General features: G+C 49.6%; 45 protein-coding genes, 1 pseudogene and 1 other annotated feature (1 of these 47 running past the window's edge). Of the genes and pseudogenes, 13 read left to right on the forward strand and 33 right to left on the reverse strand.

The genetic code is table 11. The features are described from left to right. Positions 1-292: 292 nt before the first annotated feature. The 8 genes from ASG81_RS08515 to ASG81_RS08550 all read right to left on the reverse strand — a co-directional run bounded on the left by ASG81_RS08515 (position 293) and on the right by ASG81_RS08550 (position 10,066). Positions 293-2,704 (reverse strand): ABC transporter permease, encoded by a 2,412-nt coding sequence (locus tag ASG81_RS08515; RefSeq protein ID WP_056631921.1) that lies wholly within the window; start codon positions 2,702-2,704, stop codon positions 293-295. A gap of 5 nt (positions 2,705-2,709) precedes the next feature. Beyond that, positions 2,710-3,468 (reverse strand): ABC transporter ATP-binding protein, encoded by a 759-nt coding sequence (locus ASG81_RS08520; protein ID WP_056631924.1) that lies wholly within the window; start codon positions 3,466-3,468, stop codon positions 2,710-2,712. A 96-nt stretch (positions 3,469-3,564) separates the two neighbouring features. Beyond that, entirely contained in the window at positions 3,565-5,007 is a 1,443-nt protein-coding gene (locus tag ASG81_RS08525) for a sensor histidine kinase (protein ID WP_056631926.1), read from the reverse strand. 14 nt (positions 5,008-5,021) lie between these two features. After that, positions 5,022-5,726 (reverse strand): response regulator transcription factor, encoded by a 705-nt coding sequence (locus ASG81_RS08530; protein ID WP_056631930.1) that lies wholly within the window; start codon positions 5,724-5,726, stop codon positions 5,022-5,024. Between the two features lie 191 nt (positions 5,727-5,917). Continuing rightward, on the reverse strand, positions 5,918-6,637 hold the full coding sequence (locus ASG81_RS08535) for an amino acid ABC transporter ATP-binding protein (protein ID WP_056631933.1): 720 nt from the start codon (positions 6,635-6,637) through the stop codon (positions 5,918-5,920). Beyond that, positions 6,624-7,286 carry an amino acid ABC transporter permease gene (locus ASG81_RS08540; protein ID WP_056631936.1) on the reverse strand — a complete coding sequence of 221 codons (663 nt, stop codon included), beginning with the start codon at positions 7,284-7,286 and terminating at the stop codon, positions 6,624-6,626. Before ASG81_RS08540 ends, ASG81_RS08535 begins: the two co-directional genes overlap by 14 nt. Positions 7,287-7,314: 28 nt before the next feature. Further along, complete coding sequence (locus ASG81_RS08545) at positions 7,315-8,133, reverse strand: substrate-binding periplasmic protein (RefSeq protein WP_056631940.1); 819 nt, start codon at positions 8,131-8,133, stop codon at positions 7,315-7,317. A 322-nt stretch (positions 8,134-8,455) separates the two neighbouring features. Beyond that, positions 8,456-10,066 carry a GMC oxidoreductase gene (locus ASG81_RS08550; RefSeq protein WP_056631946.1) on the reverse strand — a complete coding sequence of 537 codons (1,611 nt, stop codon included), beginning with the start codon at positions 10,064-10,066 and terminating at the stop codon, positions 8,456-8,458. Positions 10,067-10,706: 640 nt separating this feature from the next. Here ASG81_RS08550 and ASG81_RS08555 point away from each other — a divergent pair. From ASG81_RS08555 to ASG81_RS32580, 3 genes and pseudogenes are all read left to right on the forward strand, one after another. Then, a pseudogene (locus ASG81_RS08555) lies at positions 10,707-11,424 on the forward strand (ThuA domain-containing protein). A gap of 95 nt (positions 11,425-11,519) precedes the next feature. Further along, positions 11,520-11,765 carry a helix-turn-helix domain-containing protein gene (locus ASG81_RS08560; protein ID WP_056631949.1) on the forward strand — a complete coding sequence of 82 codons (246 nt, stop codon included), beginning with the start codon at positions 11,520-11,522 and terminating at the stop codon, positions 11,763-11,765. Next, positions 11,750-11,833 (forward strand): hypothetical protein, encoded by an 84-nt coding sequence (locus ASG81_RS32580; RefSeq protein WP_235548786.1) that lies wholly within the window; start codon positions 11,750-11,752, stop codon positions 11,831-11,833. Before ASG81_RS08560 ends, ASG81_RS32580 begins: the two co-directional genes overlap by 16 nt. Here the strand turns inward: ASG81_RS32580 and ASG81_RS08565 are convergent. Beyond that, positions 11,817-13,283, reverse strand: coding sequence for a GMC oxidoreductase (locus ASG81_RS08565; protein ID WP_056631952.1), 1,467 nt, complete (start codon positions 13,281-13,283; stop codon positions 11,817-11,819). The two genes, ASG81_RS32580 and ASG81_RS08565, sit on opposite strands and share 17 nt — an antisense overlap. Positions 13,284-13,424: 141 nt before the next feature. Next, positions 13,425-15,350, reverse strand: a complete 1,926-nt coding sequence (locus ASG81_RS08570) for a 3'-5' exonuclease (RefSeq protein WP_056631954.1) — start codon at positions 15,348-15,350, stop codon at positions 13,425-13,427. Between the two features lie 177 nt (positions 15,351-15,527). Between ASG81_RS08570 and ASG81_RS08575 the strand changes: the two genes are divergently transcribed. Together ASG81_RS08575 and ASG81_RS08580 are read left to right on the forward strand one after the other, a co-directional pair. After that, positions 15,528-16,712 carry a glycosyltransferase family 4 protein gene (locus ASG81_RS08575; protein ID WP_056631957.1) on the forward strand — a complete coding sequence of 395 codons (1,185 nt, stop codon included), beginning with the start codon at positions 15,528-15,530 and terminating at the stop codon, positions 16,710-16,712. Beyond that, a complete protein-coding gene (locus tag ASG81_RS08580) occupies positions 16,690-17,742 on the forward strand; it encodes a metal-dependent hydrolase (RefSeq protein ID WP_162255009.1) in 1,053 nt (350 codons plus the stop codon). The genes ASG81_RS08575 and ASG81_RS08580 overlap by 23 nt, the downstream gene beginning before the upstream one ends. A 177-nt stretch (positions 17,743-17,919) precedes the next feature. Here ASG81_RS08580 and hutU read toward each other — a convergent pair whose 3' ends face one another. The 6 genes from hutU to ASG81_RS08610 form a co-directional block, all read right to left on the reverse strand. Then, positions 17,920-19,581: a urocanate hydratase gene (hutU, locus tag ASG81_RS08585; protein WP_442952836.1), complete on the reverse strand. Its 1,662-nt coding sequence runs from the start codon at positions 19,579-19,581 to the stop codon at positions 17,920-17,922. A 21-nt stretch (positions 19,582-19,602) separates the two neighbouring features. Next, positions 19,603-21,144 (reverse strand): histidine ammonia-lyase, encoded by a 1,542-nt coding sequence (gene hutH, locus ASG81_RS08590; RefSeq protein ID WP_081417203.1) that lies wholly within the window; start codon positions 21,142-21,144, stop codon positions 19,603-19,605. Positions 21,145-21,540: 396 nt separating this feature from the next. Further along, positions 21,541-22,275: a hypothetical protein gene (locus tag ASG81_RS08595; RefSeq protein WP_162255008.1), complete on the reverse strand. Its 735-nt coding sequence runs from the start codon at positions 22,273-22,275 to the stop codon at positions 21,541-21,543. A 94-nt stretch (positions 22,276-22,369) separates the two neighbouring features. Continuing rightward, a complete protein-coding gene (locus ASG81_RS08600) occupies positions 22,370-23,200 on the reverse strand; it encodes a CPBP family intramembrane glutamic endopeptidase (RefSeq protein WP_056631969.1) in 831 nt (276 codons plus the stop codon). Then, positions 23,193-23,762, reverse strand: a complete 570-nt coding sequence (locus ASG81_RS08605; protein WP_056631972.1) for a PadR family transcriptional regulator — start codon at positions 23,760-23,762, stop codon at positions 23,193-23,195. The genes ASG81_RS08600 and ASG81_RS08605 overlap by 8 nt, the downstream gene beginning before the upstream one ends. A 228-nt stretch (positions 23,763-23,990) precedes the next feature. Beyond that, complete coding sequence (locus ASG81_RS08610) at positions 23,991-30,032, reverse strand: LamG-like jellyroll fold domain-containing protein (protein WP_056631975.1); 6,042 nt, start codon at positions 30,030-30,032, stop codon at positions 23,991-23,993. A gap of 449 nt (positions 30,033-30,481) precedes the next feature. Between ASG81_RS08610 and ASG81_RS32585 the strand changes: the two genes are divergently transcribed. From ASG81_RS32585 to ASG81_RS32595, 5 genes are all read left to right on the forward strand, one after another. Beyond that, positions 30,482-30,775, forward strand: coding sequence for a helix-turn-helix domain-containing protein (locus ASG81_RS32585; protein ID WP_235548784.1), 294 nt, complete (start codon positions 30,482-30,484; stop codon positions 30,773-30,775). Then, positions 30,772-30,855: a hypothetical protein gene (locus ASG81_RS32590; RefSeq protein WP_235548787.1), complete on the forward strand. Its 84-nt coding sequence runs from the start codon at positions 30,772-30,774 to the stop codon at positions 30,853-30,855. The genes ASG81_RS32585 and ASG81_RS32590 overlap by 4 nt, the downstream gene beginning before the upstream one ends. 127 nt (positions 30,856-30,982) lie before the next feature. Further along, on the forward strand, positions 30,983-32,443 hold the full coding sequence (locus ASG81_RS08620; RefSeq protein ID WP_056631979.1) for a sigma-54 interaction domain-containing protein: 1,461 nt from the start codon (positions 30,983-30,985) through the stop codon (positions 32,441-32,443). 112 nt (positions 32,444-32,555) lie between these two features. After that, a complete protein-coding gene (ablA, locus tag ASG81_RS08625) occupies positions 32,556-34,019 on the forward strand; it encodes a lysine 2,3-aminomutase (protein WP_056631982.1) in 1,464 nt (487 codons plus the stop codon). A 59-nt stretch (positions 34,020-34,078) separates the two neighbouring features. Beyond that, positions 34,079-34,231 (forward strand): hypothetical protein, encoded by a 153-nt coding sequence (locus tag ASG81_RS32595; protein WP_155971361.1) that lies wholly within the window; start codon positions 34,079-34,081, stop codon positions 34,229-34,231. A gap of 167 nt (positions 34,232-34,398) precedes the next feature. Here the strand turns inward: ASG81_RS32595 and ASG81_RS08630 are convergent, their stop codons facing one another. From ASG81_RS08630 to ASG81_RS08660, 7 genes are all read right to left on the reverse strand, one after another. Continuing rightward, positions 34,399-35,817, reverse strand: a complete 1,419-nt coding sequence (locus ASG81_RS08630) for an aldehyde dehydrogenase family protein (protein WP_056631985.1) — start codon at positions 35,815-35,817, stop codon at positions 34,399-34,401. 23 nt (positions 35,818-35,840) lie between these two features. Continuing rightward, positions 35,841-37,205, reverse strand: a complete 1,365-nt coding sequence (gene gabT / locus ASG81_RS08635) for a 4-aminobutyrate--2-oxoglutarate transaminase (protein WP_056631988.1) — start codon at positions 37,203-37,205, stop codon at positions 35,841-35,843. After that, the gene (locus ASG81_RS08640) at positions 37,195-38,490 is read right to left on the reverse strand and encodes a peptidase (protein WP_056631990.1); all 1,296 of its coding nucleotides are present in this window, start codon (positions 38,488-38,490) and stop codon (positions 37,195-37,197) included. Before ASG81_RS08640 ends, gabT begins: the two co-directional genes overlap by 11 nt. A 28-nt stretch (positions 38,491-38,518) precedes the next feature. After that, positions 38,519-39,181 carry a 3-oxoacid CoA-transferase subunit B gene (locus ASG81_RS08645; RefSeq protein ID WP_056631994.1) on the reverse strand — a complete coding sequence of 221 codons (663 nt, stop codon included), beginning with the start codon at positions 39,179-39,181 and terminating at the stop codon, positions 38,519-38,521. Continuing rightward, positions 39,148-39,792, reverse strand: a complete 645-nt coding sequence (locus ASG81_RS08650; protein ID WP_235548788.1) for a CoA transferase subunit A — start codon at positions 39,790-39,792, stop codon at positions 39,148-39,150. The genes ASG81_RS08645 and ASG81_RS08650 overlap by 34 nt, the downstream gene beginning before the upstream one ends. 191 nt (positions 39,793-39,983) lie before the next feature. Further along, complete coding sequence (locus ASG81_RS08655) at positions 39,984-41,333, reverse strand: aspartate aminotransferase family protein (protein ID WP_056631997.1); 1,350 nt, start codon at positions 41,331-41,333, stop codon at positions 39,984-39,986. 35 nt (positions 41,334-41,368) lie between these two features. Then, positions 41,369-41,632, reverse strand: a complete 264-nt coding sequence (locus tag ASG81_RS08660; protein WP_056632000.1) for a YokU family protein — start codon at positions 41,630-41,632, stop codon at positions 41,369-41,371. Between the two features lie 339 nt (positions 41,633-41,971). Between ASG81_RS08660 and ablB the strand changes: the two genes are divergently transcribed. Next, positions 41,972-42,820 carry a putative beta-lysine N-acetyltransferase gene (gene ablB / locus ASG81_RS08665; RefSeq protein WP_056632004.1) on the forward strand — a complete coding sequence of 283 codons (849 nt, stop codon included), beginning with the start codon at positions 41,972-41,974 and terminating at the stop codon, positions 42,818-42,820. Here the strand turns inward: ablB and rpoN are convergent. Beyond that, the gene (gene rpoN, locus ASG81_RS08670) at positions 42,815-44,167 is read right to left on the reverse strand and encodes an RNA polymerase factor sigma-54 (protein ID WP_056632007.1); all 1,353 of its coding nucleotides are present in this window, start codon (positions 44,165-44,167) and stop codon (positions 42,815-42,817) included. The genes ablB and rpoN overlap by 6 nt on opposite strands. 215 nt (positions 44,168-44,382) lie before the next feature. After that, positions 44,383-44,650 (forward strand) — a binding site (T-box leader). Between the two features lie 54 nt (positions 44,651-44,704). Here rpoN and ASG81_RS08675 point away from each other — a divergent pair. Beyond that, entirely contained in the window at positions 44,705-45,487 is a 783-nt protein-coding gene (locus tag ASG81_RS08675; protein WP_056632011.1) for a class I SAM-dependent methyltransferase, read from the forward strand. 232 nt (positions 45,488-45,719) lie between these two features. On the opposite strand, the gene ASG81_RS08680 is transcribed toward ASG81_RS08675, so the two are convergent. The 8 genes from ASG81_RS08680 to ASG81_RS08715 all read right to left on the reverse strand — a co-directional run bounded on the left by ASG81_RS08680 (position 45,720) and on the right by ASG81_RS08715 (position 56,579). Beyond that, on the reverse strand, positions 45,720-46,862 hold the full coding sequence (locus ASG81_RS08680; protein WP_056632014.1) for a glycerate kinase: 1,143 nt from the start codon (positions 46,860-46,862) through the stop codon (positions 45,720-45,722). Positions 46,863-47,412: 550 nt separating this feature from the next. Beyond that, positions 47,413-49,143, reverse strand: a complete 1,731-nt coding sequence (locus ASG81_RS08685) for an AAA family ATPase (RefSeq protein WP_056632017.1) — start codon at positions 49,141-49,143, stop codon at positions 47,413-47,415. A gap of 246 nt (positions 49,144-49,389) precedes the next feature. Beyond that, the gene (locus tag ASG81_RS08690; RefSeq protein ID WP_056632020.1) at positions 49,390-49,710 is read right to left on the reverse strand and encodes a LysM peptidoglycan-binding domain-containing protein; all 321 of its coding nucleotides are present in this window, start codon (positions 49,708-49,710) and stop codon (positions 49,390-49,392) included. Between the two features lie 96 nt (positions 49,711-49,806). Further along, positions 49,807-51,105 carry an ABC transporter substrate-binding protein gene (locus tag ASG81_RS08695; RefSeq protein ID WP_155971363.1) on the reverse strand — a complete coding sequence of 433 codons (1,299 nt, stop codon included), beginning with the start codon at positions 51,103-51,105 and terminating at the stop codon, positions 49,807-49,809. A gap of 110 nt (positions 51,106-51,215) precedes the next feature. After that, positions 51,216-52,061, reverse strand: coding sequence for a carbohydrate ABC transporter permease (locus ASG81_RS08700; RefSeq protein WP_081417211.1), 846 nt, complete (start codon positions 52,059-52,061; stop codon positions 51,216-51,218). Further along, positions 52,061-53,038: a carbohydrate ABC transporter permease gene (locus ASG81_RS08705; RefSeq protein ID WP_056632025.1), complete on the reverse strand. Its 978-nt coding sequence runs from the start codon at positions 53,036-53,038 to the stop codon at positions 52,061-52,063. Before ASG81_RS08705 ends, ASG81_RS08700 begins: the two co-directional genes overlap by 1 nt. A gap of 152 nt (positions 53,039-53,190) precedes the next feature. Beyond that, positions 53,191-54,825 (reverse strand): response regulator transcription factor, encoded by a 1,635-nt coding sequence (locus ASG81_RS08710; RefSeq protein ID WP_056632029.1) that lies wholly within the window; start codon positions 54,823-54,825, stop codon positions 53,191-53,193. Next, a complete protein-coding gene (locus ASG81_RS08715) occupies positions 54,810-56,579 on the reverse strand; it encodes a cache domain-containing sensor histidine kinase (RefSeq protein WP_056632031.1) in 1,770 nt (589 codons plus the stop codon). The genes ASG81_RS08710 and ASG81_RS08715 overlap by 16 nt, the downstream gene beginning before the upstream one ends. A gap of 391 nt (positions 56,580-56,970) precedes the next feature. On the opposite strand from ASG81_RS08715, the gene ASG81_RS08720 reads away from it, so the two are divergent. Next, positions 56,971-57,222, forward strand: a complete 252-nt coding sequence (locus ASG81_RS08720; RefSeq protein WP_056632034.1) for an IS3 family transposase — start codon at positions 56,971-56,973, stop codon at positions 57,220-57,222. A gap of 145 nt (positions 57,223-57,367) precedes the next feature. On the opposite strand, the gene nadX is transcribed toward ASG81_RS08720, so the two are convergent. Further along, positions 57,368-57,671: the 3' portion of an aspartate dehydrogenase gene (gene nadX, locus ASG81_RS08725; protein WP_056632038.1), read on the reverse strand. 503 nt of this gene lie beyond the right edge of the window; 304 of the gene's 807 nt are visible here — the last part of the coding sequence; its start codon lies beyond the right edge, outside the window — the gene reads right to left on this strand; its stop codon occupies positions 57,368-57,370.

A 57,671-nucleotide genomic window follows, 5' to 3' on the forward strand; every position in this document is an offset into this window, starting at 1 on the left:
ATTTTCGCTTATCCCGAAGGATTTGCGAGGCAGTTATTACTCGTTGTTCAGTTTTCAAAGAGCAATCTTTTCTTTCGTTTGTGTTGCTTGTTTTGCTTGTCGTCCGCGTGTTTCTCTCGGCCGGAATTAGAATATACCATGCATCAGCCTAGTATTGCAAGTCTTTTTTTAAAATAATTTATTATTTGCCTGTATAAATTGAAAAACAGCTTGAAATAGGCTCGAAATCACTCGGAAGATCATAGCCCCCATACAGCTTAACCCCGCATAGACGCGGGGTTAAACGAAATGATTACTCCGTAACCAATATTCGAGGTGTTGTTTTATTGATAGCTCTTGATGATAACCAGGACCCGAGAATAGCTGAACAAACACTTAGCCATGCAACGGCCGCTATACCAGCAACGTTTCTAATTAGAGGCATTTGGACAATTCCATAATCGGATAAAATATTTCCCAGAATGCTAGGAAGCACATAAACACCGGCAAATATGCCAACGGCCGCCCCGATTACCGAAAGAGCCGCGATCCCCATCGTCACAGCGATTCTTATTTGATAAGAAGTCATACCAATAGATTTATAGATGCCGTAGGTTTTGCTTTCCTTTCTAATACCCATCCGGCATATGCTATAGATGATAAGGAAAGTAACCGCAACAAACAGCAGACCCATCATACTCATCGGCAAAACCAAAATGGCTGCTGCATCTTTATAGACAGAATCTAATAATGTCTGCTGGGTAACTGCTGATATGGAGTCTTTATAATCCGCATTTAATTCACGCACGAGCTGATCTGCTTTCGTACTGTCGGTCAGGTTAATGAAACAAAGCTCCATCGCGTCGTAATCAGGATTGTACAATTTAACAACATCAACCATAATTCTTGCTGAATAGGACATATTGGCTATTGCTTGATAGACTCCCGTAACGGTTAGCGTATGCTTATTGCCTTCAATATAAACGTCTACAATGTCGCCAACATCTTTGCCCAGCTTTTTTGATACGTTGACGCCAAGCGCGATTTCATTTTTGTTCCGCGGATTATACCCTCTCAGGACAGCCATTCCCAAATCATCATAGCTTCCGTCAACAACACCTAAATAGATGTTCAAGGACTCGGCCTCTGCATGCTCATCGTTCCGTATCCGATCCGCGGGGAAAACTCCACTCAGCGAACCCATCCATCCGATGTTTTTAATTCTTGGATCTGCTAATACATCCTTCTCTAAATCTACCTTAGAAAAAGTCGATTTATTGAAAATGGTCACGGCGATATGGGAGGAATCGTATCCCCATAATGGGGCAGTCTGCTGTATGGAGAAAATACTGTTTAACAAAATAAATCCTAATACAAGCATGGCTGAAGTAATCATTGTCAGCACCATCATAAGGAAGGAGCCTTTCGCATCTTTCAAAATAGGCCTTAACCCAATGACAAAAGGGACCGGGAATCGTTCAAAGCCCCTTAGGGTGTTTCCCATAAAGCCTAGCCGTCTTATCCTATTATTGTTTTCCATTTCTGACATGCCATACCGGATCGCTTGCATCGGCTGTACGGAACGGGCTTTGCCTGCATATAAAAGCACAAACAAAAGGACCAGGATCAATACAACTATTCCGGCTAAAATAGCTCTATCATTTCCTTGCATAAGCATCCATGAATCTCCTGTTTTCAAGTACGAGAGTGAGCTTTCAACGATGGCTCCCGATAAAAAATGACTGAGCACCAATCCGGGAATGATAGAGATAATAGAAAGAAAAGTATATTGCAAAACAAAAATACCTATCGTTCTATTCGAAGACAGACCTATAGATTTTAAAATCCCAATCGTTTTATAGTTCGATAAAATCGCATCAGAAATCGTAAATCCAATCGTATACAACGCAACAAGCATCATAACGATACCAATAAAAATCATAATAAAGCCAATCAATTTATTGATAATGTGATAAAAGGACGAGATTTCTTCAAACTCGGTTTTGGATTCAAGGTAAGGAGTGCCAAGCTCGTCCTCGAAGCTTCTCCATGCGCTGGCATTCTGACTATAGTTATCGAAACGAAGCCCGAGCATATACATGTCGTCTCCCTGCATGGCATGCAGCTGAGCACTATAATCCCGGCTGTTCATCCAAATGCGTGCGCTGGTTGCAAAGGGACCCCCATAAGGAATATCGATTACAATGGCTGATACGTTCAAATCAAACGTGTGCTCACCCGTTTTAAATCCAAGGCTGTCTCCGATTGCAATTCCATTCGCATAAGCCATGGATGTAGGTATCCATACGCTGCCTGGCTCGGGACTCAACCCTTCGCCGCCTTGGGCAAAAACAAACTTCTCTACCTTAAAAGGCAGCGCCGGCGTATTCATCATATATAAAAATAAATTTGCAATCTCTTTTCCATGATAGGTCACACCAGATAAGTTTCTATACGGCAGCAGCTCCGAGGCTGTAACCCCGTCCTGCTTATCCCACCAGCTCTTAACCATTTGCGGGTCATGCAGTCGATCCGTTAATGTCAATATTTGATGCGCGCCATTTGTTTTAGTATGAATGTCCATAAACACATTTTCAGTATTTGTGATGACATTAACCGATGTTGCTAACAGCAAGGTGGATAAAAGGATAAGTAAACCTATTAACCCGTTTTGCAGCTTCTTTTTTCTCAAATGAGATAAACAAAGAGACCATACGGCATACATAGCGCTTACTCCTTCCCCGAAACATAAGAAAATATAATATGTTCCCGTGTTGGAATATTCGTATGGTCAAATTTATCAAACTCTAGAATGCCGCCTATTTTGCCGTCCCTAATCATAATTAGACGGTCTGCCCTGCATGCCGCGTTAATATCATGGGTTACCATGACGACGGACTGCCCTTGACGGTTCATATTCGTTAAAATATCCAAAACAGCAACGCCCTGATCATAGTTCAGGCTCCCAGTAGGCTCATCCGCAAAAATAACATCGGGCGAGTTAATAAGCGCTCTGGAAATGGCCGCTCTTTGCTGCTGACCACCTGAGGTTTGCGCCGGCATGCGATTGCTCTGAGCTTCAATATCCAAAGCCTTCATAAGCATAAGCGCCTTGCTCTTCAATTCACTTTTGCGATACCCGGCTACATAACCGGGCAGCACAATATTTTCGAATATCGTCAGGTCAGGCACCAGATTGCTGCTTTGATAAATATAGCCTATTTTTCTGGCCCTGAATTCCGCAAGCTCCTTTTCGTTATATTTGTCAATACGCTGCTCCCCAAAATAAACCTCACCTGCCGTTACGCTATCAAGCCCGCTTAACAGGTAAAGCAGCGTCGATTTTCCCGAGCCCGAATTACCCATAATGACGGTGAAATCCCCTTCATAGATGTCTAAATCAAGGTTACGAAGCGCATGAAATTGTTCGCTTCCGGTCGAATAGGTTTTGCATAAATTTTTAGCATGAATAATTGCTTTTTTGGACACCGTTAAGCCCTCCTGTACTACTGTAATCTAATCATTGTAAAGGGCCCATATTTATAAATGCTTATCAACCTATTAATAAAGTATTACAGCCTGTGCTCAGCATAATGGAATCGAAAAATAAAATACCGTTCCTTGATCCTTTATGCTTTTAAAAGAAATCATGCCCTTATGCGCTTCAATAATATGCTTGCATATGGAAAGCCCTAATCCCGTCCCCTCACTATGAGCTTTGGCAGGACTAGTATGCATTTGCCCTTTAAAATAACGTTCAAAAATAAAAGGCATATCCTGCGGAAGAATGCCATTCCCCGTGTCTGCTATCGTTATCTTCAACCCGCCTTGCTCAATCTCGACACTCAAGCTGATCGTATCGCCGGTGGCTGTGTGCTTTAAAGCATTAGCGATAAGATTGGAGATGACCTGCTCCAAACGGTTCGCGTCAGCTTGAATCAGCACATTTGGAATATCCGGCGGCTCAATGAAAGCAACTCCCCTTGAACGCACATAATGACTTAACGGTTTAATAATCGATTGAAGCATGCTTTGGCTGTACTGCTCAGTGAGATGAACGGAAATTTGCCCCAGTTCTCTTAATGCATGCAGGAGAAGATCTTCCACCAGCATCGCCATTTTGTCCGCGTTCGTTTGCATAACTTCAACATAGTCCATAACCGAGGCCATATCGGGACAAACACCGTCAAGAATAGCATCAATGTATGCTTTTATAGCAGTAAGCGGCGTTTTGATATCATGAGAAATATTGGTGACAAGCTCTTTTTGCGCTTTTTCTTGTTCAGCCCGCTGCTCGCTCAGAAACATCATTTCCATCCTCATCTGGTCAAATACCGCATACAGATCGCCTATTTCGTCTATTGTTCCATACTCCGCCTTCTGCTCATAATCCCCTTTTAAAATAGCTTCTGAATAACCCTTTAATTTATGAATAGGCTGGAGCAGCTGTCCATTGATCTTATTTTGAAGAAAAAACAGCAGCATGATTAAAATAACGATAAGTGAAATCATCACAATGACTCGGAAAAGCGGTATTTCGTTGGCCTGCCCATTATCCACGACGCTTGCAGGCATTGTAAAAATAGCATTTCCGATTTGAAGCTGCGATTCTTCATCTACTGTCGGAAAAGCAATCTTTAGCGTATCCTTTTCTACCTTGGAGGTATATAAATCGTAGTGCAGCGCGGTTTTTAGATCGATTTTCTGAATGGGCTTGTCTTCTGGCGAGGAGTTGAAAATGACGCTTCCGTCCAATTGTGAAAATAAGAGGTTTACATCGCTTGCTTTACTCATCGTTAGAAGCGTCTCTCGTCTAGCTTCATCATGTTCAATGTCGTCATGATAGCGTTCAAGATAAAACATAATGCCGCTCACCTTTAAGCGTACTTCATTGATCACATATTTAGGATCAGCCTGTTCCTTGCTCTTGGAGCTGTCCAGCAGCAAGGTTGCCCCGCAGACTAAAATGATAGCCAGACAAATAAAAAAGGCTATAAACCATTTTTTAAACCAGCTGTTCAAATACATATACTTCTCCCATCTTATGCTTCATCCAAACTGAACTTATATCCAATTCCCCAGACGGTTTTAATATAGGTTGGATTTGACGGATCAGCCTCTATTTTTTCTCGTATTCTGCGAATGTAGACGGTAATCGTGCTTTCATCTCCATAAGACGCGAATCCCCAGATGGCATCGAGCAGCTGACTTTTTGAAAATACTTGATTTTTATGCTTAGACAAATAAAATAACAGCTCAAACTCTTTGGCGGATAATGATATCTCCTTGCCATCTACCGTTACGGTATAGGCTCTCTTATCAATTGCGATATTACCGAATTGCAGGCTGTCTTCGTTCTTTGGCATGCTGCCTATACTCTCAAATCTGCGTAAATGTGCATTTATTCTAGCAACCAGCTCACTTAAAGAGAATGGCTTGGTCATATAATCATCCGCACCAAATCCAAGTCCAATAACCTTATCCGTATCGCTGCCTCTTGCGCTCAGAATAAGAACGGGCGTATTGCTTTTTTGGCGAATTTGGCGGCAAAGCTCAATGCCATCCGCATCCGGGAGCATAATATCCAAAATAATAAAATCCGGGTTCCAGCTATCTACTGCGTGCAAGCCGTCATTGCCATTTTCTGCAATTAAAGCCTCATAGCCGTTTATCGTTATGTAATCCTTTATGATTCGGGAAATGTCTCTCTCATCCTCAATAATGAGTACCTTGCGTTGTCGTTTCATTGTTTAATCTCCAATACTTTTCAATTCAAGCAACGTTAGGCTCCTCTTGCTGCTACTATCAGATTCGACAGCTTCCAGTATTATCCTTCATACTTTGCTTCTAGTTCTAGCTGTCTACATGCTGCTAACCCGCTGCCTTTTGCCGGCGAGCGGGTTAGAAAACTATATTTCGAGATTACTCTGCTCCAACATCAATGTATGATCCGGCTGAAAAATGATCGCGTACGCTCTTCCTTAGGATTGGACAATACTTCCTCAGGCGAGCCGGTCTCGATGATTTGTCCTTTATCCATGAAAATAATCCGATCCGCAACTTCCCGCGCAAATCCCATTTCATGCGTAACCAGCGCCATCGTCATCCCTTCTACAGCCAGCTGCTTAATAACCTGGAGAACTTCACCAATAAGCTCTGGGTCAAGTGCCGACGTCGGTTCATCAAACAGCATAAGCTTCGGCTGCATCGCCAGAGAGCGCGCAATCGCGACACGCTGCTGCTGTCCGCCCGACAGCTGACTCGGATAGGAATTCAGCTTATCCCCCATACCCACCTTCTCCAGCAAGCCGGCCGCTAACTCCCGCGCCTGCTCCTTGTTCATTTTCTTCACCCACGTCGGCGCTTCCATCACATTCTGGACGACGGTCAAATGGGGAAACAAGTGAAACTTCTGAAATACCATACCGATCTCGGTACTCAGCTGACTCTGCTTCTGCATCAGAATGGATTGCCCGTTAAAAACAATATCGCCAGACTCAATCTTCTCCAATCGGTTAATGCAACGCAATACCGTACTTTTACCCGAACCGCTCGGTCCGATAATAACAACCTTCTCGTTGTTCTTAATCGTCAGATTAATGCTTTTCAATATATGATTATTCCCGTAAAATTTGTCTACCTTTTTAAATTCGATCATGCGCGCTCAGCCCCTTTTCCAATTGGTGAGCCGCAGCCATCAGCAATGAGTTAATAACTAAATAGATAACCCCGATGATCGTATAAACTTCAAAGCTGCGGAATGTCGTGGTTATAATTGTCTCGCCTGTGCGGAACAATTCCGCAATCGTAATCAAAGAAACCATCGATGAATTTTTAATCGTCGTAATGAATTGGTTAACGAGTGGCGGAATCATGATTTTACTTGCTTGAGGGCCAATAATACGAATCATGCTGATCGTCTTGCTCATTCCAAGGGAACGCGCCGCTTCCATCTGTCCCTTGTCGATTGCCTGTATGCCGGAGCGGACAAGCTCTGTGCAATAGGCTCCCGTGTTTAAGGCTAATCCGAGTATACCTGCTTCGAACGGCTCTAAATGAATCCCCAGTTGAGGAAGGCCAAAGTATAAAATAAACAGCTGCACCAACAACGGAGTACCCCTAAAAATCCAAGTATACATAAAGGCAATATTTCGCAGCAACTTTGATTCCGATACCTTGCACAGCCCTCCGGCAATACCAAGCAGCAATCCGATCGCCAGGGATAAGATAGAAAGCTTTACCGTCATCCAAGCGCCGTCGATAAAAGCCGGCAGGAAAGGCATTACCGTTGAATAATCCAGATTCATAACTGATCCTCCCGAGATTCCGTTAATATTACTTCAGCCATTTATTAAACGTTTCTTCTGCAGCTCCGCTATCTTTAAACTCTTTAATGACTTCATTCGCAACCGCGAGCAGCTCGCTATCTCCCTTTTGCACCCCAATACCCAGATCGGCATGGACAAAAGGCTCTCCAACCAGCGCAAGCTTATTGTCCGGATTTTGTTTGTTATAGCCCAGCTGATTAAGATAATCGTTGAAACCGATATCCAGCCTGCCCAGCGACAAGTCCAATAAATATTCAGGATTGTCCTTGTATGCCTTAATGGTCAATTTCATGCCTTTCGCGACGAGATCATTCGCTACTTTCTCACTCGTTCCACCCGCTTTGACGCCAACCTTCAAGCCTTCAATATCGTCCATACTGTTAACTGTCTTGTCATCCGCCCGCTTAACAAGGGATACGCCGGTCGCCAAATAGGAGTCAGACATATCAATGACCTTTTTTCTTTCATCGGTAATGTACATGCCGGCGATGACCAAGTCCGCCTGTTTGTTTTGCAAGGTCGGTATTAATGCCGTAAACTGCATATCGACCCATTCTACAGGGACGCCCAGCTTCTCTCCGATTTTGTTGCCGAGATCGATATCGTAACCAATAAGCTTATTATCCTTATCGCGGTATTCAAATGGAAAATAATTTCCTGTTGCGATAACAAGCTTGCCTCTCTTTTTAATTTCCGCAATGCTCCCCGATTCCTGAACACCCGCTTCGACACTTTCCGCTTCCTTGTCCTTACCGCAGCCAGACAGTATCATCGTCAATATCAGAATAGCCAACATAATGAAATAACCCGTTGTTTTTGTTTTCATATAAATCCCTTCCTTTTATCATGATTTAATTTTCTTTACTACCCCAATAAATGTTAGCTTTTATGACATAAATCCAAGGTACACTCACATATTACAGCCTGAAACCCTTTGTTACAATGTGTGCTGTAGCTAAAAAAACTTTTTACCTTTGTTTAGCGTAAACAAAAATAACATATACCTATCATTAAAAAGGTCTGTGCAAACGCAAAAAAGCCCGATATACACATGTATATCGAACCTCATACAGCTTCAGATACCTTATCTTTTGGAAACAAGCGTTGGGCAGACCGCCATTTGGAACCAATCATACATTTATTGGGTCTCATTTGAGCTTCCGGATGATATAATCCGCCGTGCGTATGGCAAGAGCCACCATCGTGAGCGTTGGATTTGCTGCGCCCATAACCGGAAAAATGCTGTTATCCGCTACATAGAGACCGGGTACACCATGAATTTGCCCGTACCGGTCGGTTGCTGAGGTGGCTGGATCGTCACCCATCCGGCAGGTCCCGGCTTCGTGGTCGCCGTCGATCGGCTCATCGGGAGCTAAAGAGACGAGCGGGGTTCCAATCACGGACGCAACCCGTTTTACCTCTTCCGCTGCCTGCCCAAGAATGGCTTTGTCTGCTTCACTGTAATCAAGGTGAATTTGCAGCTCGGGCATCCCGTATTCGTCGCGTTTGTACGGATCGAGTGTGACTTTGTTTTCGTACCGCGGCTCAACCGTACCGAAGCCCGCAATAAGCGCATCCATTTCTTCTTGGAACGGGATTTGTTTGTCATGATAAAACTGATAACCGATCGGTCCTTGCAGTGACACTTGGTAAGGAAGCTTCTCGGTTTCGGGAATCAATATGCCTATCGGACCTAATACATACGGATAATCTTTGCGATTGAATTTGAATGTTCCTCTGACCGCCGAGTGATTGATCAGATAATGGCCGATTGCGTTTCCTCGGATCCCTGAATTCAGAAGGATGCGTGGAGTTCCGAAAGTGCTTGCACTCAGGATGACGGTTTTCGCTTTCAGAACATAGGATCGTTTATCGGGTGTCATCACATGAACGCCTGCGACACGCCCTTTTTCGGTTACCACTTGTACGGCGCGGGCCAGAACCGCCAAATCGTACGGCTTTCGATACAGCGCTTTGGCGAGAAACGAGATCGAGCTGAAAAAGACGTTAGAGTGAATCTCGCCGTACTTGGTCGGTTCCAAATCAACGGCCAGCGGCTCGTTCATCGCTGCGGGATACTGGCCGTTCCGAAGCCGATTGAGGAAAAGTTGGTTAATCGGGGATCCTTTGGTATATACATTTGAAACATTCATGGCTTGCTCGGCGATACGATAATACATGTCCATCTCCCATTGGGGTACAGGCCATTGCTGAGGCGCAAGATACATGCGCGGACTGACCGCCGTCCAGATCAATGACCTGCCTCCGACAGCGATGAGCTGCACAAACTTTGTGCCGGCGACCGGAATTTTGAAACGCGGACTGTTATACGCCAAGTCGAACCAACGCTTAAAGTTCACGGTTTCGATATTTCGTGCATGAGTTGGCAGGAGCAGATTTCCCGCTTCGACGACACCGATTTTCTTCCCGTTGTTTCTCCATTGTTCGCACAATCGCCAGAGTGCCGCACCTCCGCCTGGCCCGGTGCCTACGATAAGTACATCATACTCGGTTTGACTCATTTTCTCCAAGGAGCTTGTCGGTATCCAAGATCCCTCGGAAACCGGGGCGGGAGTAACGTGGATAATGCTGGGCTCCGAATAGGAAGGAGCGAGGGGAAGATAAACGGGAAATCCGGCAAGAGGATGATCCGGATCTGGAATTCGGGAGTTTAAAGTTATCAGATCCGATAGGTTGATGTGAAACTTTTGAGCGATTTTTCTGAGTGTATCGCTTATGTCTGCCACATAAATCCGCATCGATGTCACATCCTTATCGTTCATCTCGCCGTCTAAACCATAAACCATCCCCGGGATACATGGTTATTGCTTTTGACTTCTTTCCCTAAGAAGTTTGTTGGATATAATCTGGAATTCGTCTCATACATCCTACGTGTGCGAGGGAATTATTATGATCTTTATCGAAGTTCATACGCAATCAAAGGCCGACTTAAACAGCACGGAAGTTCATCCGTTATAAATCGGCGGTTATGCAACAATGCCCTATAACGTATCAATCCCCATTTTGACGGCTGGGTAAGTGGATTCGCGACAATAACTTGTCCGGGAATTGCGTTCCAAATGTTTATCTCTGAGATAAGCAATGAGCCCTCTCGAATCGTGCATGCGCTACAATGCATAGTAATAAACTAAAGTGCAGAGGCTGCGTTCTTTTACAGAACTGTGAGGATGGTGAAAAAATGTGGGTTTATTTGGCGCAGAGTGATGATACATTGAGGCGGATTACCAATAAATATTTCATAGATTCGGCCGAACTGGTTTCTATAAACCCACACATTATCAGCCAAGACCATTTCATTCCTATTAATGGCACCGAATTTAAATCGGGAGGAAAGAGAACATGTTCAAAGCGACAATCGGCAACAGAACATACGGGGAGATGAAAACGGTGCGAGTGACGATATGGAACGAGTACGTGCAGGAGAGGACGGAACCGTCGGTCGCGAAAGTGTATCCGAATGGAATCCATACTGCCCTTCACAGAGGACTTGAGCCCTACGGATTCCAGATACGTACGGCCACGTTGGATCAGCCGGAACACGGCTTGACACAAGAAACATTGAAGAATACCGATGTCTTGATCTGGTGGGGGCATAAGCACCACGACAAGGTAAGTGACGATATTGTCGAAAGAGTTCATAGAAACGTCCTACAAGGAATGGGATTGATCGTGCTGCATTCAGCGCACTTTTCGAAAATTTTCAGGAAACTGATGGGCACCAACTGTGCTATAAAAGTAAGGACCGATAACAGGAAGGAAATATTGTGGGCACCCTGCCCACCCCATCGCTGAAGGAGTCGGTCAACATTTTGAGATTGAGCAGGAAGAAATCTATGGTGAGTTCTTTGGCATCCCCGCACCGGATGAACTCGTATTTGTCAGTTGGTTCGAGGGCGGGGAAGTGTTCCGCAGCGGGTGCGCATTTATCCGGGAACTAGGGAAAATCTTTTATTTTCGGCCGGGACATGAGACGAACCCAACTTATTACAACAAAGATGTATTGAAAGTGATCGCGAATGCCATCAAATGGACCGCCTCCCCGCATGGAATCGAACCGGTTTACGGATATGCTGAGCCAATTAATCCGATCTGCTAATGTTTTCATACATCTTTAATTTCCCTCCTGAAATCCGAACGCAGTATAATCACAATAACCGATTCGGATAAATCCCGGCACCAGAACAGAGAAAAATGTTGGATCAGCTTGGTTTGCGAGCGTCGCTGCAAGACATCGCTAGCCGATTCTTCATTAGCCGCGAGTATGTCTCACGCAGGTTTAAACAAGAATTCGGCATGAATATTTCCGAATATATGGAGAAGGTCAGGATCGATAATGCTAAAATTTTGCTGTCGAACGAGAAGTATTTGATCGCGACAATCGCGGAAATGGCGGCTACCAGGATGGCAGGTATTTCAGCAAAATTTTCGGCAAGCTGACAGGTAAGACGCCGAGGGAGTATCGAAAGAAGAATGACCTTGACGGTACGTTCAATTTTGATGAATAGAGTGAGCAACATAATCAGCTGTCCGGATCGCCAAGGCAACCGTCGTCAGTGTGGGATTGGTGCCTCCCATCGAAGGCAGAACGCTGTTCCCGGCCACATAAAGGCCGGTTACGTTGTGAACCTGCCCATAGCGGTTGGCGGTCGACGTATACGGATTATTGCCAATCCGGCAGGTACCTGCGTCGTGTATGCTCGAACCCGGTTTTAACAGACAAAATTCCGGCTGGCCCGGCTGCTTTTTCAGAGCAACTCCCATTGCTGAGAGCATCCGCTTCATCGTAACGACCATCCGCTCCATATTCATGTAATCGTCAGGATGATAGGAAAATTGAACTTGAGCGAGCGGAACGCCATACCTGTCCTTTTTGGTCGGGTCTAGATATACCCGGTTATCGTAACGCGAATGCATTTTGCCGAAGCCCTGCAGATGCAAATCCAAGCTTTCGGGATAGGAAACGTTCTGGAATTGCTGATAGCCAAACCATGGCGCTCTAAAAAATTGGATTTGAAAAGGCTGCTCAGCGGAAGAAGGATTTAAAATCCCTACGGTCCCGGGAATTTCCGTAAATTGTTTCATGCTGATTGTGCCTAACCCCTGTACAAAGGTCTGATCCACCAGAAAACGGCCGATTGCCGCTCCAGGGATCCTGGAGTTAAGCAAAATACGCGGATTTTCTAGTGCGCTTGTTGCCAGTATGACATTTTTGGCCCGTATCGTATGCGACCTTAGATCCGGCGTCATCACCCGAAGTCCGCTAACGCGGCTGTTCTTATGCAGCACTTCCACAGCGGAGGCGTGAATGGCCAAATCGAACGGTCTGCGGTTTAAAGCATACGCAAAAAAATTGATGGAGCTGAAAAAAGGCGTGGAAAAGATTTTACCGTATTTGGAGGATTTCGTGTAAACGGCCAGCGGCGTATAGGAGACATTCGGAAATCCGTTCTCCCAGAGCCGATTAAGCAGAACGTCCTGCGCAGTGGAATCCTCGAGAAAATCGCCGCTGACATTCATCACTTTTTCGGCGATATTATAGTAAGGCATTAATTCCTGATAGGTGAGCGGCCACGTCAGAAACTCGGAGGGGTGCAGCCTTGGAGAAACAAATCCCCAAAACAAAGTGCGTCCTCCAAGCGCCAACACTTGTGTCGCATTCGGATAATCGGGCATGTTTTGTCCGATCGGCAGCGTTACACGGGGATTCGATAAATAATTGCCGGCTAACGGAAGATTCGCCCCATGGGTCGGCAGAACAAGTCCGCCGGCTTCCACAACGCCAATCTTCATCTTGGTACCGGCCAACTTCTCGCATAATCTCCAAATCGCCGCACCGCCGCCCGCCCCGGTACCGGCCACAAGAACGTCATATTCGGTCTGCTCCATTTGTACCAGCGGTGTAGTTGGAATCCATTCGTCATCATTCGGCTTGAATTCGTAAGGACATGTCTCCATACCGTTTCACCCCATCGCAGAATTGCGCATCATGTTAATGTTTAGTATCCGGGGAGACCGTTCATGCGGTTTTTGCAAAATTAGCGCCGTAAATCATAAAAGCCGTCCATCACTAATATCGTGATAGACGGCTTTATTACTTCATCCCATCTTCTTCTCGGAATGCTTTTGCTCCTGACGCTGCTGCTGAACCTCATCCAAATAAAGCGTAAACTTGGAATCCCCGCTGTAGGAGATGTAGAGCCACTCAAGTGCCCGTGTCATGGCGATATAAAACAGCGATACCTCGCGTTCCTCCACCTCTACAAGCGAGAAAGGCATGTTCTCGACATTTACGATAAAGACCGCCCGGAAATCGAGTCCCTTTACGCTGTCAATGTCCGATACGTTAATGGCATCGCCGCCGGTACTGCCCGATTCCTGATGCGAATCCGCATGGTCCGCGATCCAGTGAAACGGAAGCCCCTGCCCCTTAAGCGTCCTGCGGATCGTATCCGTGTAGGAGGAATAATAGTTATTTTTCACGCGGTACAAGATGACCATTTCGGAATAAGGAACCTTATATTCGCTATGCAGGTACCGGATATGCTCAAGGGCGCCCCGCAGCTCTTCCTGAAAGCTGCCGCATCGCTGCACCCCGGGCTCCTGCCCATTTCTCCGAGTGCTCTGAGGAGGGATAATTTCGACCCCTTTTGCCGAGCCGTACTGCACCCGGTTCTGAAGCAGCGAATGCCGCTGATAGAAATCCCAGGCAAACTGGGCGATCTGGGCTGTGTTGCGGTAATTTATGGAGAGAACCCGTGACCGCCCCCGAAAATCAAGCCCCGTGTCCTGCAGCAAGCTCGATTTCCGCTTAAAGAACGATTGCGCCCGATCCTCTACCAGCAGCAGATTTTGCGTAGCCGGATTTAGCAAATAGCTTAACAGCTTTAGCCATTCCGGTTGAAAATCCTGGCCCTCGTCGATCAGGATCGCTTCATACGCAGGAAGAATCGCTTCCTTCTTCTCGAGCTTGCCAATAAGCGCAGGGATGTCTGTATCCCGGGCGTTCAGCGCTTTTTTCAGCCACTCATGAAAGTTATAGACCTCGACGTTTTGCTGGCGGGGCTTGCCGTCCTTTTGCTCCTCCAGCCTGATCCAGTCCAGCAAATCCTCCGGCTCATCCATCATCCGGTCAATCATTCGCTGCAGGCTTTGGGATAGCGCGATGCTGCTGCAGAGGACGAGAATCTTCCAATCCGGATAATGGTTGGCCAGAAGCTTGGCACGGCTTGCGAGGACAAGCGTCTTCCCGCTCCCTGCCACGCCGCGAATGAGCCGGTGACGATCGCCGATATGCTTCGCTATATTTTCCTGGTGCACGTCCATCATTTTCATATTGTGAAGCGAGAGCACGAACTGCTCCTGATGCTTCGCCGGCTGGCGGAATTCCGCGCTGATCCGCATCTCCGGTATGAGGTGATTACGAATAGACCTAATATCCTCATGCGATAAAATGTACCGTTTGCGGCTCCACTCCGTAAACATCCCATGAATTTTTTCAATCAGGCCATCAGCGGAAAATCCGTCATCCTCCGGATCGATTTCGTCGCGGCAAAGCACGAATGGCTGCGAAATGACGTCGTATAAGCTGTATTCGATAAAATCCTTCTGCTTCATCCGCGTAAAAACCGTTCCGAACCCGTGCGGGAGCTTTAGCTGTCCTTGCATTTTGCCTTCCCGTGAAATGAGGCTGTCGTCCTTCTTAAGCTGGCTCACCACATGCCGCAAGCCCTCCCTTGCTTGTTGATAGGGACTCTTAACGGTTTCCATTTGTCCTCCGGACCCATGCAGCAGCCACTCCTCGCGGTCAACCTCGAAAAGGGCGGATCTCGTATAATCCTTCACGACCAGAACGACCAGTCCCAGATCGGGGCCTATAATAACAAAGTCCGGCCGGCTCCCCTGAATCTCCGGCTCAAAATATACGACATAATCGCTCGGCAGATGATCCTTTAGCGTCCGAAACAATAACCGTTCCCCAGTAGCCGCGCTCGTCCGGATAACTTCCGGGACCATATAAGCCATCCTTCGTCACCTCTAATTCCATTTTTCCAGTTGCTTTTAGTATAAACCATCTTTGCTAGATTGGTATGGGAAAATAGGAACGTGCCAATAAATTCACGATTTCTTTACTCAAATGTGCATCAGAGATAATAATCATGCACTACTGTGAGGATATCATCCCGGAAGAGGAGTGATCCAATGCGCATTGCCGTGTTTTCAGACACATTTGTCCCGCAGATCAATGGCGTTGCTCTTACTTTGAAGCGATGGACCGATTACTTGTCCGACCGCGGAGTCGAATGCAAGCTGTTTGTGCCTACAGAACCGGATCCATCTTATGAAGATGAAGTGTATAGGCTCGCCAGTATTCCCCTCCTGCTCTATCCGGAATATCGGTTTGCCATTCCCAATTTGCTGCGTATCCGGCATCAGCTTTCCCGGTTCAAGCCTGATCTTGTCCATATCGCGACCCCCTTCAATGTCGGACTCGCCGGTCTGTCTGCCGCCCAAAAGCTTGGCATTCCTGTGGTAGCCTCTTACCATACCCATTTCGACCGTTATCTGGACTCCTACCGCTTTCCGTTCGCCCGGGCGTGCTATTGGCCGTATATCAAATGGTTCCACCGTTCCTGCCGCGCCATATTCGCACCTTCGCTGGAGACGATCAACCGGCTGGAAGAAAAAGGGCTGCCCAATCTTGCTTTGTGGACCCGCGGAGTGGACTGCGATTTGTTCACGCCCGCGAAACGATCGGACCGTATTCGCGAGATTTACGGGATCAAGGAGCGGTATCTGTTCCTGTTTGTCGGCCGTCTGGCGCCGGAGAAAGATATGGATATTCTGCTTCAACTAATGCAGCGGCTGCCTGATGAGATCCGCGGGCAGGTCCACTGGCTGATCGTCGGTGACGGTCCAATGATGGAGCAGGCCAGGCAGGAAGCTCCGCAGAATGCGACGTTCGCCGGCTATCAAAGCGGAGAAGCGTTGGCGGAATTTTACGCCTCCTCGGATCTGTTCGTGTTCCCGTCTTCGACCGAAACATTTGGTAACGTGGTGCTGGAGGCTTCGGCGTCCGGGCTTCCCGCTATTGTCGCCGATAGCGGAGGCGTGACTGAGATTGTTCAGCATGGGAAGACCGGGATGCATGTCCAGGCTAGAAATGCGGAGTCCTTTCTCGCGGCCTTGACCGATTGGATTGACCACCCGGACAAATGGCAGGAGTTCGGGGTAAGAGCCAGAGCTTATGCGCTCTCGCGCACATGGGACCAAGCGATGGAGTCGATTTACACACGCTGCCTGCAGATCACAGAAACGGAGCATAATCAGCTGGCCGCCGCAAGACAAACGATGGCAAGCATACGTGAAGAAGGCGAGACTGCTTGAAGATGACAGACATTGGAACGGGGTATGTTCAAATCTGAGCTTCAGTAGGAGGTACAAGATTATGGATACCGGAACCCATCTTCTTATTGGCGCCACTTTGGGCGGACTGGCGAGCTCTCTTGCCGATCCCGCTCTCTTCAGTCATTCGACCGTCGTTTACGGATTATTCGCGGCTACAATCATCGGGTCGACCGCCCCTGATTTCGATGCCGTCATTCGTATTCGCAGCTACAAGTCGTACTTGCAGCATCATCGGGGCTTCAGTCATTCGCTACTTATGCTTGCAGGGTGGCCAGTTGTCCTCGCCCCCTTGATTGCCCTCGCATTTCACGCCTGGGCCTACCTGATCCCGATATTTCTATGGACGATGGCCGGGGTCGTGCTTCACGTCATCCTCGATTTTTTTAATGCATACGGCGTGCAATGCTTCAGACCGGTTTCACGGAAATGGTTCCACGCGAACACCATCCCGATCTTCGATCCGGTTCTGTTCGTTCTTCATGCCGCGGGGCTGCTGTTATGGCTGTTCGGCGTCTTCGGGGCAACGGCTATTTTCCCGTTCGTCTATGCTTTAACCTTTCTCTTTATCGGATGCCGTATCCTGATCGGCCGCTTAATGCTGCAGCACGTCCGCAGGCAATACGGAATGGCCGGTTATTCCTTCCTGATTCCGCGCGGACTTCCCCACAAGTGGAAATACGTCCATGAAACCGGGCAGGCCTATATCACTGGCTCCATTCACGGATTGATTCTGAAGGAAGAAGCCATCTTCGAAAAAGGGGAACAGAACGATGTGATTCAGGCGGTCATGGGCAGCGACGGGGTGCGCACGTTTCTCCAGTTCACGCATCGCGTTCATATCTCCTGTCAGAAAGTTCAGAACGGATATAGGGTCGAGCTGCGCGACATCCGTTTTCGACATGGCCATAATCTCCCATTCGGCATGGATGTAATGTTGGATGAACGGCTGCTGGTAACCGGGGACACGATCGGGTGGAGGAAGAAGATATGGGAGCCGCCTTTTGCCTGATGATCGACCTGGCTGAATCCAAAGTTAATGAAAAAAAGGTCGTCCCGGAATAGAGGGCGACCTTTACTTACTTTTCACTTGATAGGAAAGAGCTGGCTGCCGCATGATCTGCGGACGATAAGCTCGCTGTCCAAGATAATCTCATGATTACTCAGCGCCTTGATATATAGCATACAGTCACCCCTCGTCCCCGAGCATTGGCAGCCGTATCCCCTTCTTCTTAGCGGTTTTGATAGCCAGGTCATAGCCTGCATCCGCATGGCGGACGATGCCCATTCCCGGATCGGTTGTCAAGACGCGATTCAAACGCTCCTCCGCCTCTTTGGTGCCGTCCGCGACGACAACCATGCCGGCATGGATGGAATAACCCATGCCTACGCCGCCGCCGTGGTGAAGCGATACCCAGCTGGCCCCGGCCGCCGTATTGATGAGGGCGTTCAGAATCGGCCAATCGGCGACCGCGTCGCTTCCGTCACGCATCGCTTCCGTCTCGCGATTCGGCGACGCGACGGAGCCGGCATCAAGATGGTCGCGTCCGATTACGATCGGAGCCGACAATCGCCCGGAAGCGACCATGTCGTTAATGATGCGGCCGAACAGCGCCCGCTCGCCATAGCCTAGCCAGCAAATCCGGGAAGGCAGGCCTTGAAAGGCAATTTTCCCCTGCGCCATTCGAATCCATTTGCATAAATGTTCATTATGGGCAAACGTCTTTAAGATGACCTCGTCTGTTTTATAAATATCTCCGGGATCTCCGGATAACGCCGCCCACCGAAACGGTCCTCTTCCTTCGCAAAATTGCGGACGGATATAGGCAGGAACGAAGCCGGGAATAGCAAAGGCGTCTGATACGCCTTCATCGTAAGCAACCTGGCGAATGTTATTGCCATAGTCGAATGCGACTGCGCCGAGCCGCTTCATCTCGAGCATAGCGTTCACATGCGCGGCCATGCTCGCTTTCGCCTTCCTGACGTAGGCTTCAGGATCTTCCATGCGCTGCTTCCTGCCTTCTTCCATCGTAAGGCCTGCCGGCAAATAGCCGTTCAGAGGATCGTGAGCCGAGGTTTGGTCCGTAATAATATCCGGAATGAAGCCAAGGCGGATCATTTCCGGCAATATCTCAGCCGCATTGCCGACCAGACCGATGGATAACGCCCGCCTTTCCTGCTTCGCCTCGTTCGCGAGCGAGATCGCATCATCCAAGCTTTCCAGCATACAATCGCAATAACGGGAATGAATGCGTTTCTCGATTCTTGTCCTGTCGACGTCGATCCCGATAAGAACGCCATCATTCATCGTTACCGCTAACGGCTGGGCGCCTCCCATCCCGCCCATGCCGGCCGTTACCGTAATCGTTCCTTTCAGGCTGGCGCCAAAATGCTGCTTCGCGCATTCCGCGAATGTTTCATAGGTGCCCTGAACGATACCTTGGCTGCCGATATAAATCCAGCTGCCGGCTGTCATCTGGCCGTACATCATAAGCCCCTTCTTATCCAGCTCGTGGAACGTATCCCAGTTCGCCCATGCCGGCACCAGGTTCGAGTTTGCAAGCAGCACGCGCGGCGCATCCCGGTGAGTCCGGAACACCGCGACAGGCTTCCCCGACTGCACCAGCAGCGTTTCGTTATCCTCCAAATTTTTGAGTGTTGCAACGATGGCATCGAAGCTTTCCCAATTTCGCGCAGCTTTGCCGATCCCCCCGTACACAACCAGTTTATCGGGATATTCTGCCACATCCGGGTCCAGATTGTTCATCAGCATTCGAAGCGCCGCTTCCTGAATCCATCCCTTCGTATTTAGCTTAGCGCCCCGCGGCGCACGAATGACTCTTTCCTCCACATCGTTCAACCTCCACTCCTATTATTCGATCGGGATGACTGAAGCGATTTGTTCCTGCACATTCGTATTTCTCATCCATTCGGCGATGACGTGAATATCGTTCGACAATACGCGGTCTTCGTCCACGAAGCCTACATGTTCGCGGCACCGGTCGTAGATCCATTTTGTCCCCTTCCCGAGAAGCTCCGGTCCCCGGAAATCGACGGCTTGCGCGGCGCATAGAAGCTCGATGGCGAGCACCGAATAGGCATTGCGTACAATTTGACTCGCCTTACGGGCCGCGATCGTGCCCATGCTGACATGATCTTCCTGATTACCGGACGAAGGAATAGAGTCTACACTGGCCGGATGCGCAAGCGACTTATTTTCGGAAACGACCGCAGCTGCCGTGTATTGGGCAATCATAAAGCCGGACTGGACGCCCCCGTCCTTCGCAAGAAATGGAGGAAGCTGCTCATTCAAATGCGGATTCACTAGTCTTTCAATACGGCGTTCCGATATATTGGCGAGTTCGGAAGAGCTAATCGAGAGATGATCCATTGCGAGTGCAATCGGCTGGCCATGGAAATTCCCACCCGAAATGACGCGATCCTCGTCAGCGAAAATAAGCGGATTGTCTGTTGCGGAATTGATTTCGATTTCCAGCTTCTCCTCGATATATCGCAGAGCATCCCTGCTTGCTCCGTGAACCTGCGGCGCGCAGCGGATGGAATAGGCATCCTGTACGCGCAATTGTCCTTGGCTTGTCATGAGCCGGCTTTCAAGCGTCAACCGCCGGATATTACTGGCTGATTGTCCCTGCCCCGTGTGGGGGCGAATCGCATGGGTGAGTGGTTCGAAAGCATCGCGAATGCCGCGAAGCGCCTCTGCCGTTAACGCGGCCGTACAATCCGCCCATCTGGCTAAATTGATGGCATCAAAGCAAGCAAGCGCGCCGATCCCCGTCATCACCTGCGTGCCGTTAATCAAGGCAAGACCTTCTTTGGCCTCAAGCATGATCGGCTGTATGCCGGCTTTGGCCATAGCCTCACTGCCAGGCAAACGTTCACCAAGATAGTAAGCCTCTCCCTCGCCAACCAGCACGAGAGCCAGATGAGACAAGGGCGCCAAATCCCCGCTTGCGCCAAGCGAGCCCTGTTCCGGAATGACCGGCGTTACCCCTGCATTCAGCATCTCGGCCAGAAGCTGAACAACTCCCGGCCTGATACCGGAGTAACCCAGCGATAAGGCATTGACGCGCAGAAGCATGGTCGCTCTTACGGCTTCCACCGTCAGCGGCGGTCCAATCCCGCAAGCATGACTTCGAATGAGATTGAGCTGCATGCGCTTGGTATCCTCCGCTGAGATATACGTATCGCTGAATTTCCCAAAGCCGGTCGTAAGCCCGTACACTATCCGCTTCTCGCGAAGCAGCTTTTCGACATACTCCCGGCTAAGCCTCATCTTTTTGAAGCAATTTCTGCCTATTTTCACCTTCTCCATATAGCGGGCTACCCGGATCACTTGATCAACCGTCATCGTTCCTCCGTTAACGAGCACAAACTTCTCGTCCATTGCTTGCATGGTACCACCTGCTTTTCAAGTAACTAAAAAAACCAATACCTTGGGTAAGGTACCGGCTTCTAATCACTAAACAGAAAAAAGTGAACAGTAGATAATAAACAAAATGGCTGCCCACTCACTATCGATCACTTTAATTATATGTAGAGGATACAACCTTAAAAACCTTAAGAATAAAAAAGTTCAATAATAGAGCCTAGAAACCACGGAAACGGTGTCTTTTCGTGTTCCAATATTTGATCCATACAGCCCCGTCATCCTCCCGGTAAGTATAGTTTTTACATAAGAAAAAAGAGCCTAACTAAAGTTGTAAATCGGTGAAAAGATCAAAAAAGCAAACAACCGGATGTCTCACGACTCCGGTTGTTTGCTTGCGATTTCTTGTTACGAACATTTACTTTACCACGCAGTCTCTCCGCTGCTCCAACCGCTATAGTAGGTGTTATGTCCCCAATAATGAGTATTGTACCAATCCCACCAACCTGACCAATAATCCCATGAATCTGAATAAGGGGTTAGAGAAATCGAGTAATTACCGCCATAATGGGTACCGTTAGCAGATAACAAATCAATGTTCACGGCGACAGAACTTTCCGCTTTTAAAAGCTGCTGGCCATAGTCATAGGAATAAGAGCTGCTTCCCCAGTAACTTTGCCAGTTATAGCTATAATAACCCGCATAATGCCCTACATACGTTTGAGTTCCCAAAGGTGTTGAATAGCCCCATATGTTCGTATTCGTATTTTGATCGTACCCAGAAAAATAATGAGTGGCTTGAAATGGCAAGCACCCTGCAAGCATTTCGTAAAACATCATGCCCAGCGCATATAAATCGCTTCGCTCATCAGGCGCACGATTGATCCGGCCCGTTTGTTCGGGAGATAGATAAGCGTAATCCGGCTTCCGATTGTCTGCGAGAACCGCCAGATTCATTTCCAACTGGATTCGAACACAAGCTGGATTCAAATCGCCAATGATTACGCACCGCTTATGAGCCGTTCGAACCGATTTCGTCAACGCTATAGCTATATGTAAAAAGGATGGAACCTCCATCGAAGTCCCATTCAGCAATTCCTTTAATTTGATACCGTCTGTTAGCGGCATGTAGTCGATTCCCCCATTTAATCCTGCCAAATGCCTACTCTTTCAGAAAATCTAGTACTTATAGCTTACTATAATTATTTCTATCCAAACAGCAAATCCCATAAAAAAAAAGCTCAGGCATTGTTTACGCCTGAGCTTTACTTTTTATAAGCTTTGTATTCATCCTATAAAGCCATATTCCCGCTAGTATAGTAATCACTATGGGGATTACTCCTGAAGTAGGCATGACCAAATATTCACTTGCTTCAGGTACAATCAGGTAATTTTTTAAAAATAGCGTATCCAGAAAGGAATTCCCCACCGTGTGCATGATCAAAGCGGGCCATACGCTTCGTGTCATGATCCATATTTCTCCGAACACGATAGATAAAACAACAACGCCAAGTAACATACGCGGAATAAAGGTTATCATGCTTTCGGTCGTGTTCATAATGACAAATGTATAGGGAATATGCCATGCTCCCCAAATCAGCCCGACGCAAATATGAAAGAAAAGCCTGTTGTATCCGATCGAATTCAGTTTCGGAGCCAGGTAACCTCTCCAAGCAAATTCTTCGAAAATATTTTTTATAAAACCAGGTATAAGGGCCATCCCAAATGCAGCTAGAAAAGACGGTGACAAATTCGATGCATCCAACCATTTCAAATAATGTCCAATCAAAATAATCATCGCTGCTAAGATGGGGAAGAAAAGCATGCTCACAAAATAAGGGAAGATATTCCCCTTTATGTTTGGCTTAATACCAAAATCTTTCCAACCGTCACCCATAAATGAACGGAGTATGATCATCGTGAGAAGCGGTGAAACAATCCAGATCAGCATGCCAAGACTTCCGTTGCCATCCATGCCGGCTTTTAAATCCACAAGCCGGCCTATCCAACCGCAGCTTAATACAATCAGAGAAAAAATGATAATATTCCTTAGCGTTTTTTTATCGCTTGTTCTTTTAATCATGAGCAGGATCCTTCCCTGTATCATTTTTTAACTGCTTTAAGTATTTCTCATACCACTCATTCAAAAAAGTATAATAATCCAATCCAAATTGTAATGTAGCCATTCGGCTTTCAATTTTACCGGTATCCAAAGATTCTTGAATCTTCGCAATCTGTTCCAGTGACATTTGTTTCATCATCGTCATTGCTGCTATCACGGCTTTAATTTCATGCAAATACTGCTCGATCAATTCAATCTTCCGATCCGGCTCCACATAATTAAAGAAATACATTTTCACAAGAGCTGGATCTCTTGGTTTTTCTAAAGCGATCGATTGAGAAGCCCAGTTAAAAAACTCTTTCTTTCCTTCTTCCGTCATTTGATAGACCTTCTTTACTCTCTCTCCTTGGTATTCTTCGGAACATGTAACTTGCCTATTATTCATCAGCTTCTTCAAAGCGGGTTGAATACTGCCTTGGCTCGCATTATAAAAATACCCTGTACTTTTTTCCATCGTTTTTTGGAGATCGTACGAAGACTTATCTCCATCCAAAAGCAATCCTAAAATGATTTTATCCTGCATAGGTCCTCCATTTATATCTTCTAGATATGTCTTATAGATATATAATGAATGTTTTATCTGTGTATGTCAATAGTTGGATATTGCTGTCGGGCAATCAGCAGTTCCTTTTGTGAACGGGGCTAGAATAAACCATGTTTTATCCCCTCTATAAAAAAAACAGCGAGCGTATGATTAAACATACACTCGCTGAGATTGATGACTAAGCCCCGTTACCCGGGGCTTTTGCTTTTAAACGTTCTTCTGCTCCAGCGACTCAAGCGCATTCCGAAGCTGTGCAGCCGCATTGTCGATAGTCTCTTGAGCTGCATCCGCAGGCAGTGCATTCGCTTCCGCGACCGCTGCCTCAAACGCTTGCCAGCTCGATTCGGTATACAGCGCTGCATTGAGCGCAGCAGCTTCTTCCAGCAAGACATTGACCAGGCTGCTGTCAATCCATTGCTTCGCCGTATTGTTCATCGCTGCTTGAATTTCTTCCGCACTCAAGACGTGATTATAAGTGCGGAATTCGTCGATCATGCCATTAAACAGCGGATCAGGCCATTGGCTCTTGCCGATGTAATTAACGCCCGGTTTGAAATCGCTTGGCTTGATTGTGACATTGCTATTAGCAGCCTTCAACTCTCCGCCTACATATAACTTCGCCGTACCGCCGCCCAGCGTCACCGCCACATGCACCCATTCACCTACGGGAAGCTTTGCGGTTTGCACCAATTGTTCGGCGCCGCCGTTCTTAATCGCGAAACGCAGCGTATTGCTGCCGCCGGAACTCGGCGTAAGGAACATGTATTGATTCGTATTGTTGCCAAAGTCGAAGATGCGCTGCCATGCATTTCCACCCTTCCAGTTCACCCAGGTTGCCACTGTGACGGCATCGGATGTGGACAGAGCATGTGCCGAAGGCAGCGTAACGGAGCTGGTTCCGTTCAGATCAATCGCCTGACCAAACTTTCCTTCCACATAAGCGGGCGTCCCGTTCACGGTTGCGTGGGTTGACCCGAATGTATTGTCCGCATGGCCATCAAACGAATAGAGTGATAGAGGAACCAGAACCAGCAAACCTTTGGCCTGTTCAAGTTCAACCGCAAGCTTCTCTTTATCGGCTTCCGGTTTGTTCAACTCCGATTCGATACGCTCCACTTCTTTCTGGTACATGTAGTAGCTGCCTCTTGTGTAGCTTGCAGATTCGCCGACGTAAGTCTTTGCCGTTTTTTCACTTTCCAGCTTGAACCGGGCAGTTGCAGAAACATACAAAGTGCCCGGACCTACGCCAATTTGCGGAATGCTTACGGTTCCGTACGTGCTTTCGATTACGGTTGAGCCAAGCGCATCGGTATCCGAGGCCGTTCGGTAAACCTTTACAACCGTTCCTGCCTCATATCCAGAAACTTCAACCGTGTCCGCAGCTCCTTCCGAATGATTGGTTACTTTGATACTGGTTTCAGAAGGCGGTACAGTGATGTTATCCGATTTATATTTCACAATTAATTCAGGTCCATATTGACCAGTGATGCTGTTACCGGAAATATATTCTTTCGTAACCGGGTTCACTTCGCCGCTAGGAACGGATAATAGGAATGTTGCTCTGTTCCCTTCGTTGGCTTTCACTATTTCGGTCACGTCAAGAGTCCAGCTCGCATTAATAGCATGCATCGTGTACGCATTTTCCGGTTTAACTACGGCTGAAGCGGACGGTCCTGCCAAGAAGGCTGTGGCCGCTTCCCAGCTTCCATTAAAGTACTCGCTTTTTAATTCGGCTCCAAGCGTACCGCCTGCGCCCGGCTCTTTCCAGTTATCCCACTCCATATGCTGCGCACGCAGGGTCGCCGTTCTTCCATTATTCCGATACATTCTTAGCGATACGGATTCAATATTCTCATCCTCGAAATCCGGTACGTTGTTAAATGTAACGATGCCAAATCGTTTAGCCCCTTCGTCCGGACCATTGGAAAGAATAACTAACGATGTATCGCCGCCAGGTGCAGTGGTGTTAAACCGCAGCGTTGCATCCTTTTCCGCCTTCAAATTAATTAGTCCGTCTTCCCCTGGATATGACTTGGCCGTTCTGGCACTTTCCATTTTGCCCGGAGTGGTTGCAGATACATACAGGACACCGGAATTCGCACCGATTTGGGGGATGCTGACGGTTGCGTAGGTGCTTTCGGCAACGGTTTTGCCAAGCACAGCAAGGTCCGTAGCCGTTCTGTATACCTTTACAACATCACCTGCCGCCAGACCGGTCACTTTAACCGTATCTGCAAGTCCTTCAAGATAGTTGGATACCGTAATGCCGGCTACGGAAGGCTGCGATGTTTCAGCAGGAGGATAGACCGTATCGGAGAATTCTCCCAACGTTCCGTCCGCATACTTCGCAACGACCTTGTATCCGGGCGAATCTTCGAAATTCGGCTCCGGGTCAACAAATGACAATGCCGTCGCATTCGAAACGAGAGCTGTCCAAGGCGAACCTTCCGCCAGTTCCGCAGTGCCTTCCTTAAATACCGGGTTTGTTAAGCCGGCGTCCTTGTCATAGGTACGGTACAAATTGAAGGTTACCGCATGCTTCGGTTTGTTCCAGGAAACAGAAATGCCGCTGCCGTTATCCACTCTTTGAATATAAGGATAAAGCTTGCCGCGAGCCGTTTCTTCGACAGTTACCTCGCTGAACTGCGCTTGCTCCGCAGCCGCGACACCCGTATAGATAGCGTAAGGGAATGGGGTGAACATTTTCTCCACCATGAACCAATCCGCTCCGTCCCTGGACACATAAGCATGAATATAATGCGAATCGTAGTCACGCACCAATTTCAGATACGGAAAATCATCCGCGTGCAATCCAATGAGTTTCGCATTCGTCGGACTTTTCTTCTCTTCCGAGAACGCGTGGCGGGATTCCCTTGTACGGTTCTGCAGTACAAGATTGCCGTCTTGATCGGCTCCAAAATAAATGTACCGGGTATTGGACTGCAGCAAATCACGCATCATAATTCCGCTTGCGTTCCCGCTGCGGCTGTCCAATTTCGCACGGATGGAGCTGCTGCCGGCTGCGACCTGATTTACGAAATGCAGCGAATCGTTGATATCTCTATCGAACATATTCAAGTCATCGCCTTCACCCAGGCCTGTGCCGTCAGCACCCTTGATTGCAATGGTTGTGCCTGTATTTGTTGCGCTGCCTACTGTTGTGCCGATGCGGTCATCACGCCATAACGCGCCCGGATTGTTTAAGGATACCGGTGCAGTCAAATTAACCTTTGCACGATAGGAGTCATCTCCAGCACCCTCATCATTTACAGCAGCGACTTTGTAGAAATATACTTTTCCATTTTGAACCGTCGAATCTTTATAGTAATTGCCTGTTACTCCTGCTGCAATGACTTGGTACGTACCATTTTCCGTTTCAGAACGCTTAATAGTATAAGACTCCGCTCCGGCGGTCGTATTCCATGTAATTCCTGCATATCCGTTACCTGCTAATGCTTTTACGAAATTAACGGTAAACGGCAACGGGTCTATATGGACATCGGACGTTAATTTCAACACCATCGCAGATTTCGGTGGAATCGTTACCTTTCCAGTTTTGGTAACCGGAATTTGTTTCCCCGATACAAGGTCCAATACGGTACTGTTCCCCTTATAATCTGCTGGCATTTTCACATCAAAGGATTTTTTATTTCCATATTCGTCGCGGGTTGTATTGAAAACCATGAGATACTTCCCGTACCTTGCCGATAAGAGATCCGGATAACCGGCATAAGGCGTATCCGCCTCAAAATTATCCCGTTCCGTCTGGCCGACACCAGGTTGATACGTAATCGGTATAATTTCTCCCGCAAGAGCTTGAGGTGCGTCAGCACCATTCGTTAATTGGTCTTCAAAGAATATCATGTCGATATTATCCATACGCATCCAATAGTCCTGATACTGAAATTTGCTGTCGGTTGCAATTTGTACGATATTGTCATAGTTGTCGTTAATCACATGAAGTCTGCCGTTGCCGCTATAACCTTTATTAAGCTCGTTCAGGTTAGCGAACATACGAAGATCGCCATCCCGGATTGAGAGGAACATATTGTCAATGTCAGCCCAGGCAAACTGTTCGTAGTCGGCCGGGTTCACATCAAGCTCCGCTATTTCTTCTTCCGTATAATAATTGAAATCTGTCTGCGGAAGAACGGCGCCAGCCGCCTCCTGACCGCCGAAGCGGCTAAAATCGGCCCGCTCGTCGGAGACGTATTTATAAGTGTCTGCCAGATGGTAATCCTCTGCGCTATTCGTGCCTCTAGTTCCGAAAGTGAAATTGAACAGTTGGTGATCCGCAAGCTGCTGCTGCGCGAAACCGACCGCTTCCTTCGCATACCGCCAGTACTCGTCCCATTCCGGACCGCTGTACCTTTGCTCGTTATGGACCATCTCCATTTCCAGGGAAGCGTACTGCAGCGACATTCCAGTTGAAGTTCTCGCGCCATACGCGTAGAAACCTGGCATAGCCGTGTTCCGCTCATCCGTGACTTGTTCCGCTCTCATAATTCGTTTCCCGTCGTCATCCAAAGACGTGTACCGGACAAACCCGCGGGCATGCATGTTTTTCAATGCCAGCTTCAGGATTTCATCGTTCAATTTCTCATCGCCGGGGTGGTTTAACGTTTTGTAGAAGTTCTTCAAAAGGTAGTTGGCCGCCTCGCCGTAATTGGCGACATATCCGTTTTCCCTTGTCAGCCCCGCTTCCGTCAGGCCGTTGTAATGCTCGCCGTACGGCAGCCGCCTGACGACGTTCCCGTTCGCATCCAGCTTGCTCTTCGCGAGTCCCTTTGCAACAATTTGCAAATAATCTTCCGTAAATCTAGCCGTCTGGTCATGATAGAACAAGGAATGGTACAAATCCAATTCTTCGCCGTTCGGGCCGACCAGCACTTCTTCTCCGAGGAACGGTTGCCCCCCTAACGCTTCAAGAAGAATCTTATGGCTGCGCTCTCTGCCTTCATAGAACGGAGAACCGATCATGCGCAGTCCTTCTTGCGCTTCCCATGCGCCTTCATACGTATACAACATTTGATTATAGATGTAGGACAGTCTGGAACGGGCAAAGTCGAAATTCGCTTTCAGCACGCGCTCCCACGCTTCACGGCGAGATAATTCACCGCCATTCCAGTCTAATCCCGCAAGCGAGTACAGTCCATCGACCGATCCCGTCACAAACGGCTGATCGAGGAATGCGTTGAATGCCGCTTCGCCATAGACGGAGTCATCCTTGATGAGCTGTTCGACAATATACAACGCCTCGCCTAATGCGCCGTAATATCCGCCCCAATCGCCTTGATGTCCACCCCATGTCACCAATCTTATATTTTTGTAATAATCCTTAACATGATTGTCAATCACTTTAAAAATCCGTCCAAGCGCCGCTTTCTTTGCTTCGGCCGTTTGAGCCGGCGACCAATCGTAATGAAGCGCGCTCGCATAAAACCGCAATTCATCCTGATAACGCACAATGGATAATTTGCCGGCTGCGCTGGCATCCACCCGGTTGGAATAATCATTGAACGTCTTTACCTGACTTTGCGTGTAGCCGTTAATGAGGGCTTGCTTTTCCTCATCCGTCAGATCCTCTCTAAGCATTGAAACAGGATCTTCTGCAATATCGCCCTGGGTTTCATCCGATACATCCAAGTGAGCCCCCGTGTGCGTATAGGCGTTGTAATACCCTCTGGATGGCGCGTTCACTTTATCGCCAAAATTTCCGCTATACGTTCTGACGGTAATTTGTACGGTATCTTGTCCATACGTGCTTACTAACGGAAGCATGGTTGTATTAAAGTAAAACCGCTCCGGCAAACCTTTGCTAATACCCATATTGATCGGTTGGTAATCTCCAACGCGGCGATAGCCGACTTGCTCGCCATTGATGAATACCATACTTTTGTAGAATGATTCATCGCTTCCCCAAAACTTCATGGTGAAGTAGTTTTGGGCGGCAGGATCGACTTTCATCGTAAAAGTTAATTCTCCGCCTTGAATTTCCTCTGGCGTACGCGGCAGGGATACCCGTGCAGGCTCACCCAATGCGCCGACGATGGGGCTTGTAAATTCACCCGTGAACCGGTGTTGTTGTTCTGACTCTGAATTACCAAACACCATTTTATCGGTATATGCATTAGCCGCTGCAATCGGTTCAGCATGCACGGTCTTTGGTTGCAACGGTAAAGCTGCCGGCAGCATCAGGGCGACACTCAGGCAAACAGCCAGGACACTTTTGAAATGTTTTATTATCATGTTGATCTCCTCGTTCCTCAATTGGATTGAACCATATGCGATTTACGAATATGAAGCTGTTAAATCTTTCAAATGAGTATGTATCGCCCTCCTTGCTTCTTGCCTCGTAAAATGTTTCGAATAAATTGTTAATAGTCACCCACCTTTAGATCATTTTTGAAAGCGTTTACAATCATACTTAAAAAATACATCACCTGTAGTTTGAATACAATGCGATTTTTTAAGATATACTGTATGTTTTTAAAGAAAAACGTTTGGAATAGTCAGAAATAATAAATAAACTTAACGAATACCTACAAATAAAATCAAATTTAGCGTTTGCAAAAATCCCCAAATCAGTCCGACGCAATCAGCAGTTCCTTTTGTGTAGAGCACCTTGACATTTTTGTAATTCGAGGACAAGGAGGTAGAGAGAATGGTCGGCCGCGAAGATAGGAAAGAACAGATTATTGATAAAGCCGTGGGGGTATTCGCGGAACGGGGCTATCTTGGAACTTGGCGGTTATCACCTCGTGAATGAGATGGAAGCATTGGATGACATTTCACTCTCCGATGTCGCAGAGCATTTTACGTACAACAAAAGTTATCTCTCCCGCTTTTTTAAGAAGAAAACAGGGTACAACCTGCAGGAGTACATTAATCTCATGAAGATTTCAAAGGCGAAGGATTTGCTGACGAGAAGCTCCCAAAGCATTCAATACATGCGGATAAAGTGGGGATTCATGATGAAAAGTATTTTATGAAATTGTTTAAGAAATATGAAAGCATGACGCCTACCGAATATCATAAAGCTTTTTACCGCATTCACCTGAACAACCATTGATGGTATTTTAAAATCTTTTCCCGCCAATCAGCCTGAGTCCGCCTGCATGGTATTATCCCCGGCCGTTCATACATACGATACAACATACTGCAAATTTGAACGATCCTTCGTGAGGGTAGGTGAATCCATGCCGGATCAGCATGGCTTCGGATCAGACCATTTCAAATGGATTTTGAACATGATCGATATCGGCGTGCATCTTATCGATCGGGACGGAATCACGTTATTTTATAACGATAAGATGGCGGAAATCGACGGTTTGAAAAGGGAGCAGGTCATCGGGAAAAAGTTGTTTCACCTCTACCCTTCGCTGACCGACGAAACGAGCACGCTTGTCCATGTCCTGCAAACGGGCAAAGAAACGGCCGAGAAGGTACAAACCTATGTCAATCTGAAAGGAAAGCGAATCACGACGATTAACCGCTCTTATCCGCTGTTCGATAACGGCCGTCAGATCGGCGCTTTGGAGGTCGCAAAGGATATTACGGGCATCGTTCATCTTCATGACCAAATCCTGGACCTCCGTCATCAAATCTATCAATCCCATCAAAAGGATAAAAAGCCCGGCGGGTCCGCGCATTATCATTTCAGCGATATCATCGGGACGAGCGAGCAGAGCCTGGATGCGATTTCGATGGCCAAGAAGGCCGCCCGCACCAATTCGCCCGTCTTGATCTGCGGTCCTACCGGCACCGGCAAGGAATTGTTTGCGCAGAGCATCCATAACGCCGGCATCCGCAAAAACCGCCCGTTCATCGCCCAGAATTGTGCGGCCGTTCCAAGCGAGCTGCTGGAAGGTATTATGTTTGGAACCGCCAGAGGCGCTTTCACGGGGGCGATCGATCGGGCCGGCCTGTTCGAGCAGGCGAACGGAGGCACCCTTTTTTTGGACGAGTTGAACAGTCTGGATTTGTTCCTGCAAGCGAAGCTGCTGCGCGTGCTTCAGGACGGCATCATGCGCAGAATCGGAGGCGCGTCCGAACAGCAGGCAGACGTCCGGATTATATCCGCCATGAACATCGATCCGAAAGAAGCGCTGGAGAAAGGAATTTTGCGCCAGGATCTTTTTTATCGGATTAATGTGGTGAATCTATCCCTCCCTCCCTTAAAGGAAAGGAAAGAAGATATCCCGCTCCTTACACAGCATTTTATCGAGAAACTGAATCCTGCGTTCGGCATGAAGGTCACCGGCATCCACCCTTTCGTCATGAACCGGTTGGCGGCATATGATTGGCCCGGCAACATCCGCGAATTAAGCCATGCCATCGAATCGACCTACAATATGATGGAGCTGGAATGCGAAACGATTGAAGAGCATCATCTTCCCGCCTATTTGAAAAATGCTCCTGTGCGCAGCCCAGCCGCAGGTTCCCTGGAATGGCGGCAAGAAGCGGCAGAAGATTCTTCGCAAAGTTTATCGGACCGGGTGAAGCAAATCGAACGGGAAGCGATCGTGATCGCGCTGCAAAATCATAACTATAACATCAGCCTCGCCGCGCAAGCGCTGGGCATGAAACGGCAGGCGCTGCAATACAAGCTGAGCCGCTACGGCATCGAGAAAAAACCAGACGTCATAAACCGGCCATAAAACAGGCAGGCTCCGTCCAGAGCCTGTTTTTTTATTTTGTCAGCAAGCAGATTGGCATCGTTATTGCTTATTAAAAGAGGTAATAGAAAATAAGTTGATGGAGGTGCAGCATATGACAGACAAAAAAGCCGAGACTCCGCTTGTACCTTTGAGCAGTAACCGGCACTGGAAAGAAGTCGCGCTGTGGAAAGACGTGACGGATGAGCAGTGGAACGATTGGCTTTGGCAGCTGACGCATACGATCCGTACGTTGGACGATCTGAAGAAGGTCGTCCAGCTAGCGCCGGATGAAGAAGAAGGCGTCCGTATTTCGACGCAGACGATACCTTTAAATATAACGCCCTACTACGCATCCCTGATGCATCCCGATGATCCCCGCTGTCCGATCCGGATGCAGTCCGTGCCGATTTCCGCCGAGCTGTTGAAAACGAAATATGATCTGGAAGATCCGCTCTACGAGGATGAGGATTCGCCTACGCCGGGCTTAACCCACCGCTATCCGGACCGCGTGCTATTCCTGGTAACCAACCAGTGCTCCATGTACTGCCGATACTGCACGCGCCGGCGTTTCTCCGGTCAGGTGGGAATGGGGGTGCCGAAGAAGCAGCTGGACGATGCCATCGCCTATATCCGGAATACGCCGGAGGTTCGCGACGTGCTGCTGTCCGGCGGAGACGGCTTATTGATCAATGACAACATCCTGGAGTATATATTGAAAAATTTGCGAGCGATTCCCCATGTGGAAATTATCCGGATCGGTACGCGTGCGCCGGTCGTTTTCCCGCAGCGCATCACGGACAATTTGTGCGCGATACTAAGGAAGTATCATCCGGTCTGGCTCAACACCCACTTCAACCATCCGCTGGAAATAACGGCCGAAGCCAAAAAGGCATGCGAAATGCTGGCCGATGCGGGCGTTCCGCTGGGTAATCAGGCGGTCATTCTGGCGGGCATCAACGACAGCACGGTCATCATGAAGAAGCTCATGCATGAGATGGTGAAAATCCGCGTACGCCCTTACTATATTTATCAGTGCGACTTGTCCGAAGGAATCGGACATTTCCGGGCGCCGGTTTCCAAGGGGCTCGAAATTATTGAATCGCTGCGCGGCCATACCTCCGGATATGCCATACCGACCTTCGTGGTCGACGCTCCCGGCGGCGGCGGAAAAATCGCGCTGCAGCCCAACTATTTAATCTCGCAAAGCCAGGATAAAGTGATTCTGCGTAATTATGAAGGGGTCATCGTCGGATATCCCGAGCCTCAAAATTATAAGCCGGGCCGGGCGGACGAATATTACAACGAAATCTACGGTCTATCGAAGCCGGCGGAAAGCACCGGTGTCATCGCCCTCTTGAAAGACGAAAAATTTAACCTGGTGCCAGAAAATTTGCGCCGGATCGGCCGAAGAAAGCTGTACGAGGAGTCGCCGGAGCATGCCTCCCTTAAGGACCGCCGCCAGAAGAGGGACGAGATGAAACAGAAGCTAATGAAGGCTGGGGATAAGAAAGAAAAAGAAAAAGAAAAAGAGAAAGAGAAAGTGGACGCGCCGCGCCAAGACGATCAACCGCAATAAAAATGTAAGGCATCAAGAGAACCGTCTGATATGGAACAAATGGGGCCGTCCCATAAGTTATGAAACTGACTGAGGTGCGGCCCAACCAGTTTCGTTCCGAGCGAATGAAAGTGGTGCTGGAAAAAGTCTTTACCGCCGTTCTGCAGTTTCTAGCTGAAGAAAACGACGTGAAACGCGATCATTACTTTGTCGTGGCTTTCGCTTGCCCATAATTTGCTCAAGAATTCTGCCATAGAATAAATAAAGAAATGGCAGTTCAGGGTTAGTCTCCCTGAACTGCCATTTCTTTATTTATTGCATCATTTTTGCTCAAAGCGAGCTAAATCTCTAGCGAACTTAACCACTTTTGATCATATAAAATATTCCTTTCATCTTCCGCTTATCGCTTAAAGCATACCAGCTTCAGCTCGGTCATCTCCTGGACCGCGTATTTGACCCCTTCCCGCCCGATTCCGCTGTCTTTGACGCCACCATAGGGCATATGGTCCACGCGGAAGGTCGGGATATCGTTGATCATGACCCCGCCCACTTCCAAAGCCTCCGCCGCATGAAGCGCCGTTCCGAGGTCCCGGGTATAGATGCCTGCCTGGAGTCCGAATCTGGAATCGTTCACCTCCCGGATCGCTTCCTCCATCGACGCTACTTTATTGATCATGACGATCGGGGCAAAAGCTTCCTTGCAGGACAAGCTCGCCTGAGGGTCCACATGGAGCAGGACGGTTGGCGTCACGATGTTCCCTTCCCGCCTGCCGCCGGTCGCGACGACCGCGCCCCGCTCCCGGGCTTCCTCGATCCAATGCATAGAGCGCTCCGCATCCCCGGAGCTGATTAATGCGGACACATCGGTATCCGGATCCAGCGGGTCGCCCAGCTTCAACGTTTCGGTTTGCGCGACGAATTTCCGGACGAATTCATCGAACAGCTGCTCATGCACATAAATGCGCTGCAGCGAGATGCATATTTGCCCGGCAAAAGAAAATGCCCCCGTGACGGCCCTTGCCATCATGGCATCCGCGTCGACGCCTTTATCGACGATCAGCGCCGAATTGGAGCCGAGCTCAAGGGTAACCTTCTTTATGCCGGCCTTATGGCGGATCGCGATTCCGACCTCCGGGCTGCCTGTGAAGGTAACGGCCTTCACGCGGCCGTCCGTAACCAGACGATCCCCGATCGCGCTTCCGCTGCCCGTTACCACATTTAACGCTCCCTTCGGCAGGCCAGCTTGCTGCAGAAGCTCCGCGAGCAGCAGCGCGGTTAACGGTGTCTGGCCCGCCGGCTTTAACACGATGGTGTTGCCCGCCGCGATTGCCGGACCTACCTTGTGCGCAACCAGATTCATCGGAAAGTTGAACGGAGTAATGGCGGCGACGACCCCGATCGGCTGACGGATCGTATACGCGATCCGGTCTTCTCCGCCTGGAGCGGCGTCCATCGGAATCGTTTCACCCTGGATGCGTCTGGCCTCTTCCGCGGCGAATTTGTAGGTCATGACCGTCCTCGCAGCTTCTTGCCTGGCCGCCTTTAGCGGTTTGGCCGTTTCAAGCGCGATCAGGCGGGCGCATTCCTCCGCCTTCTCCCCGATCAAGACGGACAGCCTCTCCAGGATGGAAGCCCGCTCATGCGCCGGCATCCGGGCCATAACCGGCCTCGCCTTATCCGCCGCTTCAATGGCGAGGTTTACTTCAGCTGCGCCGGCATAAGCGATTTCGGCAATTTGCCCGCCGCCGTATGGTGCGTACAGGGGACGGTATTCACCGGCTTCTACCCAATCCCCATCGATAAACAATCGCTTCCTCATCCCGAGTTGCCTCCCCTCTCTATTCAAGAATGAATATCGCTGCGGGTGCAATTTTTGAGCGCATTTTCCAGCACGTCGAGTCCTTCCTCGAGCTGCTCTTCCGTAATGACGAGCGGGCAAAGAATACGAATAACGTTGCCGTACAATCCCGCTCCCATCACAATTAAGCCCTGTTTATGCGCCTCCTGCAGCACGCGGGACGTCAGCTCTTTATCCGGCTCCTTCGTCACCGGATCCTTGACCAGCTCGATTGCGCTCATCGCCCCGAGCGTGCGGATGTCCCCGATCCGGCTAACTTCCTGCTGCAGCCGGACGAATCGCCCGCTGATCGCCGCCCCGATCGATACCGCCCGCTCCGCAAGACGCTCTTCCTCCATCATTTCAATGACCTTCAGCGCCGCCGCGCAGCCAAGCGGGCTTCCCCCGAAGGTTCCGCCGATTTCGCCGACGCTCGGCGCATCCATGATTTCCGTACGGCCGGTTACCGCGCTGATCGGGAGACCGGCTGCGATCGATTTGGACATCGTCATCAGGTCCGGAACGACCCCGTAGTGCTCAATGGCGAAGCTTTTTCCCGTTCTGCCGAAGCCAGTTTGCACCTCATCGGCAATGAACAAGATGCCGTATTGCTCGCATATCGCCTTCACACCCTGCACGAAGCGGACCGAAGGAATGACGAAGCCGCCTTCGCCTTGAACCGGTTCCATGATGACCGCGGCGACCTCCTCGCCCGGAACCTCCGACAGGAAGAAGTCCTCGAATTTCCGCAAAAGATAATCATCCAGCTCATTGGGCGCGAGCCCGAAAGGAGCGCGGTAATAGTAAGGATAAGGCATTTTATACGTATCGGGGGCGAATGGGCCGAAGCCGTTTTTGTACGGCTTCACTTTACTGGTCAAGGACATCGCCATATAGGTGCGGCCGTGAAAGCCCCGCTCGAAGGAGATGACCGCCCGTCTCCCCGTATATTTGCGCGCGATCTTGACTGCATTCTCGACGGCCTCCGCTCCGCTGTTTAGAAAGAACGTTTTCTTCGGATGGCTTCCCGGCGTAATGAGGTTCAGCTTCTCCGCCAATGCCACATACGGCTCATACATGACAACGTGAAAGCAGGGATGGATATATTTCTCCAGCTGGTCTTTCAGCGCTTCCACAACTTTGGGCGGACAATGACCAACGTTTAATGATCCGATTGCGCCAGCGAAATCGATGAAGGTATTCCCGTCGACGTCAGTGAGCAGCGCCCCCTCCGCTTTTGCCGCAAAGGTGGGAACCGTATTGAACGGCCCTCTCGGCACGGAATCCGCGCGCCGCTTCAGCATCTGGCGAGCGATTGGACCGGGCAGCCCGGTTTTGATCTCGATAGACTTGCTCCGATCAGGTTCCATCTCCCTTTTCCTCCAATCCGCACCACGCAATCAACGTCAGCGCAATTATTTCCGCAGCCTCGAAAACATGGCCCAGCTCAATATATTCGTTCGGGCAATGAGCGGCTTCCGTGACGCCCGGGCCAAATACGATGCAGGGGGTATCACCCAGCTGCGTCAGCAGGCCGCCGTCCGTTCCCCACGGCGACGCCTCAATGACGGGCTCCTTCAGCAGAACCTCCCTGTACTGCTCCGACAACGTCCGGATGAGCGCATGTTCCCGGCTTACGCTGCCCGGCACCCATCTCGCGCCGAACCATTCCACTTCCGGCTGATGCTCCCCGAACCAAGGATCCTTCTCCTTCAGCCGCCCCATCCACCGGTTCATCTCTTCCTTGGCCTGCTCCAGCTTCTCCTCGGGGGCGACGCCGAACCTTCCTTCCAGCGTGACCGTATCCGGAACAGAGGACGGCCAATTCCCCCCTTTAATGACGCCGATATTGATCGGAAACGGAATCGGATTGCCGGCATATAACGGATCAGAGACAGCGGAGTTCCTCGCTTCCTCCAGCTCGCGGATATGTGCGATGACGGCCATGCTCTTGTCGATCGCGCTAACGCCTTCGTACCGGGTCCCGCCGTGGGCGGAACGGCCCTTCACCTCGATGCGGAACCACATCGAACCCTGCTGCTTGGGAAAAATCTTGAGGTTGGTCGGTTCCGGAATAAGCGCCGCGTCTGCTTTGTACCCCTTCAGAATTGCCGCCAGCGTCCCGGCTCCGCCGCTTTCTTCCTCAACGACGCTTTGGAAGATGATGTCGCCCTTCAGCCGGATCCCGAGCTCGCGGACCGCTTGGACAGCCAGCAGCAGTGACGCGATGCCGCCCTTCATATCCGTCGCGCCGCGTCCGAACAGCTTGCCTTCCGTGACTTTGCCGCTGTACGGATCATCATGCCACTGCCCGGCGTCTCCCTCCGGCACGACATCCATATGTCCGTTCAAAATGATCGACCGTCCCCCTCCCGATCCTCTCCATATGCCGACGACATTAGGACTGCCTGCAAACCGGCTGCGCGGCGAATAAAAAAAAGGATGGGCTTCGAGCGCTTCGCCGTCCGGTTCCCACACCTCCACATCCAGGCCCATCCCGCGCAGCTTGCCCGCAACGAGCAGCTGGGCTTCCTGCTCGTTCCCCTGCGTGCTCGGCAATCTGACCATGTCCTGCAGCAGGCTCGTGCCTTCCTCCCGATGGTTATGCATCCACTCGCGAATGCGAGCTTTGAATGAAGCCGGATCGCCTTTCATGGCATTCCCTCCTTTGGATAAGGCCGGCCTACAGAATGATTGGGATATTCTCCGGTATGATCAAGGCCGCTTCCGTATATCGAACGACGTCCTCCACCGTATATGGAGCCATTACTTCCCGCAAAATCAACCCTTCCGCGCCTACCTCCATGACCGCCATATCGGTAATGATCAAATCGACGCATTCACGTGCGGTAAGCGGCAGCACGCACTGCTTCCTGATTTTCGATTCGCCCTGCTGATTGACATGATTCATCAGGACGACGACCTTCTTCGCTTTTTGGGCCAGCTCCATGGCCCCTCCAATGCCGGACACGCGTTTGCCCGGAACGATCCAGTTGGCCAGATCCCCGCACCCGTTCACCTCAAGCGCCCCGAGTATCGTTATATCGATGCAGCCCCGGCGAATCATCGCGAAGGCGATCGCGCTGTCGCAATAAGAGGCGCCGTTAACTGTCGTGATGGGAAAGCCGCCCGCATTGCACAGGAAAGGGTCTTCCTCTCCCGGACCCGGCGCTCTGCCGGCGAAAAGAATGCCGTTCTCCGCATGAAACACGACGTGAACGCCTTCCGGTATGAAATCCGCGACGAGCGTCGGAATGCCGATTCCGAGATTGACGACCATCCCGTCCTGCAATTCCAGGGCAGCCCTTTTCGCTATTCGGCTGCGTATTTCTTCTCCCATACCCATTGCCAGTTCACCCCTTTGCCCGGAATGACCATATCGACGAAAACGCCTGGTGTGACGATCGACTCCGGGTCCAGTGCGCCAAGCGGCACGATTTCATCCGCTTCCGCGATCGTAATCCGTCCGGCCATCGCAACTAAAGGATTAAAATTCCGGCCGCTCTTGTCGTAAACCAAATTGCCGTAAGGATCCGCCCGTTTCGCATGAACGATGGCCACATCGGCCATCAGCGCCGGTTCGACCAAATACGTCTTCCCCCCCACGGACACCGTCTCTCTGCCTTCGCCCATCAAGGTACCGACTCCGACATCGACCAAGATGCCGCCAAGGCCGACGCCGCCCGCCCGAATTTTCTCGGCCAGCGTCCCTTGCGGGTAAAAGACGACCTCCATGCTCCCGTCCGTCATCCGCTTGCCGGCAAATGGATTGGAGCCGATGTGGGAGGTGATAACCTTGGCGACCCTCCCCAGCGTGACTAACGGTCCGATGCCGATCTGCGGAAACCCGGTATCGTTGCCGATGAGAATAAGGTCTTTGACCCCTTTAGCCACGATCCCTTCCGCAAGGGCAGGAGGGGTGCCGATCCCGCCGAAGCCGCCGTACATGAGGGTCATGCCGTCGGTGATGGCGGCCAGCGCTTCCCCGAGCGTTCTGATCTTGCTTAGCGCTGCTCCCGATCCATTTCCGGCACCGGCTCCAGCCGGAATACCGGAAGCCGCATCGATTCCGTCCGAGGCGCCAGCCGAAAGCTCGGCGGCATCCCCTCCAGCTTCGTTTCCATTCCCGTTTGCGCCGCGATCCATCATCACTCTCCCACCCCCGCTTCCCCGAGCTCCCGCGTCACTTCCTCCATCGTTTCCTTCAGGAGAGCGATCAGCAAATCGATCTCCTCCCGTTTGATTACCAGCGGAGGAGCGATAATGATCGCGTCTCCTTCCCCTTCCGCCCCGCCCGCTGCCGGATAGATGAGAAGCCCTTTATGAAACGCCTTATCAACGATCCGGGAGGTAATGCCGAGCCCGGATGGAAACGGCTGCTTGGCGGTACGGTCGGATACCAGTTCAATGCCCAGGAGCAGACCCTTGCCCCGCACATCCCCGATCATTTCGTTTTGCTGCGCCAGCTCGTTTAACCGGGTCAGCAAATAGGCGCCGCTCGTCTCGGCGGCTTCCGCCAGCCGGTGCTTGCCGATATAGTCCAGAACCGCCAGGGAAACCGCCGCCGATTGCGGATTCGCGCTGTACGTATGGCCGGACATGATGCTTTTGGAGCCCCGCAGAACGGGCTCCATCACGCGATCGCTGACAAGCGCGGCCGCCATCGGCGTATAGCCGGCGCTCATGCCTTTGCCCAGCGCGATCAGGTCCGGCTCGACGCCCCAATGCTCCAGACCGAACATTTTTCCCGTCCGGGCGATCCCGGTCATCACTTCGTCGGCAATGAACAAAATCTCGTTCCGCTCGCAAATATCCTTGATCTTCCGGTAATAGCCCGCTGGCGGCACAACGGCGCCGCCAGCAGCCCCGATGATCGGCTCCGCTATAAAAGCCGCGATATGTTCAGCCCCGATTCGCCCGATTGCGGTCTCCAGATCGTCCGCGCACATCAACCCGCATGCCGGAAAGGTTGCGCCAAACGGACAGCGGTAGCAATAGGGGGGCGCCACGACCGGGAAATCCTTCAGCAGCGGGAGAAACCGTCTTCGCCTTGCGTCGTGTCCGGACATCGATAAGGCGCCCATCGTAATCCCGTGGTAGCTCATCCGCCGGGAAATAATTTGATATTTCTCCGGACGCCCCCGCTCCTGCCAGTGCTGAATCGCGATCTTCATGGCCGTCTCCGTAGCTTCGGAGCCGCTATTCACGAAGAACGCCCAGTAATCGCCTCCCGGCGCCAATTCGCTCAGCTTCCGCGCCAGCTCCTCGGCGGGCTCGCTCGTGAACTGGGAACGGTATACGAAGGATACTTTGCTTGCCTGCTCGAGCATCGCGTCGGCGATTTCTTGAACGCCGTGCCCGATACTGGCCGTAACGGCGCCGGAACAAGCATCCAGATACGATTTGCCCTGCGCGTCGTACAGAAACACGCCTTTCCCGTATTGAACGGCGGGATAAGAACGGCCCAGCAGCGGTTTAATCAAATGTTCCCTCTGCAAATCACAGCCTCCTCCCCTGGCTTTGCTCCCTGCGCTCATTTAAAATAAAACTTATTTATCCGCGGCGCATTCATCAGCTCTTCATAGCGGAACCGGCTTCCCAAGGCGGATACGTCATTCAAATACAGCGCCTCTTCCACTTTCTGCGACATGCTCTCGGAAACATAGCTGCTGCAGCGCGGACAATCAATTGCCGGAATTTCCAAAATCTCAACCGACGATTTGCCGTCCGGCATAATCCAATAGCAATCTATAACGCCTTCCTTGCTGTCTTCCGCATCGCACCATATGCATTTCATGTCCGTTTGTCCCTCCTAAAAGTTTTGTGTTGCCCCGCTTCCTTGAAAACACTTCACAACAAAATGCCGGGCCGTACCCCTTAACCCTTCTTCATATGCAAATGTCGTGCCAACTTTTGAATAGGGCGGTTACCTACTCCCCCGGGTTGATGAAGCGCCGGATTTGCTGCAAAAGATTTTGCGGCCGTTCATTTTTTTGCAGCAAGCCGCCGAAACCCGGTTGGCAATGTCCGATGAAACCGGAGGGTTGCCTTCCTAAGGGCCGACCCGCGGAACTGGCATCCTTTTTGCACATGAAATACGTATAGAACCATTTGTAATATAAAGGAGGAAGCCCGCATGCCGAAGGACCCTTACTATATCAATCAGGTCGAGACCGGAAGCGGCTGCACCGTTCACTACTGCCTCGATGCCTTTAACAAAAGGCTGCGCGTAGACGACTATGAGGGAAATGTCTATTTGATCTTCGAGCGGGTTTGCGGGATCGCCGGGCAGCACGCGCTGACCAAACTATTTATTAAATCCCGTCAAGAAGATTGGGAGACCTTCTTATCGAATGGATGTATGCTGGAGGGGATTTACAAAGGCTATTTCGACGGCCGGGATGCTTACTGTATGGCCTATTATATGGACCTTGAACGGCGTACAAGCGACTATTGGATCGAGGAAGACCGTATTTTAAGACAGGTGCTGGAGCTGCCGCTGAGGCCGGACCGCTCCCAAGCGGCTGACGGCGCTGCGCTGCGGATGGCTTTGCCGGATGATACCGAAGCGCTCGCTGCTTTGTACGGCCGTATTTTTAAAACCTACCCGGTCCCGATGCATGATCCTTCTTATGTGGAAAAAGCGATGCTTGAAGGCACGTTATTCTATGTCGTCGAACAAGCCGGCGAACTGATCAGTGCCGCATCAGCTGAAATCAACACGGTTTACCGGAACGCAGAAATGACCGATTGCGCCACCCTTCCGGCCCATCGCGGCAAGGGTCATATGCGGCTGCTCCTTCATGCCTTGGAGGATGAACTGGCCGGACGGAATATCCGCTGCCTATATTCTTTGTCACGCGCGCTTTCGCTGGGCATGAACGCTGTTTTCCGCCAGATGGGGTACCGGTATTGCGGCAGACTGACGAAAAACTGCGATATCTATGACAAGTTCGAAGATATGAATCTATGGGTAAAGCTATAACCGTTTGCGGTTCACGGACGAGGAGATGCCCATCTCCTCCCGGTATTTGGCCACCGTGCGCCTGGAAATCCGAATGCCCTCCTTCGTCATCCGATCCGCCAGCTGATGATCCGAGTATGGCGTCTTGCGGTTTTCGCCGCCGATTAATTCCTTTATCCGGGTCTTCACGCTGCCTGCGGAAGCCGAATCGCCTGAGTCCTGCCGATAACCGGAAGGAAAGAAAGCTTTCAGCTCGAAGACGCCCCACGGCGTTTGCGCGTATTTGCCGGCGGTCACGCGGCTGACGGTCGATTCATGCAGGCCCACTTTATCCGCAATCCGTTTCAGGTTCATCGGCTTGAGACGGGAAATCCCTTCTCTAAAAAAATCAATCTGCTCCTCGACAATCGCCTGCGTCACGCGAAACATGGTATCTCGCCGCTGCTCGATGCACTTGATAAAAAAGGCCGCCGCGTTCAGCTTTTTATAAAGAAAGGCTTTTGCCTCGTCATGCTCCCCGCCTTCCTTGAGCAGCCGTTCATAATGCCCGTTAATGGAGAGACGGGGCGCAGCCGCGTTTTGAACGGTGACGACGAACCGCTCCCCCGCCTGCTCGACTCTGACGTCCGGGATGATATAGGGGATGTCGCCAGCAGCGAATGCCGCACTCGGTCGAGGGTTCAGCTGCTTCAGCGTCTCGATCGCCTCTTCCAATTCACCCGTAGCGGCCTGCAGCTTCGCAGCTAATCGATGAATGGAATGATACGCGATATCTTCCAGATGATGCCGAATGAGGACGGGAACAAGCGGCGGACAAGCCGGCAGGCGATTCGCCTGAATGATCAGGCATTCCTGCAAATCTCTCGCCCCGACGCCTGCAGGTTCAAAGCCCTGCAAGATGTCGAGCGCCTGCTCCGCCTCACCGTAATCGACCCGAAGCGCATCAGCGATATCGGCTAACGACAGCTCTATGTACCCTTTCTCGTCCAGATTTCCGGTCATGTACGCGATGATTTGCCGGACAGCACGCGGAATGCCGGTCAGCACATTCAATTGCTCCATGAGGTGCTTCTCCAGGGAAACGTCCTTCCATACCGCTTGATAAAGCGGGTCATAATCGGGATTATACGGGCCGGCTGGGCCGGACCCGGGCTCCGCCGGTTGCCCAAGCTGCCGCTTGTCATACTCCGCATAGGCATCCCAATCGGTCCCGGAGGGTTCCAGCATCATATTTTCCTGAAGCTCCTGCCGGATGCATTCGAGTAAATCCGGGGTCGGGAGCTGAAGGAGCTTGATCGCCTGCCGAAATTGCGGCGTCATGCGCATCTTGGCCGTTTGCTGCTGAAACATGCCGTAACCCGGGCTCATCGCAATCATCCTTTAGGCTTTTGCTCTATTTTATTCCGGATGCTCGGCCATTTTGACAACGGTATGCGGGTCGTGAAGCTGTTTTTTAAAGTTCCGGTCCTTTATAAACTCCAACTCTCGCAGCAGCTAGGTTATAATAGCATTTAAGTTATATTGAAAATTCCTTGATCCATTAGTTTAATCGTGATATCATCTCTTCAAACCAATATTTACCTATAAAAGCTGTGATGAGAAAGAGTAATTGGACAGTTTCTTTTACAGAGAGCCCCTCAGTGCTGAAAGGGGGCAAAGAATAGTTCCAATGAATATGGCCTCGGAGCTGCACCTCGAAACCCATTAGGGAAGTAGGATGTGACGGTGGCACCCGTTATAGTGCTAGGGTATAAGCAACATAATTAAAGTCGCTGTACTTGAAAAGAGGTCAATGCGTTAAGCATTGATGAACTTGGTTGGTAACACGGAGTATTAACTCTTGTCCCTTTACGGGGCGGGAGTTTTATTTTTTTATCACAAATGTAAATATGGGAGGTTCTTGAAATGGAAAGAAAAAACACTTTTAACGAAATTGCAAGGGAATACGACAAGTACAGACCTAGCTATCCAGAACAATTATTTACTGACATCTTGGAGTTGACGGCTATCAAGCAGGGCGATTCCATACTTGAAATCGGCTGTGGCACAGGTCAGGCAACGAAAGGTTTTGTTGATTTAGGTTTTGATAATGTGACTTGCATTGAATTAGGTCAAAATTTAGCGGAACTTACTCGTGAAAAATTTAAAAACAAACCAAATGTTAACATAATCAATTCCCCATTTGAAACTTGGCAGAGTGAAAAGAGTAACTTTGACTTGGCTATATCTGGTACAGCTTTTCACTTTATTCAGCCACAAGAAGTTGGCTATCGCAAGGTCTTCGACTTGCTCAACGACGAAGGCTCTATAGCATTCTTTTGGACCGTCCATATTCCGTCTTTTGATGATGTCTCTAATCGAATTCGAGAAAGTTACAAGAGAAATGCACCCCAACTAGACGATTCAAAAAACCCAACCATTGAACAAATTATTGATGAAAGGTCAGTTCTAGCTCTAAAGGATGGGTTGTTTAAGGAATTAGAAATAAAGCAATACATTTGTAATCACACCTATACAGCTGATGAATATATCTCTTTATTAAACACTAATTCCAGACATAGACTACTTCCCGACAATGTACGATTTGAATTGTTTGGGGAAATCAAAGAAGCGATTGAAGAACATGGTGGAATTCTTAATAAACCTCAAGCTGTTGTGTTGTACCATGCAAAAAAAAATCTAAAGTGAATACCCAACAAATTCATTCGTTAAACTCCCATGGAAGAACGCAATTACTTCCATAATCTGTGGTGTCGCGTGAGCGGCATGGATGGCTAACGGTTACGATAGCTAATGATAGATAGAAAAGGATGCAGTTTCCATTTCGCCGTTGCATACACGATAAAGACGATACTGAAAAGTAATAGAACTAAAATAATAGGGCCTAGTTGAACAATTTCAGGGCTAAATCCTGCTTGGTTCATTGTAATCCCCCTTTTATATTGTAAATACGAACGACTTGCTCTGCCGCCTGCTCCAAAAGCGTTTCGGTTAGCGCCATGGCCTCGTCAAGCGGCATAGGCCGATTCAGAATGCTGATGACCGCCGACACTCCATGCTCATACAAACTCTCGATTCCTTGTCCGATGGATCCGGCCAAAACAATGACAGGCACTTGGTGTTTTCTCGCTACATGCGCAACTCCGCACGGCGTTTTGCCTCTGGCTGTCTGAAAATCAACCTGCCCTTCCCCCGTGATGACAAGATCCGCATCCTGAATGGCCGATTCGAGATCCGTCATTCTAGTCACAATCGATATGCCTGATTCCAATTGGCCATCCATAAAGGCAAGGATTCCGCCAGACAAGCCGCCTGCCGCACCTGTTCCGGGAATATCGTGTATCGCGATACCTTTGGCGCGTTCAATCAAATCGGCAAAATGCTTCAAGTTCTGATCAAGCTGCTGCACCATCTCAGGCGTCGCGCCTTTTTGCGGTCCGAAAACAGCCGATGCTCCGCTAGGTCCAACAAACGGGCTATTTACATCGCAGGCGATAATGAACTCGCTTTCAGCAATACGCGGGTCCAATCCTTCCAGACGAATTTCTGCAATCCTTCCTAATTCGCCTCCCCCAAAACCTAGCGGCTGACCATTTTGGTCAAGCAGTTCCGCTCCCAAAGCTTGCAGCATTCCCGCTCCGCCGTCATTTGTCGCGCTTCCGCCCAGGCCAAGTATAAAATGTCTGCAGCCATGGTTGAGGCCGGCTTCGATGAGCTGACCGAAACCGTATGTGGTTGTATACAATGGGTTCCTTTCGTGCTCCCCGATCAAATATAATCCAGAGGACATGGCCATTTCGATGACACAAGTCATGCCGTCTCCCAGTATGCCGATTCCCGATTTGATATCCCGGCCTAACGGGTTTTTCGTAATCACTTCCAAGAAACGCCCGCCTGTGGCATCCATCAGACAGTCCATCGTGCCTTCGCCGCCATCAGCCATCGGAACTACGACGGTAACGCTTTCATTTATTGCCCGCTTTACTCCTCTTTCAATAGCGAGACCAACTTCTTTGGCCGTGAGGCTGCCTTTATAAGAATCCGGTGCAATGACAATTTTCATTTCGCTTATGTTTCCTCCTTCAACGATTTTCATCATGCTCTCGATCTTATCGACATAAGAAACGATTTAACATATTGTGATTATATAGAACATTACCGTACCGCTCAATGTGTAAAGCATATGAGTTTACGTTTAAATTTCCGACATTTTATGACCATGAATATTGTTATCGTAATTTCCGCTTACTTCAAAGATTCTGATGCAACATAAAAAAAGAGCCAAAAGGCTCTTTAGACCGCCATTTATAGTCGAATCGATTGTTTTCAAATAAAAAGTGACCCGTGACGGCTGCTCACGAGAGGTTAAACGACACGGCTCGCACTTTAATATTATTCCATGATCAGTGGCCTGTCCATTCCGTGAGTAGGCAATATTTCGACCTAGATAATGCCGTTTATTTCGCCCGTGCCATTCATCGGTAATTAAACTGCCTCCTCCCGGAGATAGCGCCCATGCTGGGTGTATAATAATGGGCGGTCCTTATATTCATAAGGCCGCCCTGCGTTTTATCAAATCCTCCAGACTATTCTCTTCTCAAGGGATGACGCAGTCAATCGGATTCCTCCGTATGATGGTCGGTCTCCTCCGGCAGCTGCGCCGGGTCTTCCTTGGCAGGCGAATCGATAATAGTCCGGGCTTTTATCTCAGGCGGCTCTGGCCGGCTTTGGCCATAGAGCCGCACATAGATCTGCTCAATTTCCTCGCCGGTCAGATCTTCACGCTTCAGCAGCTCCTCCGCAATGGCGTGGACGAGGTCGGCGTGATCCCGTACCAGCTTCTTCACTTGGAGCATCTGATCAATCAGCAGCTCGTTGATCTTTGGCCGAAGCGCCTTGAGTGCCTCGGCCCGATTGCCGGTCGCAAGCCAGCTGAACAGCTCATCACCCATTCCGACCATACCCAGATAGACGCCGGCCATCTCGGTAGCCCGCTGCAGGTCAGAGGTAACACCGTTTAATTTCTTGCCGAGGAATTCCTCTTCCACCGCCCGTGCTGCCAGAGAGACTTGAATCGCCGCCAAGATCTCGCTGTCGCTCCGGTTATACCGCTCATGCGTCGGCTTGGTGGCAGCGAGACCGAGCGCATTGCCCCGGCGGATAATCGTCACTTTCCAGACCCGTTCGTGGGGCTTGAGCAAATACTGGGCAACCGCATGGCCGGCCTCATGGTAGGCGATGTTTCGCTTCTCGTCATCCCTCATGGAGCGAAGCGGCTGTTTGAGGCCCCACTCATAGGTCTCCATGGCGACCCGGAAGTCCTCGTAAGAGGCAAGCTCGGCGCCCCGCTGGTGGGCGATGACGACCGACTCGTTGACGATGTGTTTAATCTGTGCCGGACTGTAGCCGACCGTATCGAGCGCTACCCGTTCTGCAGTTAGTGTGGATTCCCGCTTCACCTTCTGGAGGTAGTATTCAAAAACGTCCACCCGTCCATCATAATCGGGGGTATCGACCCAGAGCCGCCTGTCGAAACGGCCGGGCCGGAGCAGTGCGGTGTCTAGTACGTCGGGCATGTTGGTCGCAGCGACTGTCAGCACCGGCGGCCGATCTGCCTTCTTGCGCCTAAGACCAAATGAGCGAAGCATCTTTGCAAACCAGGAGCTATCGATGTTCGGCGGGTCCATCTGCAAGAGCAGCTCGTTAAGCAGGCCCGCGCCGCCCATGCCTAACATCCCTCCTCCTCCACCGCCTGATTGACGACTCATGCCAATGGCGTCAATCTCGTCGATGAAGATGATGCAAGCGCCGTACACTCTCGCCAGCTTCCGGGCCTTCTTGTAGAGGCCCATCACCTTCAGGTTGCCGACGCCGAAGAACATGTTTTGAAAGCTGGGAGCCGAGGCGTAAGCAAAGGGTACCTGCGCCTCGTTGGCGATTACCTGGGCCAGATAGGACTTACCGGTACCGGGCGGCCCGCAGAGCAGCAGCCCCCGGATCGCTTCGCCGCCCATATCCTTAAACTCCTTGACGCCCTTGAGCAGGGTGACGATCCGCTTGGCATTCTCCACGATCTCGGGGTTACCCCGGTAGTCGTCCCAGGTGGACCCAGTCTCCCCAGGCAGTATCCAGTATGTGCGTCCCCGGGCCAGGAACCAGAAAAGGGCTACGAACTGGATGATTATAAATACTACGGCGAATAGCAGCTGCAGCAAAACGCTGACAATTCCGAGCGTGACCTGCCAGGCCTTCGGACCTCCTGCCCACAACAGTACGCCGATGATGATAAGGACTGCGAGTCTGAGAAGGAATTTACGCCACCTGATCCAATGGTATTTCCTCATGGCCTCACTACCTTTACAGACGATTTTGAATTATTTTATGAAATATCTGCCCTATAAATGCCTCTTATCCAAAGTGATGTTAGTTAAAATGACTTCCAGTTCACAATGAGCCCACACTTCCCCGGAAAAGTGAATAATCAGAAGAACTTGGTCTAGCCGGCGGCCAGTAATAACCGTAATTGCCCCTTTTCATCTCTCGTAAAATAACTGAAAAAAGAAGAAGGATCCGCCGAGGCGGATCCCTTTTTATGATTGCTGCTCCAGACGGTCCACGCGCCTGCGGAGGCGTTGGACTTCATTGGTCAACTGATCCACTTGACGTTCCAAGCGCGTTACTCTTCGCTCCAGATTACCCGGTCCAGGCGGGCCAGGCGGAAATGGCGGGCCGGGCGGAAACGGTGGAGCAGGTGGAAAAGGCGGGCCGGGTATAGGGATATACAGCGTTAATCCGACATAAATATAGTTTGGGTTCGATAGGCCGTTCGCCTGCATGATCGCTTGAACGGACGTTCCGAATCTCGATGCGATCGACCATAATGTATCGCCGGGCTGCACCACATAATTCATGAAATATTCCTCCCGATAAATGAATCCTTACCGAGATAGTGTATGTGCCTATCGCTATTAATGATTGAGGCTAATGCCTATTTTCACTCTTCTTCATTACTCATAATCCTTCGCCAATACCGCGAGCTCCTCATAGGCTTGCTCCGGCGTAATTTCACCGAACATGATTTTCTCTCCGACCGCTTTGAAGTCTTTCTGCGTGAAGTTGCTCCAGCCCTTAGGCTCCGGTACATATAGCTGAGCATCCGGCGCCGTATTCGTAATTAACGAAATGCCCATTTTATCGGGAGCGTTAAATTTCGGAGTCAGACTCTCGACGATTTTGCTCGAGACTGGTACGCCGCGGGATGTGCCCAAAATTTCGGCCGCCTCCGGATCGTTAATAAACCAGTCGATAAACTTCTTCGCTTCCTCCACATGCTCGGAGTTAGCGCTTGCGCTCCAGAACATCGACGGCTTGAGCCAGCCGCCGGCCTGCTCATTTTTCGGGATCGTTACGAAATCGAAAACCCCCGGCTTCAAGCTGTCAAAGCTGTTCGCTTGTGCGGCGTGAACGATGCGCACCAGGGTAGTGCCGTTTACCATAAGATCCAGCTGAGGGTCCAGCTCCTTATCCGTCACGCTCACCTCGCCCGGAGGCACAATCCCCTCCTTGCGCAGCTCGGCAAATTTACGTTCAAATTCGAGGTACGAATCCTTATCCAAATTCAGCTTGCCGTCATCCGTAAACACCTGTCCCAAGCCTTTGCTCAGCTGATAATTGACGTATTGCCCGAAAGCGGCTGAAAGGTCAGGAAGCACGTACTTATCGGAACCCACCTTGGCTTTCGCTTCTTTGCCGAAGGCGAAAAACTGGTCCCAAGTCCAGCCGTTCGCCGGCTTCGTAATGCCCAGCTTTTCTACGGCCTCTTTATTATAGGCCATCCCGATTGCATTATTGCCGAGAGGAATGGCGTACAGCTTATCCTGATATTTCCCTGTGTTCAGAAGAGCGGCATCGATATCCCCCGTCGCTACCCCCGTAGACAAGTCGGCCAATTGGTTACGGCCCGCATATTCCGCTAAGTAGGACGCATCCATTTGAATAATGTCCGGTGCATTTTTCGCCGCGGACTGGGTGGCCAGCTTATCCCAATAGCCATCCCAGCCGGAAAACTCGGGCTCGAAAGTGACATTCGGATTTTTTTGCGTATACAAATCGAGCGCTTTTAAAGTAGCATCATGTCTGGACTGAGATCCCCACCATAAAATACGCAGCTTTACCTGACTTGCCTCCGCCGCTTGCTCCGTGCTTTCCGCCGTTGTGTTTTTGTCATTGCCGCTGCAAGCGGCAGCGGTTAGAAGCATAATTGCCGATAATAGAACGGTAAGCGATTTCATTACATTGATTTTCATAGTAAATCCCCCTTAGGAATGGATAAACCGTTTACATTTCATATATTAGCAATCAACCGGACAATCGGGTATACGAAGAATGCACAATTTCTTATAGAAATGCATCCTTTCTAGCCTTTTACCGATCCGGCCGTGATCCCTTCTACGAAGTGGCGCTGTGCCAGGAAAAAGATAAGGACAGAAGGCACGATGGAAACAAGAGACATCGCAAGCAATTGTCCCCAAGGAACGGTTGACTGGGAATCGACGAACATGCGCAGCGCCAAACCGACCGTGTACTTATCCACCGAGTTAATATAGATCAAATGGCCGAGAAAATCATCCCAGTTCCACAGAAAGCAGTAGATGGCTACCGTCACCAATGCCGGCTTCGTTAAAGGCAGCACAATTCGCCAGTAGATGCCAAACCAGCTGCAGCCGTCCATTTTGGCCGATTCATCCAGCTCCTTCGGAATGCCTCTAATAAACTGTACCAGAAGATAAACGAAGAAGGAGCCGCCGATTCCGCCCGCAAGCGTATGCGGAACGATAAAAGGTAATAACGTATCGACCCAGCCCCAGCCATTAAACATTACATATTGCGGTACCAGCGTGACCTGACTGGGCAGCATGAGCGTTAGCAAGAGGATCGAAAACCACAAGCCGCGCAGCGGGAAATCGAGCCGGGCAAACGCAAAGGCAGTCAAACTGCAGGCAACTATGGTTGTAAGGAGCACGCCTATAATTAATTGAAAGGTGTTCATATAGAAGTGGGTAAACGTAAATCCAGGTATCGCCGTCCAGCCGTCGCTGAAGTTGTTCCACATCGGATGCTCCGGAAAGAGACCGGGCCTCGACATTTCCTCATTCGTCTTTAACGAAGCCCCGATCCACCAAAAGACGGGATACATCATGACAAGGCTTAAGAGGCTGAGCAGCACATTTTTTTGAACCAAGTTTCGTTTATAGCTCCGCATCATCCTTTTTTCCTCCCGTCATTCTCGTAGAATACCCAGTACTTTGAGCTCATGAATATCAAGGCCGTGCAAACGGCAATGATGACAAGCATGATCCAGGCCAAAGCCGAGGCGTATCCCATCTGCAGCCGTCCGAATGCGCGGTCGTACAAATAAAGAGCATACATATACGTCGAGTTGATCGGACCGCCTTCCGTAATGATGAATGCCTGCGTGAACATTTGGAAGGAGCCGATGGTTTGAAGCACTAAATTAAACAAAATGACCGGCGAGAGCATCGGAAGCGTAATACTGAAAAACTGTCTGATCTTGGTAGCTCCGTCCACCGACGAGGCTTCATACAGCTCTGTCGATATTTGCTTGAGTCCGGCCAGAAAAATAACCATCGAAGAACCGAACTGCCAAACGACCAATAAAATCAGCGTTCCAAGCGCGGTTTGCGGATTGGTGATCCAGCTCACGCCTTCAATTCCGAACAGCCCCAGCAGCTGATTGAAAAGCCCGTCCGAGTTAAAAATATTTTTCCAAAGAATAGACACCGCAATGCTGGTCCCGATCAAGGAAGGAATATAAATCATCGTCCGGTAAAAGGACATGCCGCGAATATTTTGCTTAAGCAGCATCGCAATCATCAGTGCAGAGAACAATTTGAGCGGAACCGAGAATAGAACAAACAGAAATGTGACCTTAAGGGATTGGACAAACACCGTATCGGAAGTGAAAATCCGTTCATAGTTCCCGAATCCGGTCCATTCCGGCTGCTCCAGCAGCGAATATTTCGTGAAAGAGAAATACAACGATTGCAGCATGGGCCAGAACGTCAACAAAAAAAGTCCGATCAGCCATGGAGCCAAAAATAAATATCCGGCAACCGGCGATTCCCATCTGCTCAGAAAACGGCTCAGCATCGACTTCTTTTTCCGTTCTGGAACCGCTTTCGCCGCATTAGCTAGGACTGTAGAAGAGCTCCGATTCATAGTAGCTTCACCTCTGCCTTAGTTTGTATGAGTTAATCATATATGACCGGCAGATGATGAAAAAGAGGAACGATGTACACTTTGTTATACATATCAACAAAAATAGAAGACTGTAAATTCGTTGTCCCGAATCCCAGTCCCCAGTGAGAGATCTACGGTTTATTTTTATACAAATCTGTCGGATTGCTGCCGGTATACTTTTTAAATAACGTACTGAAATACGGCACATACTTATAACCGACCCGGTCCGCCACCTCGTAGATTAAGTGCTTCCCTTCCAAAATCATTTCCTTCGCCTTCTCCATCCGGATCCGCGTCAAATAGCTGTTAAAGGACTCGCCCATCGCCTTCTTAAAGAGAAGGCTTAAGTAGTTTCTCGAAATATGAATACGGTCCGCCAGGTCGGAGATCGTAATCGGCTCGGCATAATGCTCATGGATAAACTGGACGATAAAATCGACGGCCTGCCGGTGCTTGATATTCTCATTGCCGCTGCGGGAGCCGCAAATCAGATCAATTTTTCCGTAAAGCCATTCCTTAAGCTGCTCCAGCGTCGTGACATAGCGCAGCTCCCGGGTAACCTCGTCTACCTTCGCGATGTCTTCCAATTGAACGCCGACTTCAAATAGCGTATACGCAAAAATAGTCCACAGCTCCGTACCCAGCATTTCAAGATTGCGCGCCGATACATCCCCGCCCTTACTCCACTGGCTGAAGTAGTCGTCCACAATCTCCTTCGCCTTATCTTCTTGAAACAGCTTCATGGCCTCTGCCATTTGCTGATAAAACTTAACCGGACGGAGGGAGAGCGGGTAAGCTTGCTGCTCTTTTTGCCCGCCGGAGACATATTCGTATAAGTGGATACCTTCTATCGGAGCGGTGTTCTTAAAATAAAGAGCCTGGAAAGCCTCCTCGGTCGAATCGGCAATTTCCATCCAATTCGACTTAAACGTTCCGATTCCGGCATGAAGCGTAATATCCAAGAAGGAGCGGACGCTTTGAATGACCCGTTCCCCAAAGCGGTAAGCTTGCTTCATCGTAAGGTCGCTCCATTCTTCATTCGGTGCATGAAGGATAATCGCCGAGTGACTGCTGAATAGCTCCACATAATGAGAATCTGGCCACTCTTCATGTGAGAGCTCCTGAATAATGTTAGCGATGGCGAACCTGAACAAGCTCAAGTCCTTCGTCGAGGCCTTAGTTACGCGGTCCGTACGGATAATCTCAATTCCGATCACCGCATGGCGGCGGTCGTTCCAATACCGGTACGTTTCAGGGATCATGCGGGTAACCGGATGCTTCGTATGGTCCGGTCCCGTGGAGATCGATTTGATCCATTCTTTCTCAACGAACGGCTCGTATAGCTTTAATTTCTCCTCCAGCTTTTCATTTCGATGTCTTTGCTCCAGCTCTTCCTCCAATGCCGCGATCGTTCTCCCCAGCACATCCTGAATCGTCTCAACGCTGACCGGTTTGTTTAAATAATCGGTTATCCCAAGCCGAAGCGCTTGCCTAGCATATTCAAAATCAGCGTAGCCGCTTAAAACAATAATTTTCCCGTGAAAATTCGCCTTGTTCAGCTGCTCTACCATATCCAGGCCGCTGAGCACGGGCATATAAATATCGGTGATTACGATATCGGGCTGGCACTCTAGAACGATCCGCAGTCCTTCTTCCCCGTCCATCGCCTCCCCGACCCATTCGGCATCAAGCTCCGCCCAGGGGATGACGTTTTTCATTCCTTCCAACACATTCCGGTCGTCATCGATAATTACAATTTTCCACATGCCGCATCACCCTGCCCTTCTATATTGTTTAATACCGGAATGCGTATGAAGACCGTCGTCCCGGGGCCATCCGTATTCGGCAACAGCTCCAGACCGTAGCCGCCGCCAAAATAAATGTCAATCCGTTCACGGACGTTCCGGATGCCGTATCCCCCAGTTTTTCTCTTTTTCGGCTGCTGCCAGTCATCCCTTAGACCGACACCGTTATCGGTTATGCGGAAAACGACTACAGCATCCTTGGTGATCTCCGAACACACCTCGATCAGTCCCTCTTTTTTGCCGTGAAACCCGTGCATAATCGCATTCTCGATAAAAGGCTGCAGCGTCAGCTTCGGTATATATAAATCCTGGATGCTTTCAGGTACGTCTACCCGTAAAGCGAACTGCTCACCCAGGCGAATCTGCTGAATCTGCATGTAGCATTCCATGTGCAGCAATTCGTCACGGATGCTGATTACGCTTTCACCGTTCGAGAGGCCGATGCGGAACATTTTTCCCATTAATTCCAGTATGGTGCTCATTTTCTCCTGTCCGCCCGCAATCGCCATCCAATTCAGCTGATCCAAGGTGTTATACAAAAAATGCGGATTGATCATCGCCTGCAGCGCTTTGATTTCCGCTTCCTTCTGCCTCCGGTACTGATCCTCTAACGAAGCGTACAGCTCCTGAATGCGCTCGAGCAGCTTGCGATAACCTGAAAATAGCGCTCCGAATTCATTACGGTACCCCGTCGGCAAATTAATTTTGTTGACGTTCACCGAATTTCGGCTCATTTCATGCAGCAGCAGCCCGATCGGCTTCACAAATTGCCGGGAGAAAAACAAGTTGAAGCATAGCGCGATTAGCATGGCCGAGCCTCCTGCCAGCAGCAGCACCATCGCAAGACGAAAGCTTCCTCCTGTAATTTCCTCCCATGGAGTCGATTCGATCAGCGTCCAATCCCGATTGAAACGTTTGGCCCATACCATCAAATATTCGCTTGAATCCGCAGAGCCGCCGCTCACGGCTTCCGTTTTCATATAACCGGAATCACTGTTGATGTTTGCTAGGTAGGCCTTGATCCGGTCCTGCGACATGGATTCGCTGCCGATCATCGTAACAAGCCGTCCCCCAGAGTCGAGCAGAATCCGGTTTGCCGCAGGATTATGGCTTTCGATCAGCTTCTTAATGGAAGACGCTTTAATATTCAACAGCAGCAGCCCGCGGTAATCACCTGCTGCCGAATACACCTTGCGGATAAAGCTGATGACCTGCTTCTCGCCTTGAGCGGTTCGGATCTTGTGCTCTCCGATCCAGCCGAAGTCGTTATTTTCAATAGCCGGGTTATACCAGTCTTCCTCTTTGATTAAATCATGCTCAATAAATTTCACGGGGCCCTGAGAATCAGATTGAAGCGGTTGCTTAATATAGAAATAAACGGACTCAATATCGGGTGTCGAAAAAGTAAGCTGTGCAAGGAACGACTCCATTTCCTTACGCTTCTTGTAATTGGAATAGGGATTCTCCGGCAATTTTACATCATCCAGTATCGTGTTCCGGCTGGCCGTCAACGAAATCTGCTCGATCGATTTCATTTGGATATCGACCTTATTATAAAGCTCATTAAGCAGACCTTGCTGGTAATAGGACGTATTTTGCACCATCTGCTGTGCGGAGTATGAATAGGCGATCCAAATGACAATGGTAAGAAGCGTTACGATGAATGCTGCCGAACCGCCGAACAGAAGGTAGTCTATGCGGTATTTTTTAAACATGCTTGTTCGCCTCCTGCAAACTATCTTTTTAGCACCTATAGGAGACACTATATACAAATAGTAGGTTAGAAAACAAGAGTGAAAAAACTGTTAGTGGAATAAGATCTGGGATAAGAAATTCTCAAAGACCTACTTAAAAGAAAGGGCATGCAGACAAAATAGAAATTGTGAATACTTTCACGCTTACTTAAGCTTAACTGGTTAGTACTGTAATTGGCCTCTCCGATTTGGTGCTTTTCTTATACAAAAGAGTTGTTTAGGAAGTTTGTACAGTAATCGAACCTTATATCATTAAAAAAAGGAGAAACTGGTATTATCCCCTCATGGTAGACAGTGAAAAAAGAGTTCATGATATGATGAACTTATCACTGTTGACCGTAGGGGATTTTTTATGCCACCAAAGAAGGGACAATCCTTTAAACGCTATCATGAGGATACGAAGAAAGAAGCTGTACGTTTGCATGTGGAGGAACAATGGAGCTATACAATGATCAGAAAAAATGGAAAAAAAATGAAACCAGATAGTGAGGATGCAGCTCGGAGGATGATTAGCGAGTATATTGCTTACTACAACAATGAACGTTTCCAGAAAAAGTTAGGCGACCTCTCCCCGGTTGTATACCGAGAAGCGATCGCCGCTTAATGTTTTTATTTCACTGTCTACTTGACGGGGCTATGACCAGACGATAGCCGTCCTATGCTGATCGTCATGAAATATAGGAATATCCAGCTCGTCTGCAAGCCTCGTTTCAATCTCGAAACAACGGGGAGAACTGATATCCTCCAGATTAAATCCCGATCACAATAGGAGAGGTTAAATTTCGAATCGTCTTAATGACGCTCATCGCCACAATATAACCGGTTTTTGGATTGCCTACGGATGGGGTATTCCTAATTTGCAGCTTGATTTGTCCGAATTTTCCCTTGGCTTCAATCTCATGTGTATTATGACTGATATGAGGGTCGACCAATACTTTCACCTTTGTCCTGTCAAATCCTATACCGGCAAGACTTAACGCGGCCGAGACATTTACGCTCTCCGGGAACAAGCGGGCAGAGTCGCGCGCCACACCTTCGAATGCGCAATAAGGC

This window comes from Paenibacillus sp. Soil522, from assembly GCF_001428245.1.
Taxonomy (GTDB): domain Bacteria; phylum Bacillota; class Bacilli; order Paenibacillales; family Paenibacillaceae; genus Pristimantibacillus.

Excerpts from the sequence above, each read along its gene's own strand:
- ASG81_RS08610 (WP_056631975.1), bottom strand. The coding sequence starts at position 30,032 with ATGATAATAAAACATTTCAAAAGTGTCCTGGCTGTTTGCCTGAGTGTC.
- ASG81_RS08720 (WP_056632034.1), top strand. The coding sequence starts at position 56,971 with ATGCCACCAAAGAAGGGACAATCCTTTAAACGCTATCATGAGGATACG.
- ASG81_RS08605 (WP_056631972.1), bottom strand. The coding sequence starts at position 23,762 with ATGCAGGATAAAATCATTTTAGGATTGCTTTTGGATGGAGATAAGTCT.
- ASG81_RS08545 (WP_056631940.1), bottom strand. The coding sequence starts at position 8,133 with ATGAAAACAAAAACAACGGGTTATTTCATTATGTTGGCTATTCTGATA.
- ASG81_RS08575 (WP_056631957.1), top strand. The coding sequence starts at position 15,528 with ATGCGCATTGCCGTGTTTTCAGACACATTTGTCCCGCAGATCAATGGC.
- ASG81_RS08680 (WP_056632014.1), bottom strand. The coding sequence starts at position 46,862 with ATGAAAATTGTCATTGCACCGGATTCTTATAAAGGCAGCCTCACGGCC.
- ASG81_RS08550 (WP_056631946.1), bottom strand. The coding sequence starts at position 10,066 with ATGCGGATTTATGTGGCAGACATAAGCGATACACTCAGAAAAATCGCT.
- ASG81_RS08565 (WP_056631952.1), bottom strand. The coding sequence starts at position 13,283 with ATGGAGACATGTCCTTACGAATTCAAGCCGAATGATGACGAATGGATT.
- ASG81_RS08640 (WP_056631990.1), bottom strand. The coding sequence starts at position 38,490 with ATGAAAGGCGATCCGGCTTCATTCAAAGCTCGCATTCGCGAGTGGATG.
- ASG81_RS08690 (WP_056632020.1), bottom strand. The coding sequence starts at position 49,710 with ATGAATTATGTGGTGCAGCCCGGCGATACATTATGGTCGATCGCATCG.
- ablB (WP_056632004.1), top strand. The coding sequence starts at position 41,972 with ATGCCGAAGGACCCTTACTATATCAATCAGGTCGAGACCGGAAGCGGC.
- ASG81_RS08675 (WP_056632011.1), top strand. The coding sequence starts at position 44,705 with ATGGAAAGAAAAAACACTTTTAACGAAATTGCAAGGGAATACGACAAG.
- ASG81_RS08570 (WP_056631954.1), bottom strand. The coding sequence starts at position 15,350 with ATGGCTTATATGGTCCCGGAAGTTATCCGGACGAGCGCGGCTACTGGG.
- gabT (WP_056631988.1), bottom strand. The coding sequence starts at position 37,205 with ATGGAACCTGATCGGAGCAAGTCTATCGAGATCAAAACCGGGCTGCCC.
- ASG81_RS08530 (WP_056631930.1), bottom strand. The coding sequence starts at position 5,726 with ATGAAACGACAACGCAAGGTACTCATTATTGAGGATGAGAGAGACATT.
- ASG81_RS08695 (WP_155971363.1), bottom strand. The coding sequence starts at position 51,105 with ATGAAAATCAATGTAATGAAATCGCTTACCGTTCTATTATCGGCAATT.
- ASG81_RS08540 (WP_056631936.1), bottom strand. The coding sequence starts at position 7,286 with ATGAATCTGGATTATTCAACGGTAATGCCTTTCCTGCCGGCTTTTATC.
- ASG81_RS08515 (WP_056631921.1), bottom strand. The coding sequence starts at position 2,704 with ATGTATGCCGTATGGTCTCTTTGTTTATCTCATTTGAGAAAAAAGAAG.
- rpoN (WP_056632007.1), bottom strand. The coding sequence starts at position 44,167 with ATGAGCCCGGGTTACGGCATGTTTCAGCAGCAAACGGCCAAGATGCGC.
- ASG81_RS32590 (WP_235548787.1), top strand. The coding sequence starts at position 30,772 with ATGAAATTGTTTAAGAAATATGAAAGCATGACGCCTACCGAATATCAT.
- ASG81_RS08535 (WP_056631933.1), bottom strand. The coding sequence starts at position 6,637 with ATGATCGAATTTAAAAAGGTAGACAAATTTTACGGGAATAATCATATA.
- ASG81_RS08660 (WP_056632000.1), bottom strand. The coding sequence starts at position 41,632 with ATGAAATGCATATGGTGCGATGCGGAAGACAGCAAGGAAGGCGTTATA.
- ASG81_RS08700 (WP_081417211.1), bottom strand. The coding sequence starts at position 52,061 with ATGCGGAGCTATAAACGAAACTTGGTTCAAAAAAATGTGCTGCTCAGC.
- ASG81_RS08705 (WP_056632025.1), bottom strand. The coding sequence starts at position 53,038 with ATGAATCGGAGCTCTTCTACAGTCCTAGCTAATGCGGCGAAAGCGGTT.
- ASG81_RS08715 (WP_056632031.1), bottom strand. The coding sequence starts at position 56,579 with ATGTTTAAAAAATACCGCATAGACTACCTTCTGTTCGGCGGTTCGGCA.
- ASG81_RS08710 (WP_056632029.1), bottom strand. The coding sequence starts at position 54,825 with ATGTGGAAAATTGTAATTATCGATGACGACCGGAATGTGTTGGAAGGA.
- ASG81_RS08560 (WP_056631949.1), top strand. The coding sequence starts at position 11,520 with ATGTTGGATCAGCTTGGTTTGCGAGCGTCGCTGCAAGACATCGCTAGC.
- ASG81_RS08645 (WP_056631994.1), bottom strand. The coding sequence starts at position 39,181 with ATGGGTATGGGAGAAGAAATACGCAGCCGAATAGCGAAAAGGGCTGCC.
- ablA (WP_056631982.1), top strand. The coding sequence starts at position 32,556 with ATGACAGACAAAAAAGCCGAGACTCCGCTTGTACCTTTGAGCAGTAAC.
- ASG81_RS08650 (WP_235548788.1), bottom strand. The coding sequence starts at position 39,792 with ATGACCCTCATGTACGGCGGCTTCGGCGGGATCGGCACCCCTCCTGCC.
- ASG81_RS32595 (WP_155971361.1), top strand. The coding sequence starts at position 34,079 with ATGAAACTGACTGAGGTGCGGCCCAACCAGTTTCGTTCCGAGCGAATG.
- ASG81_RS08600 (WP_056631969.1), bottom strand. The coding sequence starts at position 23,200 with ATGATTAAAAGAACAAGCGATAAAAAAACGCTAAGGAATATTATCATT.
- ASG81_RS08525 (WP_056631926.1), bottom strand. The coding sequence starts at position 5,007 with ATGTATTTGAACAGCTGGTTTAAAAAATGGTTTATAGCCTTTTTTATT.
- ASG81_RS08620 (WP_056631979.1), top strand. The coding sequence starts at position 30,983 with ATGCCGGATCAGCATGGCTTCGGATCAGACCATTTCAAATGGATTTTG.
- hutH (WP_081417203.1), bottom strand. The coding sequence starts at position 21,144 with ATGCAAGCAATGGACGAGAAGTTTGTGCTCGTTAACGGAGGAACGATG.
- ASG81_RS08685 (WP_056632017.1), bottom strand. The coding sequence starts at position 49,143 with ATGAGGAAATACCATTGGATCAGGTGGCGTAAATTCCTTCTCAGACTC.
- ASG81_RS08630 (WP_056631985.1), bottom strand. The coding sequence starts at position 35,817 with ATGAGGAAGCGATTGTTTATCGATGGGGATTGGGTAGAAGCCGGTGAA.